General features: G+C 44.0%; 29 protein-coding genes (1 of these 29 running past the window's edge). 26 read left to right on the forward strand and 3 right to left on the reverse strand.

The genetic code is table 11. The annotated features are described in order from the left end of the window. The first annotated feature begins 172 nt into the window (after nucleotides 1–172). The 10 genes from WCM76_05860 (at nucleotide 173) to WCM76_05905 (ending at nucleotide 35,873) form a co-directional block, all read left to right on the forward strand. On the forward strand, nucleotides 173–592 hold the full coding sequence (locus tag WCM76_05860; GenBank protein ID MEI6765147.1) for a hypothetical protein: 420 nt from the start codon (nucleotides 173–175) through the stop codon (nucleotides 590–592). Nucleotides 593–662: 70 nt separating this feature from the next. After that, nucleotides 663–1,394 (forward strand): gliding motility-associated ABC transporter permease subunit GldF, encoded by a 732-nt coding sequence (gene gldF, locus WCM76_05865; protein MEI6765148.1) that lies wholly within the window; start codon nucleotides 663–665, stop codon nucleotides 1,392–1,394. Continuing rightward, complete coding sequence (gene gldG / locus WCM76_05870) at nucleotides 1,388–3,169, forward strand: gliding motility-associated ABC transporter substrate-binding protein GldG (GenBank protein ID MEI6765149.1); 1,782 nt, start codon at nucleotides 1,388–1,390, stop codon at nucleotides 3,167–3,169. The genes gldF and gldG overlap by 7 nt, the downstream gene beginning before the upstream one ends. Nucleotides 3,170–3,249: 80 nt before the next feature. Next, entirely contained in the window at nucleotides 3,250–4,350 is a 1,101-nt protein-coding gene (locus tag WCM76_05875; GenBank protein MEI6765150.1) for a DUF4340 domain-containing protein, read from the forward strand. A gap of 172 nt (nucleotides 4,351–4,522) precedes the next feature. After that, nucleotides 4,523–5,647, forward strand: a complete 1,125-nt coding sequence (gene dnaN / locus WCM76_05880) for a DNA polymerase III subunit beta (GenBank protein ID MEI6765151.1) — start codon at nucleotides 4,523–4,525, stop codon at nucleotides 5,645–5,647. A 130-nt stretch (nucleotides 5,648–5,777) separates the two neighbouring features. After that, nucleotides 5,778–6,650 (forward strand): transglutaminase-like domain-containing protein, encoded by an 873-nt coding sequence (locus tag WCM76_05885; GenBank protein MEI6765152.1) that lies wholly within the window; start codon nucleotides 5,778–5,780, stop codon nucleotides 6,648–6,650. Between the two features lie 342 nt (nucleotides 6,651–6,992). Beyond that, on the forward strand, nucleotides 6,993–21,197 hold the full coding sequence (locus tag WCM76_05890) for a right-handed parallel beta-helix repeat-containing protein (protein ID MEI6765153.1): 14,205 nt from the start codon (nucleotides 6,993–6,995) through the stop codon (nucleotides 21,195–21,197). A gap of 233 nt (nucleotides 21,198–21,430) precedes the next feature. Then, a complete protein-coding gene (locus tag WCM76_05895) occupies nucleotides 21,431–34,603 on the forward strand; it encodes a right-handed parallel beta-helix repeat-containing protein (GenBank protein MEI6765154.1) in 13,173 nt (4,390 codons plus the stop codon). Between the two features lie 111 nt (nucleotides 34,604–34,714). After that, nucleotides 34,715–35,113 carry a nickel-responsive transcriptional regulator NikR gene (gene nikR / locus WCM76_05900; GenBank protein MEI6765155.1) on the forward strand — a complete coding sequence of 133 codons (399 nt, stop codon included), beginning with the start codon at nucleotides 34,715–34,717 and terminating at the stop codon, nucleotides 35,111–35,113. 46 nt (nucleotides 35,114–35,159) lie between these two features. Then, on the forward strand, nucleotides 35,160–35,873 hold the full coding sequence (locus WCM76_05905; protein MEI6765156.1) for a hypothetical protein: 714 nt from the start codon (nucleotides 35,160–35,162) through the stop codon (nucleotides 35,871–35,873). Between the two features lie 5 nt (nucleotides 35,874–35,878). Here WCM76_05905 and hypB read toward each other — a convergent pair whose 3' ends face one another. From hypB to hypE, 3 genes are all read right to left on the reverse strand, one after another. Then, nucleotides 35,879–36,805: a hydrogenase nickel incorporation protein HypB gene (hypB, locus tag WCM76_05910; protein ID MEI6765157.1), complete on the reverse strand. Its 927-nt coding sequence runs from the start codon at nucleotides 36,803–36,805 to the stop codon at nucleotides 35,879–35,881. 75 nt (nucleotides 36,806–36,880) lie between these two features. Further along, nucleotides 36,881–37,231 carry a hydrogenase maturation nickel metallochaperone HypA gene (hypA, locus tag WCM76_05915; protein ID MEI6765158.1) on the reverse strand — a complete coding sequence of 117 codons (351 nt, stop codon included), beginning with the start codon at nucleotides 37,229–37,231 and terminating at the stop codon, nucleotides 36,881–36,883. 60 nt (nucleotides 37,232–37,291) lie between these two features. Then, nucleotides 37,292–38,308, reverse strand: a complete 1,017-nt coding sequence (hypE, locus tag WCM76_05920; protein MEI6765159.1) for a hydrogenase expression/formation protein HypE — start codon at nucleotides 38,306–38,308, stop codon at nucleotides 37,292–37,294. Between the two features lie 163 nt (nucleotides 38,309–38,471). On the opposite strand from hypE, the gene WCM76_05925 reads away from it, so the two are divergent. The 16 genes from WCM76_05925 to WCM76_06000 form a co-directional block, all read left to right on the forward strand. Continuing rightward, the gene (locus tag WCM76_05925) at nucleotides 38,472–39,770 is read left to right on the forward strand and encodes a PAS domain S-box protein (GenBank protein MEI6765160.1); all 1,299 of its coding nucleotides are present in this window, start codon (nucleotides 38,472–38,474) and stop codon (nucleotides 39,768–39,770) included. Between the two features lie 137 nt (nucleotides 39,771–39,907). Beyond that, the gene (locus WCM76_05930) at nucleotides 39,908–40,909 is read left to right on the forward strand and encodes a PDDEXK nuclease domain-containing protein (GenBank protein ID MEI6765161.1); all 1,002 of its coding nucleotides are present in this window, start codon (nucleotides 39,908–39,910) and stop codon (nucleotides 40,907–40,909) included. A gap of 127 nt (nucleotides 40,910–41,036) precedes the next feature. Beyond that, a complete protein-coding gene (locus WCM76_05935) occupies nucleotides 41,037–41,684 on the forward strand; it encodes a response regulator transcription factor (GenBank protein ID MEI6765162.1) in 648 nt (215 codons plus the stop codon). Between the two features lie 157 nt (nucleotides 41,685–41,841). Next, nucleotides 41,842–42,768, forward strand: coding sequence for a response regulator (locus WCM76_05940; protein ID MEI6765163.1), 927 nt, complete (start codon nucleotides 41,842–41,844; stop codon nucleotides 42,766–42,768). 15 nt (nucleotides 42,769–42,783) lie between these two features. Continuing rightward, nucleotides 42,784–43,266: an NADH-quinone oxidoreductase subunit NuoE gene (nuoE, locus tag WCM76_05945; protein MEI6765164.1), complete on the forward strand. Its 483-nt coding sequence runs from the start codon at nucleotides 42,784–42,786 to the stop codon at nucleotides 43,264–43,266. Next, nucleotides 43,263–45,212: an NADH-quinone oxidoreductase subunit NuoF gene (locus WCM76_05950; protein ID MEI6765165.1), complete on the forward strand. Its 1,950-nt coding sequence runs from the start codon at nucleotides 43,263–43,265 to the stop codon at nucleotides 45,210–45,212. Before nuoE ends, WCM76_05950 begins: the two co-directional genes overlap by 4 nt. A 23-nt stretch (nucleotides 45,213–45,235) precedes the next feature. Next, nucleotides 45,236–46,960: an NADH-dependent [FeFe] hydrogenase, group A6 gene (locus WCM76_05955; protein ID MEI6765166.1), complete on the forward strand. Its 1,725-nt coding sequence runs from the start codon at nucleotides 45,236–45,238 to the stop codon at nucleotides 46,958–46,960. A gap of 1 nt (nucleotide 46,961) precedes the next feature. Beyond that, on the forward strand, nucleotides 46,962–48,956 hold the full coding sequence (locus WCM76_05960; GenBank protein MEI6765167.1) for a [Fe-Fe] hydrogenase large subunit C-terminal domain-containing protein: 1,995 nt from the start codon (nucleotides 46,962–46,964) through the stop codon (nucleotides 48,954–48,956). Nucleotides 48,957–48,967: 11 nt separating this feature from the next. Then, nucleotides 48,968–49,360 (forward strand): response regulator, encoded by a 393-nt coding sequence (locus tag WCM76_05965; GenBank protein ID MEI6765168.1) that lies wholly within the window; start codon nucleotides 48,968–48,970, stop codon nucleotides 49,358–49,360. Nucleotides 49,361–49,379: 19 nt separating this feature from the next. Next, nucleotides 49,380–50,498 carry a hybrid sensor histidine kinase/response regulator gene (locus tag WCM76_05970; protein MEI6765169.1) on the forward strand — a complete coding sequence of 373 codons (1,119 nt, stop codon included), beginning with the start codon at nucleotides 49,380–49,382 and terminating at the stop codon, nucleotides 50,496–50,498. A 29-nt stretch (nucleotides 50,499–50,527) separates the two neighbouring features. After that, entirely contained in the window at nucleotides 50,528–51,949 is a 1,422-nt protein-coding gene (hydG, locus tag WCM76_05975; GenBank protein MEI6765170.1) for a [FeFe] hydrogenase H-cluster radical SAM maturase HydG, read from the forward strand. Nucleotides 51,950–52,061: 112 nt separating this feature from the next. Further along, complete coding sequence (gene hydF / locus WCM76_05980; GenBank protein ID MEI6765171.1) at nucleotides 52,062–53,306, forward strand: [FeFe] hydrogenase H-cluster maturation GTPase HydF; 1,245 nt, start codon at nucleotides 52,062–52,064, stop codon at nucleotides 53,304–53,306. Then, entirely contained in the window at nucleotides 53,303–54,379 is a 1,077-nt protein-coding gene (hydE, locus tag WCM76_05985; GenBank protein MEI6765172.1) for a [FeFe] hydrogenase H-cluster radical SAM maturase HydE, read from the forward strand. Before hydF ends, hydE begins: the two co-directional genes overlap by 4 nt. A gap of 5 nt (nucleotides 54,380–54,384) precedes the next feature. Further along, entirely contained in the window at nucleotides 54,385–54,963 is a 579-nt protein-coding gene (locus WCM76_05990) for a 4Fe-4S dicluster domain-containing protein (protein ID MEI6765173.1), read from the forward strand. Next, entirely contained in the window at nucleotides 54,960–55,862 is a 903-nt protein-coding gene (locus WCM76_05995) for a CoB--CoM heterodisulfide reductase iron-sulfur subunit B family protein (GenBank protein ID MEI6765174.1), read from the forward strand. The genes WCM76_05990 and WCM76_05995 overlap by 4 nt, the downstream gene beginning before the upstream one ends. Nucleotide 55,863: 1 nt before the next feature. Further along, nucleotides 55,864–57,671 carry the 5' portion of a CoB--CoM heterodisulfide reductase iron-sulfur subunit A family protein gene (locus WCM76_06000; GenBank protein MEI6765175.1) on the forward strand. Its footprint extends 196 nt past the window's final position, so the window shows 1,808 of its 2,004 coding nt (coding positions 1–1,808); it begins with the start codon at nucleotides 55,864–55,866; its stop codon lies off the right edge, out of view.

The following is a 57,671-nucleotide window of genomic DNA, read 5'->3' on the forward strand; positions in this document are numbered from 1 at the left end:
AAAGTTCATAAAGTTTGTAATATAGAAATGCCGTACGTTAAATAAAGTAGTTGCCCTGAGGGCATAAAACCAATAGAAAGAAATTTTTATAACCCATTTCATTTTTTCATTTTTTCATCTTTTCATTTTTTCATTTTTTCATTTTTTCATCTTTTCATTTAATTTAAATAACATGGAAATTATATTAAACACCGGTCTGGATTCGCTTGAGTTTGGCGATGGTACCGAAAAAGCAATTGCAATATTCGGGCAACCCGACAACACAGAGATTATAGACGAAGCGGAAATAGACTGGACGCTTATCCATAACTATCCTGAAACCGGATTGGCAATAATGTTCGACGGTCGCGAGAAACCTGCTTTCTTCAGCTGCGATTGCACCTCAGAAGATCTGGTTCTTGCCGGAAAAAAAATCATCGGGCTTCCTCAACAAGATATTATTGCCCTGATGCACGACCTGGGTTATGACAATCCGGAAACAGAAGACGAAAACTGGGGTGAAAAGCGCGTTTCATTTGAGCTGGCAGGTATCGACTTCTATTTTGAAGAAGATGAATTGGTTGCCGTAAGCTGGGGCAAAGAGTTCGAATGATAATTCGCGAATGACTGGCTTTATGTATTATAAATAGTGTTAAATTCGCACTCCGAAAAAAAGCGCGTCTATGTTTACATTGTTCCGGAAAGAGATCAGCAGCTTTTTAAGTTCGCTTACAGGATATATTGTAATTACAGTATTTCTGTTGATCAACAGCCTTTTTCTGTGGGTATTCCCCATGGATTTCAACATACTTGATTTTGGCTATTCAGGTATCGATGGGCTTTTTGTTATAGCACCGTTCGTGTTTTTATTCCTGATTCCTGCCATTACAATGCGAAGCTTTTCCGATGAGAAAAAAGCCGGAACCATGGAATTGCTGATGACAAAGCCGGTTTCGGAGCTTCACATTATATTATCAAAATATTTTGCCGGACTGCTGCTGGTGATTTTTTCATTGCTGCCAACACTCATTTACTTTTATTCGGTTTATAAATTAGGAGCACCTCCGGGAAATATTGATCTGGGCGCCACCTGGGGCTCATATATCGGATTATTACTGCTGGGCGCCGTATTTGTTTCTATCGGTTTGTTCTGTTCATCACTCACAGATAAACAAGTGCTGGCCTTTATTTTGTCGGTTTTCATCTGCGGTTTTGCTTACATCGGCTTCGAGTTTATTTATTCGCTTGAACTTTTCGGAAAAATTGATTTGCTGATACAATCAATGGGCATCAACGCACATTATGTATCCATGAGCCGGGGCGTTATTGATACGCGAGATCTCCTTTACTTTATCAGCCTGATTGTAGTTTTCCTGCTTCTTACAAAAATCTCAATTGAAAGAAGAAAATGGTAACAAAGAAAAATGCGGAGAAAACTTCCGTAACAACAAAACAAAAAAAAGCAGGGAGCAAAAGACAGAATCTTTTTCAACTGGGAATCAGTCTGCTAATCATCGTACTGCTCAATATTATTTTCTCATACCTGTTCACCCGTTTTGATTTGACCACCGAGAAGCGTTACTCGCTTTCTTCGGCGACCAAACAATTTATCAGGCAGGTAGATGATGTGGTACTTTTTAAAGTATATCTTGACGGAGATTTCCCGGCCGGTTTTAAACGCCTGCGCAGCGAAACCAAAGAAATGCTGGACGAATTCAGAGCATACAACGATAATATTCAGTACAAATTCATCAATCCGTCTGAAGGCACCGACAAAAAAGCAATCAAAAAACTACACGAACAGCTCATGTCAAAAGGGTTGTTGCCTACCGACCTGCAGGTAAAAACAAGCGACGGCTCTTCCAGACAACTGATATTTCCGGGCGCCCTGGTTTCTTATAAAGGGCGCGAAGTGCCGCTGCAGCTGCTTGTGAGCCAGCAGGGCTATAGCGCCGAGGAACAGCTGAATCATTCTATTCAAGGGCTCGAGTATAATCTGGCGAACGTGATTCGCAAACTGATTACTGTAAACAAACCAAAGATTGCATTTCTTGATGGGCAGGCCGAACTGCCTGATCTGCGTCTTGCCGACATCAGCAGTACGCTCTCCGAATACTACTCGGTTGAAAGGGTTACAATCAACAGCAAAATCAGCGCGCTTGCTACACGCGACACAATTAAAAAGCAATTCGTAAATAAATTTAAACTCCTCATCATTGCCAAACCGGATTCAGCCTTTGCCGAAAAAGATAAATTTTTTATTGACCAGTTTGTAATGCACGGTGGCAAAGTGCTATGGCTCATCGACCCTGTGTATGCCTGCATGGACAGCTTGCGCACATCAGACCAAACAGTGGCTTTCGCGAAAAATCTGAATCTGGAAGACATGCTTTTCGATTATGGAGTGCGCATCAATACCGATCTTATTCTTGACCTGAACGCACTTCCCATTCCGGTGGTAACCGGGCAGTCGGGCGGAAAACCCACCCAGGAATTTCTGCCGTGGTATTTCTTTCCCCTGCTCACACCCAGTATCAATCATCCTATTGTAAACAATCTAAACCTTATCACCACCGAATTTATCAGCAGTATTGATACCGTGGGCGGAAAAGGGATTCGAAAAACCATACTGCTCACCACAAGCCAATACTCCAGCCCGGTTAATACGCCGGCGCGCATCAGCCTCGATTTGCTGAATAAAAAATTAGACAAACGAAGTTTTAAAAGTCCTTTCCAGGCGGTTGCTGTCTTGCTGCAGGGACAATTTAAATCCGTATTCAAAGATCGTTTGCCGCTGGAAATCACACAGGACAAGGCAAACTTTGATTACAGGGAACAAAGCGCGGAGAATGCCATGATTGTTATTTCCGATGGCGACATTATTAAAAACCAGATTGATTTCAAACAAGGCTATGCCCTGCCGCTGGGATACGACCAATACACCAACCAGACATTCGGTAACAAAGATTTTATTCTTAACTGCGTCGACTATCTGTGCGATGATTCCGGCCTGATGACCGTGCGTTCGCGGGAGCTGAAACTCCGGCTTCTTGACAAGGAAAAAATCAAGAACAGCCGCCTGAACTGGCAACTGCTTAACAGCGTGCTGCCTGTTCTTCTCATACTTATTTTCGGACTGATACAGCTAATACTGCGAAAAAGAAAATACACAAGACCTATCAAAAGATAGCATAAACGTGCGGCGCTTATTCCTCCGCAGATGCATGCAGTACAATGTTATCCTGATAATGAAGTTATAATTATTTTATTATGAAGAAAAAGCCCATCATTATTGTTCTGGTTTTACTGCTTGCCGTTGTTGCAGTTATTGTGATTATAAAAGGGTCTAAAAAAAGTACCATCGACAGTCCCGAAAGCACCTTCGCTATTGAGGATACCGCCTCGATTACTAAAATTTTCATGGCAAACATGAGAGACCAAAAAGTAACGCTGAGCAGGAGCGACAGCGGAAGCTGGATGGTAAATAATGCAAATAAAGCATCCATTGAGGCAATCAATTATTTTTTGAAAACAATTCATAACGTGCAAATGAAAGATGTTGTCCCCAAAAAAGCACGTAACACTATAATTTCGCTGCTGGCCACCTCGGCCACTAAAGTGGAAATATACCAGCGCGTATATTTTATCGACCTCTTTAACCGCATCAAATTATTTCCGCACGAAAAACTGACTAAAACATATTATGTTGGAATGGCTACTCAGGATAACATGGGCACCTATATGCTGGTTGATGGTTCGGAAACTCCCTTTATTACGTATCTACCGGGATTCAATGGCTACCTTTCATCACGTTACAGCGTTATAGAATCAGACTGGCTCGACCATACCGTTTTCAATATCAAATACAACAATGTACATGCTGTTAGTGTAGACAATTATGATAGTCCCGATCAGTCGTTTAAATTAGTGAAAAACGGACCACGCGCGTTCTCCGTTTATACCCTTCACGGGAATAAAGAAGTAATGAAGTACGATACCACCAAAGTTATGGACTATTTTACCGGCTTTGAGAACCTGAGATATGAAGCAATTCTGACGGATCTTACAGCTGATTCCAGAGCAAAGCTAACGTCCAAGCCGTATATGCTCATTTCTGTGGAAGAAATGTCTGGTAAAACTGTCAAAATCAAGACCTTTCACAAAGATCCGGTGCTGGATCCCATTATGGGCGAAGATACGCTCCAGTATGACGGCGACCGTCTGTATGCGCTTATACATGATGATAATGATTTGGCACTGATACAGTTCTTTGTATTTGGACAGGTATTTAGAACCCTCGATTATTTTAGCGGTAAAGCCATTCCGCCGAATGAAGCATATAAATCAATAAAAAGTAAATCCGCGCATTAAGTGTAATCTCGTATTTTTATCTAAGTTTTTGTTATCCTGACTTTTAAAAGAATCGATTTTGGTTATAACGTCTTTATAACTTTTTGCGTGCAATTTTTGAAATTAGAGATTATTTATTACTTTTGCATGCAACGAACCGAACTCAAATTAACCATTCATAAAACCAGAACGCATGAAATTTATTGTATCAAGCTCCGTGTTGCTGAAAAATCTGCAATCAATAAGTGGGGTACTCAGTACAAGCAATACCTTGCCAATTCTTGAGAATTTTCTTTTTAACCTCGGTGAGAACTCGCTGAATATTACAGCTTCCGATCTGGAAACGACCATGACCGTAAATGTACCGGTGGTTAAAGCTGACGAGCCGGGCATGATAGCAATACAAGCCAAATTGTTGCTTGATATTCTGAAAACGTTTGGTGATATTCCCCTCACATTCACAATTAATGAAGACACCCTTTCGGTAGAAATTTCTGCCGGCGAAGGTAAATATAAGCTGAACGCTTTTAAAGGCGATGAATTCCCGAAAATCCCCACCATGGAAGACGGAACATCACTTGAAATCAATTCCATTACGCTGGCAAACGCAATTAATAAAACCATTTTTGCCACCGGCAACGATGAGCTGCGCCCGGTAATGTCAGGCGTGTTCTGCCAGATATCTGATGAAGACATCACCTTTGTTGCAACAGATGCTCATAAACTGGTTCGCTACCGCAGAACAGATACAAAGTCAACGGAAGCTGCTGCATTCATACTGCCTAAAAAGCCGCTGAATCAGCTGCGCAGCCAGCTCTCATCGCAAGATGTAGCTGTTAAGGTTGAATACAATACTGTTAACGCATTTTTCTCGTTCAGCAATATCAATCTTGTGTGCCGCCTTATTGACGGTAAATATCCAAATTACGAAGCGGTTATTCCGACCAACAACACAAAGAAACTCTTTGTTGACAGGGTGCTTTTGCTTAACACACTGAAGCGTATTGCCTTGTTTGCAAACCAAAGCACGCGTCAGATTCGTTTCAAAATATCAGGTCAGGAATTGGTGCTGAGCGCCGAAGACATTGATCTGGCTAACGAAGCAAAAGAAAGACTGACCTGCACTTTTGAAGGTGAAGATATCGAGATTGGATTCAACTCAAAATTCATTCTGGAGATGATGAACAATCTTGACACCGAAGAAATCTGTATTGAAATGTCGGCATCAAACAGAGCAGCATTGCTGCTTCCTGTAAACAGCGAAAATAAAGAAGAAGACATACTGATGCTCGTAATGCCGGTTATGCTGAATCAGTAAACAGTTATCAGTAAACAGTAATATACTGAGCACCCGTTTTTTTTGAAAAAAACAAACATAAAAAGCAAGAAAGAAGTTACTTCTTATTGCTTTTTTTTATAGGAACCCAACAGCCAGTACAATGCAAAGCGTGGATCCAACCCGTGAACTTGAAGCCCTCATCCGTCTGATAGACGAGCCGGATGAAGAGGTTTTTCGTAAGATACGGGAGAAGATTCTTGGTTATAGCAGCAGCGCTATTCCGCTCTTACAAAAGATTTGGGATAACAATTTCAACCCTCAAATTCAAAGCAGGATAGAGAGCCTGATGGCTCAATTACGCAGAGAGAGCCTGTATCAGGAATTATCAAACTGGTATACGCTGGGCGGAATGAATCTGTTACTCGGCTACATACTGGTAAGCCGCTCGGAGCATCCGAACCTTGACGAGGAAAAGATCAGAAATTTTATCGATAAAATAAAACAGGATATCTGGCTTGAGCTGAATAATAACCTCACTGCACTTGAAAAAGTGAGAATCATCAATAAAATTATTTATGACATTTACAGGTTTGACGGCAACCGCACTCATTTTCATTCGCCTTCAAATTTCCTTGTTGATCAATTAATAGAAACCCGCAAAGGCAGTCCTATTTCATTGTCTATACTTTATATAGTATTGGCGCAATCGCTTGGTATGCCTGTTTACGGTGTAAACCTCCCCGAACATTTTGTGCTCGCCTGGGTTGATGAACAAGCCGATGGCGAATTCTCAAACGAAGATGATGAGGGCGTAATGTTCTATATTAATGCTTTCAGCAAAGGAGCCGTTTTTTCAAAAAGAGAAGTCGATCAGTTTCTTATTCAGGTGAAAATAGCCCCACAAAAAGCATTTTATCAGCCTTGCTCAAACATTGATATTATTGTGCGTTTACTCCGTAATCTTATTTTTTCTTATAAGAAAATGGGCGAAAATGAGAAAGCCGCTGAACTTGAAAAGCTGCAGTCGATATTTATTGTTTGACAACCAAACTTCAGCTCCCCCACCCGATTTCATAAAATGCACTTCAAAAAACCTTTCGCCATTTAGGTTCAGGAGCCATACCCGTTTTGTAAAATACCATCCGCACGGGTATATTTGATGCGTCATTAATCTTATTTATTACCTGGATTTATTGTTCTATATCATTTGGTCAGTTCAATTATTATCCTATATTTGTGATGATAAAAATGTGCGTTACCCGGAATTTCAATTTTAAATAAAAGTGCACGGCAACAAGGAAATCGGACTTTACAGTCCGTGCTTCACTGTTGTGCATCCGGGTTTAGACAACAAATAAAATAAAACAACATAAAACTTATCATTATGACAAGAAGATTATCCTTCCGGATGTTTTGGGTAACATGCATCATGTTTACCATGATTACCGCAGGTTTCGGTCAGGCATTAAACGGCACCTACACCATTGGTGGCACTACGCCCAGTTATGCCACATTTACTGCAGCAGTAAATGACATCGTTACCAAAGGTGTCAGCGGACCTGTTGTTTTTCAGGTCAGAAATGGCAGCTATAACGAACAGATAAATATCGGAACAATCAGTGGTGTTTCATCAACCAACACGGTGACGTTTCAATCGCAAACCGGCGACAGTACTGCCGTAGTTCTGTCATATTATCCAACGAGTACAAGTAATTTCACGCTTAAACTCGGAGGTTGCAATTATGTTACTTTCAGTAAAATATCTATCAAGGCAACGGGAACAACCTATTCAACAGCCCTGTTGCTTGATAACAATTCATCCAACAACATTATAACTAATTGCGTGGTGCAGGCTAGCACAACTACAGCAACGGCAGTGCGAATGGCCGTCATCAATTCATCGGTCGGAGGCAATACAAATAACACCATCCGCAATTGTAAAATCATTAACGGAAGTTACGGAATTTATTACTATGGTGCGACAACAACCGGCATCACTGCCGAATATAACACACTTACAAACCAGTATTACCGGGCTATTGAGATGTCGTATCTGCGTTCGGTAATTGTAAGAGGTAATACCATAACTACCAGTTCAGCCTACGCCAATTTTATCGGAATAGCGTTGTACAATTGTGATCAGCTGATAAAAGTTGTAAGAAATAATGTGAATTATGCCAACGGCGATTATGGAATTTATTTAAACACCTGCAACGGAAACTCAGGTCAGAGAGGACTTGTAGCAAATAATTTCGTGAGCGTTCAGGGAACTTCAAGCGGTCTGGGGCATGGTATAGGTTTAGAACTCACCAATTATCAAAACATTTATTTCAACAGTGTTAACATAACGCGTAGCTCATCAACAGCCCGCTGTATCTATCAAAAAGGCACTTCATCTTCATCGAATCTCGAAGTACGAGATAATATACTTGCAGCCAATGGCGGCTATATGATGTACTTCGACCAAACGGGCGTGTTAAGCAAATCGAACTTCAACGACTTCTATACAACCGGCAGTTATGTGGTGTACTGGAATGCTGCAAACTATGCTTCACTTACCACCTGGAAAACGGGATCGAATATGGATACGAATTCATTTTCACTAAATCCCTATTTTGTTTCTGCTACCGACCTTCATGTTACTCAATCAATATTAAATAATGCGGGACAAACATGCGCTGGTGTTACCGATGATTTTGACGGACAGCTCAGAAATATCACATTGCCCGACATTGGTGCTGACGAGTGGACACCACCTGCCAACGATGCAGGTGTTACAAGCGTGTATCCGCCGTGCGACGGACTTGACAGCGTGTTTGTAACTATTAAAAATTTTGGCGGAACCAACCTTACGAGTGCAAAAATCAACTGGAGGGTAAATGGAGTACTGCAATCACAATACAGCTGGAGCGGTAATCTTGTTCCCAATTCCACGAGCAACTCTATTAACATCGGCTATTACAATTTTTCTGCAGGAACACAATACACCGTTATTGCTTACACATCGCTTCCGAATGCAGGAACAGACCCATTCAATCCTAACGATACGCTGAAAGTGATTAACACCAATGCAGGCATGTCGGGCACTTACACTGTTGGCGGCACGACTCCAAATTATGCTACCGTAAATGATGCACTGAACGCATTGTACACATACGGTGTGTGCGGTCCTGTTGTTTTTAATATTCGCAACGGAAGCTACAGTCAGCAAATATCGGTCAGCACGCTGAACGGTGTTTCGGCCACCAATACGGTAACGTTTCAGGCTGAAACAGGCGACAGTACTGCTGTTATACTTTACTCAAGCAGTTCGCCTGCGACTGTGTATTTTACCGGTGGTAACTATGTTATCTTTAAAAAGGTGACGATACGGCAGAATTCTTCGTACGCCGCTGCGTATATTAACACCAATTCATCCAACATCACGTTCAGAAGTTGCGTCTTTGAAGGATATAACAGCAGTACTACTACTGCTTCTTATTCCTGTGTGTATATTCCCGGCACAAGTACCAACAACACATTTATCAATAACCGATTCAAATATGGAACCTTCGGAATATACTGGTCAGGATCAAGTTCTACAGGTTTTATTGCGCAGAATAACCGATTTGAAAACACCTACTACAGAGGTATTGGGCTCACAAGCATCAAGGCGCCGCAAATTATTGGCAATTATTTCACCTGTACAACCAGTGCACAAAGTGACTTCATTGCAATTTACCTGAGCAGTTGCAGCGAAAATATTAAAATCTATAAAAATAATATTGACCTTGCCACCTACGGAACCTATGGGATTCAAATGATGAGCTGCACGGGAACAAGCGGTTTGCACGGGCTTATCGCGAATAATTTCATCAACCTTTACGGTTCAAATCTCACAACCGGATTCGGTATTTACCTCTCGGGGTGTAATTATCAGGATATTTTTTACAACAGTATAAATGCGAACCGGGGAACATCCACCTGTTATGGACTGCAGCAAATCAGTGCCGGCAGCGAGATTAAGATGGCCAATAATATTTTCTCCGCAAAATACGGTTTCGGAATTTATATAACAGATCCTTCAAGTATCACCGGCTCCAATTACAACGATTTCTATTGCTCCAACGGCATTATGGGTTATTGGAACGGAAACCGCAACACCCTTGCCGACTGGCAAACAGCCAGTGGCAGAGACACCAACTCATACAACGTTCTTCCGGCTTTTGCAGGAAATGCTGACCTGCACTGCCAGCAAACATTGCTCGATAACAAAGGAAGGGTTATCGGCGGTATAACCGATGATTTCGACGGACAAACCAGAAGTATTTCCACACCTGATATTGGTGCCGATGAATGGACAACACCGGCAGCCGATGCAGGCATTTCTGCTATTGATGTCAATCAGACCTTTTGCCCCGGAAACAGTAATATGTATGTTAGTCTGAAAAATTACGGAACATCAACGTTAACATCTGTTACGATTAACTGGACCGTAAATTCAGTGGCGCAAACTGCATTTTCGTGGACAGGTACACTGGCGCCGGGCGCTACGGTAGGTCCCTTCTCAATCGGAACCTATACATTCCTTCAGGGCACAGCATACACAGTGACGGCTTCAACATCGCTTCCCAACGGCGTAACTGATTTGTTTACATGGAATGATCAGAGCCAGATTCTGAATAAATATGTTTCGATGAATGGCACCTATACGATTGGCGGTACCACACCCGATTACGCTACATTTAATTTAGCTGTTACAGCACTGAACCAAAGGGGTGTTTGCGGACCCGTAATATTTAATGTTCGTAATGGCACTTATTCGGAAGCCGTTACAATTCCTGCCATCTTCGGAACTTCATCAACAAACACGGTTACGTTTAAATCTGAAACCGGCGACAGCACCGCCGCCATTCTGACGTATTCGTCAGGGTCAACATTATTCCTGAACGGGGCCAATTACATTACTTTTAAAAAGCTCACTATCCGCACAACATTATCAACTGCAAGAGCGGTGCAGATTGACGGAGGGGCAGCCTATAATACCTTTTCAAACAACATCCTTCAAGGGGTGAACGGCGCTCAGACTTCTGCTTCCTATGCTGTTGTATACTGCTCAGCCAGTGCGACCAACAATAACAACAACACCTTCAATAATAACAAGATACTTTATGGAAGTTATGGCATTTATTACTACGGTTACACCACACCGGGAACATCGGGCATAGTGATTACCAATAATATCATCACCGACCCCTATTACAGGGGTATTTATGCCGGATATTTACCGGGTGTTCAGATTAACAACAACAGCATCACCTACACCACTTCGTATTCAACATTTACCGGCATATACATGGAATACTGCAATGATAATGTGCAGGTAAATAATAACAAAGTTGACCTTACATCTTATGGTTATTACGCCTTGCAGATGTACTACTGTTATGGTACAGCCGGTCAGCACGGTATTGTTTCCAACAACTTCATGATGATTCGCGGTAGCGGTATTATTTATGGATACGGCATTTACAGTTATGACTGCCGCTATACAGATTATTTGAACAACAGTGTGAATCAACTTCACACCGATGGTAATAATAAAGCCTGTTATCAGACTTCCGGACAAAATCTGCGGTTCATCAACAATATTTTCCTGAGTAAGTATGGTTATGCTTTCTGGGTGGATAATCCCGCAGCTATTGTAAGCAGTGATTATAATGATCTGTACTCTGAGCTGGGATATACCGGTTACTGGAACGGCGCGCAAACCACACTGGCCAACTGGAAAACAGCCAGCAGCCATGATACCAATTCTTATTCAGTGAACCCGTATTATGTTTCTGACGGCAACCTGCATGTACAACAGCCCTTATTGAATAATGTCGGAAAACCCCTGCCCCAGGTAACAACTGACATTGACGGACAAACACGAAATGCTACCACACCTGATATTGGCGCCGATGAATGGAATATACCTCCCAATGATGCCGGCATCACAAGTATCAACCAGTTAATGACATTATGCCACGGCGGCGACAGCGTTTTTGTTGTTCTTAAAAATTATGGTGCAACAACCCTTACAAGCGTTACTATTAACTGGTCGGTGAACAGTGTGGCGCAAACGCCATATAGCTGGACCGGTTCACTGGCGCCCAATGCATCAATAGGCCCATTCAGCCTTGGATATTATCAGTTCAACATTGGTACACAATTTACGATTACCGCCTCAACCAGCAATCCGAATGGTCTTGTTGACCCCTTCCTGTTCAATGACCAGTCGCAGCTTACCACACAGTATGTCTCAATGTCGGGCACTTACACAATTGGTGGTGTGAACCCCGATTTTGCAACGTTCGGTACGGCCGTAACGGCGCTTACCACCTATGGTGTATGCGGTCCCGTTACTTTTGATGTTCGCAATGGAACTTACACTGAAAGTATCAATATCGGCAATATCACAGGCGTTTCGTCCATTAACACGGTTACTTTCCGCTCGCAGTCGGGCGACAGCACACAGGCAATTCTGACAAACTCAGGCAACGTTGTTACCATGTCCGCATCGAATCCGCTCTTTATAAGTTTTTATAAACTGAATATCAGAAGTACCAGCGGACGTGCTTTCTATATCTACAATGGCAGCACGAATATCAATATTACTAATTGTATCATAGAAAGTCCCGCTACTTCATCAACGAGCTACAGCGGAATTTTTATGAGCGGGATTCCTGCTACAACAAGCTATATCCGGATTAAAAACAATGTTTTCAAAATTTGCGGATACGGCATTTATTTCACTGGAAACACAGCACCCGGACTTGAGATTTCGAACAACCAGTTCATGAATCCTTACTACCGAGGTATCTCAGTATCAGGCGCAACAGCACCTGTTATAAAACAGAATTACATCCTTACAAACAGCAACACATACAGCGACTTCAATGGTATTGAAGTTGTTTCCTGCCCGAATGCGTCGATACAGAAAAACACCATTGATAACAGTACAAGCGGTGCAAGTACCAGCTATTACGGCATTTATGCAAATTCATGCGACCGTGTGCAGGTTAAGGAGAATTCAATAGTCAATTCCTATACAAGCTATTCTACTTACCGCGGAATTTATTTAACAAGCTGCAGCAATGATATTCTGGTGAGCCGCAATAAAATCAGGACATGGTCGGGTTACTATGGAATATTCATTGAATCGGGAACCGGAACTTCTACAAATCACCAGTTAATTGTCAATAATCTGGTGAGTATGGCGGGTACCTATCCAAGCTACGGTTATGGCATCTATTCCAGTGGCTGCACGTATCTTGATGTTTACTACAATTCTATAAACATCCCTAACAGAACATCATCCACAACAAGAGGGTTATATCAAACGGGCGGCTCAGGCAATTACCAGATTAAGGATAACATTTTCTCACAGAAATACGGTAACTGCCTCTTTATTGAAACCGGTACATTCATAAACTACTGCAACTTCAATAATTTCTATAATGCCAATGGTAATGTAGGAAGCTGGAACGGAAGTACCTATACCACACTTACTGCATGGCAGCTTGCCACATACAAGGATTCATTATCCTATTACCTGAATCCGCGCTTTGTATCCGACACCAACCTGAATCTTCAGGAACCGTTGCTGGACAATGTCGGCAATCCGATAAGCGGTATAACCGTTGACTATTTTAACAATACCAGAAATGCTCAGCATCCCGATATGGGCGCTATTGAATGGACCGCACCACCTCTCGATGCCGGTATTCAGGCTATTGATGATGTCGCCAGTTTCTGTATTACCAGTGATAGTGTTTACGTAACTCTTAAAAATTTCGGATCAACCAACCTTACCAGTGCAACTATCAACTGGACTGTGAATGGGGTTGCGCAGACTCCGCACAACTGGACAGGCAATTTGGCACAGGGTCAAACCTACGGACCGTTTGCTGTTGGTATGTACAACTTCAGTATTGCGACTTTATATTCAATTTATTCATGGACATCCAACCCTAACGGTGGAAGCGATGTTTATGCGTTCAACGATTCTGCCAAAGTATTGAATAAATATCTGGCTATGTCGGGAACCTACACTATTGGTGGAACAAATCCGGATTTTGCAACCTTCAGTCTGGCGGCTACAGCTCTTGCCAGCAGCGGAGTTTGTGGTCCCGTATTATTTAATGTCAGGAATGGCACTTATTATGAAACATTCAGCATGAATGCCATTAACGGTGTTTCCAGTACTTACACAGTAACGTTCCAGGCAGAAAGCCTCGACAGTACAAGTGTTGTGCTTACGTATTCAGGAACGCCACTCACCTTCAGCGGAGCCGATTATGTGACTTACCGTAAGCTGACCATACGCAATACAGGAAGCAACCCGGTTGTTGGTCTGCAAAGTAATTCAAATAATATCGGTATTAAAAATTGCGTAATTGAAGGATATACAGGTGGCTCAACATCTACATCGTATTCGCTGATATATGCAAGTGCCATTACATTGTCAAGCAATTTCACCTTAGCCAATAATAAGATGCGCTTCGGAAGTTTTGGAGTGTATTGCACGGTTTCATCCAATGTTACAGGATGGGATATTAGTAATAACCTCATGTCAGGGCAGTATTACCGAGGTGTATATGAAGATAATGTATTGAATTCACGCATCAGCGGAAATACAATCTCAGTTTCTTACTCGTCGGGTACGGGAGTCTATGTTTCGAATTGTCCTTCGATAGAAATTACGTCAAACAGTATTAACGCCACCGGCAGCAGCGCCGACGGAATTTATGTAAGTAGCTGTGCAAATAATATTAAAGTAAGCGGGAACAAGAGTAATGCCGGATTGCATTCCATTTATCTTATATCATGTGCAGGAACTTCATCGCTAAGAGGTCTAATCTCAAACAATTTTGCGATGCTGCCTAATAGTTCATGGAATGGCGACAATGCAGGTATTTATTTAAACAGCAGCAACTATCAGGATGTATTCAACAACAGCATTTACGCTACATCAAACGATTATGGGATTTATCAAACAAATGGCTCCTTCCTCAGAATTAAAAACAACTCTGTGGTAACTGTTTCGGGATATCCTATTTATATTAATAATCCGACAGCCATTTCCGAAAGTGACTATAATAATATATACACTACAAGCGGCTATTACGTAGGTTATTGGAATGGCGACCGTATCAACCTTGCTTACTGGCAAAGTGCCAGTGGTCAGGATGCGCATTCAATCAGCGTTCCACCCAATTACCTAAGCTCAACAGATTTACATACGTGCAACGTTCAATTCAACGGAGCTGCAACGCCTTTAGCATCTGTAACCACTGATATTGACGGGCAGCCTCGCGATCCTTCAACACCTGATATTGGTGCCGATGAATTCTCGGGCAGCTCGCTGAATCCGGGAACTATCAGCGGAAACACAACTGTTTGCGCGGGTCTCACTAATCTTATTTATTCAATTGTGGCTATTCCTGGTGCTACAAGTTACACCTGGACAGTTCCCACGGGCTGGACCATCACTTCAGGTCAGGGCACAAATAGTTTGCATGTAAATACAGGCAGCAATTCAGGCAGCGTATGCGTTTATGCTTCCAATAGTTGCGGAACAGGGTCCACTTCTTGTCTCTCAGTAAATAATTCAGGTTCTATCAGTCCGGGCGCTGTTTCAGGAACAGCTACCGTATGCGGTAATCAGTCAGGACTTATATATTCCATATCTTCTGTTTCGGGTGCTACAGCTTACAACTGGACTGTTCCTTCGGGCTGGTCAATTACGGCCGGACAGAATTCGACTTCACTCACCGTAACATCAGGAAGTAATTCAGGAAATATTTGTGTAACGGTTACCAGCGGTTGCGGAACGTCATCACCGTCGTGCTTGGCAGTTACGGTTTCGAATACTGTTTCAACACCGGCAACTATTATTGGATCTGTAACCGTGTGTTCAACTGATACAGCATTGGTTTATTCAGTAAGCAGTCAGCCCGATGCAACATCGTATCTCTGGACTGTTCCTGCAGGTTGGACTATTACGCAAGGTCAGGGAACAACCTCTGTTAAAGTGAATGCAGGAACCACCAGTGGAAATATCTGTGTAAAAGCAGTGAACTCATGCAATATTCAATCATTGGCCTCCTGTTTAGCAATAACTGTTAATAATAGTATTTCAGCGCCGGGCGCTATCAGCGGAAGCACAACCGTTTGTCAAAGCCTTGCAGGCATAGCATTCAGTATCGTTCCGGTGTCGGGTGCCACATCGTATACATGGTCTGTTCCAACCGGATGGAGTATCACTTCCGGTCAAGGAACCAATGCAATTATTGTTACGTCAGGAACTTTAGGCGGTAATATTTGCGTCACAGCCACCAACAGTTGCGGAGTAACTTCAGGTTCTTCCTGTTCGCTGATTTCGATTATTTCAAGTATGATTGCTCCGGGGACAATTACGGGTCTAAGCGGGGTTTGCCCGAGTCAGCAGGGATTAACCTATTCCGTTGCCACTGTACCGGGTGCGACTTCGTATAATTGGACCGTACCAACAGGATGGACCATTACAGGCGGTCAAAGTACCAGCAGCATTGTTGTAACTTCAGGAACATTGAACGGCAGTATTTGTGTTACGGCGACCAATGCATGCAACATCACCTCTACTGCTTCATGCCAAACAGTCAATATCACAACTACGTTCCCGGCACCTTCGGGCATTACCGGAAACAGTATTGTTTGTCAAAATCAACAGGGCATCACATATTCTGCAGCAAGTGTTCCCGGTGCCATGTCATACAACTGGACTGTTCCTTCGGGATGGACAATAACGTCAGGACAAGGCACAGATAATATAGTAGCAACAAGTGGCACAGGTGGAGGAAATGTTTGCGTTACCGCGACAAATGCCTGTAACATCACTTCATCTGCAACCTGCGTGGCGGTCAGCATCAATTCAAGCATGCAGGCTCCCGGTGCAATAACCGGGACATCGAGTGTTTGTCCGAATCAGGCCGGTATCAGTTACTCTATTTTACCGGTTTCAGGTGCCGTTTCTTATACGTGGAACGTCCCCACAGGATGGACCATCAATTCAGGTCAGGGCGGCACATCCATCAATGTTACATCCGGATCGAATGGAGGAAGCCTTTGTGTAACTGCCACAAACTCGTGCGGCACTACATCGGTTTCATCCTGCCTGTCTATTTCTATTAATAATTCGGTGACGGCTCCCGGCAGCATTAGCGGAAGCAGCAGCGTTTGTGCCGGACTTACCGGTTTAGTATATAGTGTACAGCCAGTTTCAGGAGCGGTCTCCTATTCATGGACGGTTCCTGCGGGATGGACAATAAGCGGTGGGCAAGGATCAAACAGCATTACGGTGACAGCAGGCAGCACTAATGGCAATCTATGCGTTTCAGCGGTGAATGCCTGCGGCAGCAGTTCAAGCAGTACTTGTCTTGCCGTCGCAATAACGACCACCATGCAAGCTCCGGCTTCAATCAGCGGTCTTACGGGGGTTTGCCCAAGCCAGTCAGGTCTCACTTATTCAGCATCGGCAGTTCCGGGAGCAACTTCTTATACATGGACTGTACCCACAGGATGGACTATAACAGGCGGACAGGGAACGGACGCCATCACCGTTACATCGGGAACCGCAGGCGGCTCGATTTGTGTAACAGCAACAAATTCCTGTAACATTACATCATCCTCAACCTGTATTAGTGTGAGTATGAGCACCAACTTCCCGGCACCTTCAGGTATTTCAGGAAATATTACTGTATGCCAGAGCCAACCGGGCAACAATTATTCTGCAGCATTAGTGCCCGGCGCAGCATCCTATAACTGGACTGTGCCAACCGGATGGACAATAACATCAGGGCAGGGAACAACAGATATAACAGTTACTTCAGGTACAACAGGCGGAAATATTTGCGTTACCGCGACAAATGCCTGCGGCATCACTTCAACCTCAACCTGCATTTTTGCAAGTATCAATACCAGTATGCAGGCGCCCGGCAGTATCAGTGGTCTGGCAAGTGTTTGTCAAAGCCAGAATGGCATCAGCTACTCCATCACTCCGGTTAGTGGCGCGGTTTCGTATGCATGGGTAGTTCCCACGGGATGGACCATAAACTCCGGACAAGGTACAACGGCTATTAATGTTACTTCAGGTACGGCCGGTGGTTCTATCTGCGTTACCGCGACTAACTCATGCGGCACTACTTCAGTCTCATCGTGCTTCTCTATAAGCATTAACAGCACCGTGGCTATACCCGGAACTATTTCCGGTAATGCCAGCGTTTGCTCCGGTCTGGCTGGTGAGGTGTATTCGGTACAACCGGTGAACGGAGCGGTGTCATACACCTGGAGCACGCCTACCGGATGGACTATTACTTCCGGACAAGGCTCAAATACTATTACCGTTACTTCCGGTTCTGTCGGTGGCAGCATTTGCGTGTCGGCAGTTAACGTTTGCGGCAGCAGCTCATCCAACTCATGTCTGCCCGTTTCTATTACGACTACTATGCAGGCTCCGGGAGCTATCACAGGTCTTACGGGCGTTTGCCCCAACCAGCCGTTGCTTACTTATTCTGTAACCGCAGTTCCGGGCGCTTCTTCTTACACTTGGACCGTACCAACGGGCTGGACCATTGCGGCAGGACAGGGCACCAACTCGATTACGGTGACTTCAGGAAGTACTAACGGAGCTATCTGTGTTACGGCTACCAACGCCTGTAACATAACCTCCTCTGCAACGTGCATTAATGTAAATATCAGTTCTACTTTCCCGGCTCCTTCGAGCATCATTGGTAATAATTTCGTGTGCCAGAACACTCAGGGACTCTATTACTCCGTTACGCCCGTGCCGGGTGCTGTTTCATATACATGGTCAACGCCTTCAGGATATATAATAACAGGTGGACAGGGTACCGATAATATTGTGCTCACTTCAGGTACTTCAGGCGGAAATCTTTGTGTTACGGCAACCAATGCCTGCGGCATCACTTCGGTGGCTACTTGCCTGGCTATTTCTATAAACTCAGGGATGCAGTCTCCGGGCACCATCACCGGCGTTTCTACGGTTTGCTCTAACCAGACAGGACTTACCTACTCGGTGGTTCCGGTCAGCGGGGCGGCATCATACACATGGACTCTGCCCAACGGATGGATTATTCTTTCCGGTCAGGGAACTGCCAGTATTACGGCAACTTCAGGTGTATCGGGCGGCAGCCTGTGCGTTACTGCAACAAATGCATGCGGTATCACTTCGGTAGCTTCATGTCAGGCGGTGTCCATTAACAGCACCATTCCTACTCCGGGAACCATTACTGGTATTGCTTCGGTTTGCCCGAATCTGGCAGGGCTGGTTTACAGCATTCAGCCGGTGGCAGGTGCGGTCTCATATACATGGACTGTACCAACGGGATGGACCATTTCATCAGGTCAGGGGACAAGCACCATTTCGGTGGCGTCGGGTAGCGGTAATGGCAACCTTTGCGTTACGGCTACAAACTCATGCGGGGTGACATCATCTTCGTCCTGCTTGCCGGTATCTATTGCCACATCAATGCAGGCGCCTGCAGCTATTACTGGTTTGGCTGCCGTTTGTCAGGGACAGGCTGGTATATCCTATTCGGTCACTCCGGTGCCGGGTGCCGTTTCCTATTCATGGAACGTACCCTCGGGATGGGTGATTAACTCAGGACAGGGGACCGACAACATCAATGTGACTGCAGGCAACTCTAACGGAAGCATCTGTGTAAACGCAACCAACTCTTGCAACCTCACATCACAGCCTACCTGTCTTACCGTATCGATTAATACAAGCATGCAATCCCCGGGCCTCATATCGGGTGTGGCCAGTGTTTGCCCCAGTCAGTCAGGTTTGATATATGCTATCACTCCGGTGGCAGGTGCTACATTATATACATGGACACTGCCCACAGGCTGGATTATCAACTCAGGTCAGGGTACCGACAATATCAATGTTACGGCCGGTTCAGGTAGCGGTAGCGTTTGCGTGACCGCGACAAACACCTGTAATAACACTTCGGCGCCTTCATGTCTGAGCGTTTCGTCTAACTCTTCGGTTTCTGCACCGGGTACCATCAGCGGTAATCCGGGAGTGTGCCCGGGACAGACAGGTCTTAACTACAGCATCCTCCCGGTTACGGGGGCTTCATCATACAACTGGACATTCCCAACCGGATGGATTATTACTTCCGGGCAGGGTACTACTACCGTGAGTGTGATTGCCGGTAGTGCCAGCGGAAGTATTTGTGTGACCGCACTCAACTCCTGCGGACTCACTTCTACCGCTTCATGTACTTCGGTCACTGTTTCCAATTCTCTTGCTGCTCCGGGTACAATTACCGGAAACGACAGCGTTTGCGGTGGAAACTCAGGACTCACCTACTCTATTGCTCCGGTGAGCGGTGCAAGCACTTACAACTGGACACTGCCTTCGGGATGGGCCATTACTGCCGGTGCAGGTACTACTACTATTAACGTTACAAGCGGAACAATCAGCGGCAGCATTTGCGTAACGGCCGGTAACGGCTGTTCGGTGAGTACCGCGTCATGCCGCAACGTGGTGGTGAAAGCCGTGGTGGGTACGCCTCTTTCTATCTCCGGAAACAGTAATATTTGCGGTGGCAATACCGGACTTGCATATTCAATATCGCCGGTTGCTAATGCTACGGCTTACTCTTGGACCGTCCCCAACGGATGGACCATTACTTCAGGACAGGGCTCTGCAAGCATTATGGTAAATGCCGGTACAAACCCGGGCACCATTTGTGTGGTGGCATCCAACGCATGCTCTTCCAGTTCGGCTGCTTGTATTCCGGTAACCGTTGGACAGGCCCCGGCACAGCCCACGGCTGTTTACGGACCCGACAGCATTTGCCCCAACACCACAGGACAGGTATTCTACACGAACAATGTGTCGGGTGCAAGCTCCTACTTCTGGTCATTCCCGGCAGGCTGCGTGATTGTGTCAGGACAGGGTACCACCATGGTTACCGTCGATATGGGTGCTGTTGGTGGAACCATCTCGGTGGTGGCGTCCAACTCCTGCGGAAACAGTGCTGCGGCAACACACGCAATAGGGCTGTATCCCGTTCCGGCTATTCCGGTGATTTCCGTTTCAGGAAACAATCTGATATCTACTTCTGCATACGCTTACCAGTGGCAGCTCAACGGTAGCGAGATTCCGGGAGCTGTGCTGCAGGCTATCGCACCATCGGGCTCCGGATTCTACAACGTAACCGTTTACAACAGCTTCGGCTGCTCGGCTACTTCGGCGCCGTTCTCATACAATGCCAGCGGTGTGGATGAAGTAACTACCGATGCTTCGGGAATGAACGTATATCCAAACCCGGTGCATACCATGCTTACCCTGACAGCTGACTTTGCTCAGGAACAAACGTTCTCAGTAAGGTTGATGAATGTTTTGGGCGAGCTGGTTAACGTAATTGACGATAACTACACAGGTACAGCATACTCCAGAACTGTGAATATGGAACAGCTTCCTTCAGGCGTTTACTACATCATTCTCAGCACTAAGGATAAAAATATCTATACCAAAGTGGTCAAAAACTAAAGTTCATCTATTCATTAAAAAAGCCGTACCAGAAATGATACGGCTTTTTTATTTGGGAATTGTTAAGCAGTCGTTAACAATAATACGCTGATATCATGTAAGATTAACAGTGATTTTAATGTTGCAATAAGAATTATCAGACATTATTAATGTCTAATTTTGATACCTGAATGAAATTTATTGTTCATTCTTCCTTCCTGACAAAATAAAAAAACAATAATAACATAACAAACATGAAAAAAGTGAGATTACACAAAGCCTTAGCTTTTGCTATCATTTTAATTGCCGGCATGAGCAATTCGTTCGGACAGGCTCTGAGCGGGACTTACACCATTGGTGGTTCAACACCGAATTATGCGACTTTCACTACGGCCGTGAATGCACTTGTGACAAACGGTGTAAGCGGGCCTGTTGTTTTCCAGGTAAGAAACGGCACGTACAATGAGCAGATATCCATTGGAGCGGTTAGTGGTGTTTCGGCAACGAATACCGTCACTTTTCAGTCGCAAACGGGCGACAGTACGGCTGTTATTCTGACCTATCATCCGACGAGTGCTGCAAATTACACACTGCGGTTGAATGGCTGCGACCATTTGATATTTTCAAAAATATCGGTGAATGCTATCGGAAACACCTATGCAACAGCCGTTTTGATGGAGAATGCCTCCACCAATAATCTCATCAAAAACTGCGTATTGAACGGAAATACAACAGCAACAACAGCTGCACGCATGGCAGTTGTGAATTCTTCTGCAAATACGAACATCAGCAACACTATCCTTAACTGCAAAATAAACAATGGCAGTTATGGAATTTATTACAACGGTTCTTCAACAACGGGAATTATTCTGGAGAAAAATATTCTTACAGACCAGTATTACCGTGCAATATCAGTATCGTATCTGACTTCGGGCATTATCAGAGCAAACAAAGTGCGCACTAATTCAGCCTACGCTAATTTTATTGGAATTTCATTATACAATTGTGACCAGAACACTCAGGTGGTGCGTAACGACATCAATTACTCAAACGGTGATTATGGAATTTACATGAACGCCTGCAACGGGACTTCGAGCGTAAGAGGATTGGTTGCAAATAACTTCATCAGTGTGCAAGGCACTTCGAGCGGACTTGGCCATGCCATCGGCTTCGAGAATTCGAATTACCAGAACATTTATTTTAATAGTATAAACATAAGCCGGAGTTCAAGCTCATCAGCCTGTATATACCAAAAAGGCAATTCAGGCTCATCTTACTTTGAAGTTCGTGATAATATCTTTAGTGTGAACGGCGGATTCATGATGTTTTTTGAGCAATACAATGTTCTCACCAAATCAAATTACAATGATTTTGTAACAAGCGGTTCTTACTACTGCTATTGGAATGGTGGCTACTATTATTCATTAAGCCAATGGAAGAGCACTTCAAATATGGATACGAACACTGTCAGTATCAATCCGTATTTTATTTCCGCAACAGATCTTCACGTAACACAATCATTATTGAATAATACAGGTACTCCGTGTGCAGGTGTATCTGATGATATTGATGGACAAAACAGGAATGCTACTCAGCCTGATTTGGGCGCCGACGAATGGACACCCGCTGCAAACGACGCCGGTATTACAAGTATCTACCCTCCGTGTGATGGATTAGACAGCGTTTTTGTTACACTTAAGAACTTCGGCGGAACGAATCTGACCAATTGCAAAATTGACTGGACCGTTAACGGAGTTGCACAAGCACAGTTTAGCTGGACAGGCAACCTGACACCGAATACTTCAACCGGTTCTGTGAATATAGGATATTACAATTTTACTGCCGGCACATCATACACCGTTATTGCATGGCCCACACTGCCCAACGGTGGTGTTGACCCGTTCAATCCGAACGACACCATGAAAGTACTGAATGTAAATGCCGGCATGTCGGGCATCTACACAGTAGGTGGCACAACCCCGAATTATTCAACGATTAACGACGCTTTGAATGCTATCTATACATATGGCATCTGCGGCCCGGTTACGTTCAATCTTCGCAACGGCACCTACAATTCGCAGGTTTACATTTCTAATATTAATGGAACATCGGCGGTAAATACGGTGACCTTCCAGTCAGAATCCGGAGACAGCACTCAGGTAATTCTTGCCGGAGGCGATTATCCCGGATTTGTATATCTGAACGGCGGTAATTATATCAATTTTAAAAAGATTACGATTAAAAATACTTCATCGTATTCGGCAGTTTATATCAATAGTAATTCAACAAATATCAGTATCAGTAATTGCATTCTCGACGGCTATCCGTATACAACGAGCACACAGGCTGCGCTGATTAACATTCCTGGAAGTTCGACAAATCTGACTTTCAGCCGGAATGTATTCAAGAACGGCAGTTATGGAATTTACTGGAGTGGCTCGAACAATACGGGATTGCTGATTCAGAACAACCGTTTTGAAAGCCAGTACTACCGTGGTATTGGACTCTCAAGTCTGAAAGCACCGGTTGTTACGGGCAATTTCTTCACTTCAACCACTAACTCACAAAGCGATTACATGGCCATTAACATGAGTTACTGTATTGAAAATATGAGGATTGATAAAAACGTAATAACCATGCCCTACTACGGCTATTACGCCATACAATTAAACTATTGCTACGGGACGAGCGCACTGCACGGGCTAACCGCAAACAATTTCGTAAGTATGACCGGAACCTACTTCAGCGAGGGATACGGCATCAACTCTTACGGTTCAACCTGGCAGGACATTGTGTTTAATAATGTAAACATTAAAAGGGCTACTTCATCGAGCAGCAGAGCATTCTTTCAGAATGCAGGTGGTTCCGATGTTCGCCTTTACAATAATATTTTTAAAGCCATTTCGGGATACGCCAGTTACATCAGCGAGACATACGCCATATCGGCCATGGATTACAATGATTATTACTGCCCGAACGGAATCGTGGGTTACTGGAATGGTAACCGCACTGCTTTATCTGACTGGCAAAGTGCCAGTGTGAAAGATTCAAACTCATTCAATCTCAATCCTGCTTTCACAACAGATACTAATTTACATGTTCAGCAGACATTGCTTGACAATAAAGGCAAAGTGTTTTCAGGTATTACCACCGATATCGACGGACAGACGAGAAGCGTCTCAACTCCCGACATCGGCGCTGACGAATTCACAACACCTGCAAGCGATGCCGGACTTACAACGATTGATGCCGGATTAACATTTTGCCCTGGCAACAGCAATGTTTATGTGAAACTGAAAAATTATGGAACAAGCACTTTGACATCCGCCACTATTGTATGGTCGGTGAACGCGGTTGCACAGGTGTCGTATTCATGGACAGGCAGCCTTGCTTCCGGTGCAACAACAAGTTCTTTCGCTATCGGCACCTATTCATTCGTTCAGGGAGTCCCTTATACTATTAAAGCGGCCTCTGCTAATCCTAATGGTGTTACTGACCCGTTTATATGGAATGACTCTGCTCAGATACTGAACAAATACGTTTCCATGAATGGACTTTATACTATCGGTGGAACAACTCCGGATTATGCAACATTCAACCTTGCTGTTGCCGACCTTAATCAGCGCGGTGTTTGCGGTCCTGTTACTTTTGATGTCAGAGCCGGAAGTTACAACGAGTGGGTGAATCTTCAATCAATTCAAGGTGCCTCATCTACAAATACGATCACATTTAAATCGGAGGCTAATGACAGTACTGCTGTTACACTTACATACGGCAGCAGTGCAAGTTATACTTTATGGATGAACGGTTGCAAGTATGTTACCTTCAAAAAAATGACCATCCAGAATACGTACACTTACTCCCGCGTTATTCAGTTTGACGCCGGTGCCTCCAATAACAGTATTACCAACTGTATATTATTAGGTGTGAACAGTGGCTACACTTCGTGGGATGGGTCTGTTATCGCTTCAAATAATGTGAACAACACAAACAACACTATCAGCGACAATATTTTCCGGTATGGTTCTTACGGTATTTATTATATAGGGAATTCAAGCCCGGGCGCATCCGGTGTTGTAATAAAGAATAACACCTTTAATGACCCCTATATGTATGCCATTTATGCCAACTGGCTTCCCGGTATACAGATTAAAAATAATGTTGTAAACAGTACGTACAGCTACTATTATTTTATCGGTTTTTATCTTGATAATTGCTCAAATAACATTGCAATCACAGGCAATACCATTGACATGAGTTATTACGGTCAATACGGCATGCAGTTCTATTACTGTTATGGAAATACAAGTCAGCGTGGATTGATTGCAAATAACTTCATCAGCTTACGCGGAAACAACATCGGGCAGGGAACCGGCATTTATGATTATGACAGCCGCTACCACGATTATTTCAACAACAATATTAATGTACTGAGATCAGATGGTAATAATAAAGCATTCTACCAGACCAGCGGTACTGACTTGCGCTTCATAGATAATATTTTTGTTTCCAAATACGGTTATGCTCTTTACATTGACAACCCATCGGCTATTGCCGGAAGTAACTACAATGACCTGTTCTCAGATTATGGAAACTGCGGTTACTGGTATGGCGGTCGTACCAGCATTACTGACTGGAAAAACGCCAGCGCAAGAGATACCAATTCACTGGGTGTTAATCCTTATTATATCTCCGATGCCAACCTTCACGTTCAGCAGCCATTATTGAATAATGTAGGAAGACCGCTTCCGCAGATAACAGTTGATATTGACGGTCAGACCAGAAGTTTAACCACCCCCGACATTGGTGCAGACGAATGGAACATTCCCCCGAACGATGCAGGTATTTACAGTATAAGCCAGAGCCTGACTCTGTGTCATGGCGCCGACAGCGTGTATGTGGTTATAAAAAATTATGGAGCCACCACACTGACAAATGTAACTGTAAACTGGACCGTGAACAGCGTTGCACAAACCCCTTTCAGCTGGACAGGATCGGTTGCACCCAATACAACATCCGCAGCATTCAGTGTGGGTTACTACCCATTCCTTATCGGAACACAATATACCATTGTTGCATCCACCAGTAATCCTAACGGTCAGCCTGACCCGGCATTGTTCAATGATCAGGCACAAATGACCAACCAATATGTTTCCCTTTCGGGTAATTATATTATTGGCGGACCAAATCCCGATTTCGCAAGCTTCAATCTGGCGGTATCAGCACTTATGACCTATGGCGTTTGCGGCCCGGTTGTATTTGATGTATGGAACGGTACTTACAACGAATCCCCTTATCTGGGAAATGTTACAGGTGTTTCATCAACCAACACTATTACCTTCCGTTCACTCTCAGCCGACAGCACTCAGGTAATACTTAACGGGAACAATGCCTTTACGCTTTACGCAACGGCTCCTTTGTACATATATTTCCAGAAGATGACATTGAAAAGCACCGGAAATACTGCTTTATATGTATACAATGGCAGCACCAACGTTTCTGTAACCAATTGCATCATTGAGGCACCTAATAATAACAGTTCCTCATCTTCCTACAGCGGCATTTATATGCAGAGCATTCCGAGTACTACCAGTTTCATTACTATAAAAAATAATGTATTCAAATACGGCAGCTTCTCTATTTATTTTGGAGGAAGCACGGTACCGGGTCTTGAAATCAGCAACAATAGGTTTACAAATCCTTACTACAGGGGGATTTATATAACCGGTGCTACTGCTCCTCAGATTAAGAACAATTATATTCAGACCAGCGGCTCATTGTACAGCGATTATTATCATATCGATATGTCAAGCTGTACAAATGCTGTAATCAAAAATAATTATCTCGAGAACAATTCATCGAATAACACATTTTATGCAATCTACGCAAACAGTTGCGATCGCATTGAAATCACGGAAAATACCATTATTAACAACTACACCGGTCTTTATAGTTTCAGGGGTATTTATGTGTATTACTGCCCGAATGATATAAAGGTAACTCGCAACAAGATTAAAATGTTCTCCGGTTATTATGGGATTTATTCCGAAGGATGTACTGGAACATCAACTGCCAGAGGTCTTTTTGCCAATAATCTGGTAAGTCTGCCCGGCACCTATCCCGGCGATGCATACGGTATCATTTTATCATCCAATAACTATCAGGATGTTTACTACAACTCTGTAAATATTCCTAACAGGACTTCGGGTTCTACCAAAGCTTTTTACCAGGCAGGCGGCGGCGGAAATCTGAGAATAAAAGACAATATTTTCTCTGCAGCTTACGGAACCGCCTACTATATTGAAAGCGGAACCACACTCGCCTATTCCAACTACAATGATTTCAATTGCCCCAACGGATATATGGCAGCATGGAATGGCACTCAGTACAACACTCTTGCCACATGGCACAATGTTACACAACGAGATTCCTCTTCAAGCAAGATAGACCCCCGTTACGTAGCTGATACGAACCTGCATCTACAGGAACCGCTTCTTGATAATACCGGAAATCCTATTGCAGGATTAACAACAGACTATTTCAATACTGCTCGTAATGGAAGTCATCCTGATGTTGGTGCTATTGAATGGACAGCACCACCGATTGACGCCGGTATTCAGGCTATTGATGATGTAGCAAGTTTCTGTATTACCAGTGATAGCGTTTATGTTACTCTTAAAAATTATGGCTCTGTGAATCTTACAAGCGCAACACTCAACTGGAAAGTGAATGGTGTTGCACAGACGCCCTTCAACTGGACGGGTAATCTGGCACAGGGACAAACATACGGACCCTTCTCTATTGGATTTTACAACTTCAGCATTGCCACCCTGTATTCCGTTTATGCCTGGACATCAAATCCGAACTCAGGTACAGACGCATATGCATTTAATGACTCCTCAAAAGTGCTTAACAAATATCTGGCAATGTCAGGAACATACACTATTGGCGGCACCAATCCTGACTTCGCAACATTCAGTCTTGCATCAAGTGCGCTGACAAGCAGTGGTGTTTGCGGACCGGTAGTATTTGATGTACGACCCGGCACCTATTACGAAAGCGTTACAGTTAACACCATCAATGGAACATCATCTACTTACACAGTAACGTTCCAGGCAGCCAACGGCGACAGCACAAGCGTAGTTCTTGCTTATAGTGGACCACCCCTCTATTTCCAGGGATGTAACTATGTTACGTTTAAAAAACTAACGCTCAGGAATACAGCAAGCAGCGGATATGTTGTTTATCTTGGCAATAACTCATCCAACGATGCCTTACGCAGCTGTATCATTGAGGGATATACAGGAAATTCTACGAGCCCCAATGAAGCGCTTGTTTATGCCCCCGGCATCACCGCATCCAATAACTTCACCATCGATAAAAATAAGATGCGCTACGGAAGTTATGCACTCTACGTTTCGGGGAGTTACCCATTGCTTGGTTGGACCGTGAGTAACAACAGTATGAGCGGACATTATTACAGAGGAATTTTCGAAAACAATATGTACTCTTCACGTATCCTGAATAACTCGATTTCCGTTTCCAACGGATACGCCTACGGAGTTGAAATAAATTATTGTCCATCTGTTGAGATTAATGGTAACTCTATTAATGTAACCGGTGGTTCCTACACCCATGGTATTTACATGCAATATTGCGATAATAATATTAAGATTATTAATAATAAAATCATCGCAAATGCAGCCTGCCTCAGTCAATATTACTGCAATGGCACGGCCACTCTTAGAGGTGTAATTGCCAACAATTTCCTGATGATGCCTTATGGAGGTAGTTCGCCGAATACGACTATTATGTGCTATAATAATAATTATCAGGATTATTTGTACAACAGTACAAATATGATAATGGGTTCACAGAATTCTTACGCCTTCTATCAACAGGCGAACGGCACTAACCTGCGTTTGAAGAATAACTCTTTTGTTACGACTTACGGTTATCCAATTTACATCAATGAGCCTACTTCAATTTCAGAATCCGATTACAATAATATCTACTCATCAAACGGATATTTTGCAGGATACTGGAACGGTAACCGCATCAACCTGGCATACTGGCAAAGCGCCAGTGGACAGGATGCACATTCTATCAGTGTTGCTCCGGCCTACCTGAGCTCAACCGATCTTCATACCTGTAATAATCTCCTCAATGGTGCAGCCGTTCATTTAACCGCTGTAACTGCAGATATTGATGGTCAGCCAAGAGATCCGTCAACACCCGACATCGGTGCCGATGAATTTTCAGGCAGTTCTTTAAATCCCGGAACCATTAGTGGTAATACCACAGTATGTTCAGGGCTGACAGGTATTTCCTACGCTATTACACCAATTCCGGGTGCCAGCAGTTATACATGGACTGTTCCATCGGGATGGACAATAACTTCAGGTCAGGGAAGCAGCTCAATACTGGTTTCTACAGGTTCAAATTCGGGAAGTATCTGCGTTTTTGCAACAAACAGTTGCGGAACCGGTTCCACATCATGTCTTTCAGTTAATAACACCGGCTCTATCAGCCCGGGTGCTGTATCAGGAACTGCAGTTGTTTGCGGAAATCAGGCAGGTCTCGTCTATTCCATTTCATCAGTTTCAGGTGCAACGGCCTACAACTGGACTGTTCCTTCAGGTTGGTCAATTACATCAGGGCAGAATACTACATCACTTACAGTTACGTCAGGAGCTAATTCGGGCAATATCTGCGTTACGGTTACAAGCGGATGCGGTACATCATCACCTTCCTGCATGGCTATTACCGTTTCTAATAACGTTGGAACTCCGTCATCTATTTCCGGTTCATCCATCGTTTGCTCATCCGATACGGGTCTCGTTTACACAATTACATCACAGCCCGACGCTGTATCTTATACCTGGAGCGTGCCGATTGGCTGGACTATAACTCAAGGACAGGGAACTGTGTCAATTAAAGTAAATGCGAGCCTTGCCAGTGGAAATATCTGCGTAATCGCTAACAGTTCATGCGGAGTGCAGTCGCTTCAGTCATGCACCGGTATCACTGTAAATAATGGTGTGGCAACACCGGGGTCTATTTCAGGCAGTGCTTCAGTTTGCTCGAATCTTGCGGGTATCGCATATAGTATAAGCCCCGTGTCAGGAGCTATTTCCTATACCTGGAGCGTTCCGACAGGATGGAGTATAACATCAGGACAGGGCACTAATGCAATCATAGTAACATCCGGAACACTTGGAGGCAATATTTGCGTTACCGCGGTTAATAACTGTGGTGTAACATCAGGCGCATCCTGTGCGAATGTTTCTATCATTTCAAGTATGCCTCCTCCGGGAACTATCGCCGGTTTAAGCGGCGTATGCCCAAGTCAATCAGGTCTCACCTATTCAGTGAATACGATTCAGGGTGCCGTTTCTTATACATGGACAGTACCCACAGGTTGGACAATAACAGGTGGACAAGGAACAAACAACATTGTTGTTACTTCCGGAACATCGAATGGTACCATCTGCGTTACCGCGACGAATTCCTGCAATCTGACCTCTACATCTTCATGTCTGAATGTCAATATTACAACTACCTTCCCTGCACCGGCAAGTATTACAGGTAACAGTATCGTTTGTCTGAGCCAGCAGGGCATTACTTATACAGCAGCAACCGTCCCCGGCGCAGCATCCTATAACTGGACTGTACCAACCGGATGGATTATCACTTCAGGACAAGGCACAACAGATATTACTGTTACGTCAGGTACAACAGGCGGAAATATTTGCGTTACCGCCAGCAACGCTTGTGGTATAATATCTACTGCAACATGTATGGTGGTTAGCATCAATACAAATATGCAGGCACCCGGTGGCATCATTGGCTCAGCAAGTGTTTGTCCAAGTATGGCAGGACTCAGCTACTCCATCACTCCGGTTAGTGGCGCGGTTTCGTATGCATGGGTAGTTCCCACGGGATGGACCATAAACTCCGGACAAGGTACAACGGCTATTAATGTTACTTCAGGTACGGCCGGTGGTTCTATCTGCGTTACCGCGACTAACTCATGCGGCACTACTTCAGTCTCATCGTGCTTCTCTATAAGCATTAACAGCACCGTGGCTATACCCGGAACTATTTCCGGTAATGCCAGCGTTTGCTCCGGTCTGGCTGGTGAGGTGTATTCGGTACAACCGGTGAACGGAGCGGTGTCATACACCTGGAGCACGCCTACCGGATGGACTATTACTTCCGGACAAGGCTCAAATACTATTACCGTTACTTCCGGTTCTGTCGGTGGCAGCATTTGCGTGTCGGCAGTTAACGTTTGCGGCAGCAGCTCATCCAACTCATGTCTGCCCGTTTCTATTACGACTACTATGCAGGCTCCGGGAGCTATCACAGGTCTTACGGGCGTTTGCCCCAACCAGCCGTTGCTTACTTATTCTGTAACCGCAGTTCCGGGCGCTTCTTCTTACACTTGGACCGTACCAACGGGCTGGACCATTGCGGCAGGACAGGGCACCAACTCGATTACGGTGACTTCAGGAAGTACTAACGGAGCTATCTGTGTTACGGCTACCAACGCCTGTAACATAACCTCCTCTGCAACGTGCATTAATGTAAATATCAGTTCTACTTTCCCGGCTCCTTCGAGCATCATTGGTAATAATTTCGTGTGCCAGAACACTCAGGGACTCTATTACTCCGTTACGCCCGTGCCGGGTGCTGTTTCATATACATGGTCAACGCCTTCAGGATATATAATAACAGGTGGACAGGGTACCGATAATATTGTGCTCACTTCAGGTACTTCAGGCGGAAATCTTTGTGTTACGGCAACCAATGCCTGCGGCATCACTTCGGTGGCTACTTGCCTGGCTATTTCTATAAACTCAGGGATGCAGTCTCCGGGCACCATCACCGGCGTTTCTACGGTTTGCTCTAACCAGACAGGACTTACCTACTCGGTGGTTCCGGTCAGCGGGGCGGCATCATACACATGGACTCTGCCCAACGGATGGATTATTCTTTCCGGTCAGGGAACTGCCAGTATTACGGCAACTTCAGGTGTATCGGGCGGCAGCCTGTGCGTTACTGCAACAAATGCATGCGGTATCACTTCGGTAGCTTCATGTCAGGCGGTGTCCATTAACAGCACCATTCCTACTCCGGGAACCATTACTGGTATTGCTTCGGTTTGCCCGAATCTGGCAGGGCTGGTTTACAGCATTCAGCCGGTGGCAGGTGCGGTCTCATATACATGGACTGTACCAACGGGATGGACCATTTCATCAGGTCAGGGGACAAGCACCATTTCGGTGGCGTCGGGTAGCGGTAATGGCAACCTTTGCGTTACGGCTACAAACTCATGCGGGGTGACATCATCTTCGTCCTGCTTGCCGGTATCTATTGCCACATCAATGCAGGCGCCTGCAGCTATTACTGGTTTGGCTGCCGTTTGTCAGGGACAGGCTGGTATATCCTATTCGGTCACTCCGGTGCCGGGTGCCGTTTCCTATTCATGGAACGTACCCTCGGGATGGGTGATTAACTCAGGACAGGGGACCGACAACATCAATGTGACTGCAGGCAACTCTAACGGAAGCATCTGTGTAAACGCAACCAACTCTTGCAACCTCACATCACAGCCTACCTGTCTTACCGTATCGATTAATACAAGCATGCAATCCCCGGGCCTCATATCGGGTGTGGCCAGTGTTTGCCCCAGTCAGTCAGGTTTGATATATGCTATCACTCCGGTGGCAGGTGCTACATTATATACATGGACACTGCCCACAGGCTGGATTATCAACTCAGGTCAGGGTACCGACAATATCAATGTTACGGCCGGTTCAGGTAGCGGTAGCGTTTGCGTGACCGCGACAAACACCTGTAATAACACTTCGGCGCCTTCATGTCTGAGCGTTTCGTCTAACTCTTCGGTTTCTGCACCGGGTACCATCAGCGGTAATCCGGGAGTGTGCCCGGGACAGACAGGTCTTAACTACAGCATCCTCCCGGTTACGGGGGCTTCATCATACAACTGGACATTCCCAACCGGATGGATTATTACTTCCGGGCAGGGTACTACTACCGTGAGTGTGATTGCCGGTAGTGCCAGCGGAAGTATTTGTGTGACCGCACTCAACTCCTGCGGACTCACTTCTACCGCTTCATGTACTTCGGTCACTGTTTCCAATTCTCTTGCTGCTCCGGGTACAATTACCGGAAACGACAGCGTTTGCGGTGGAAACTCAGGACTCACCTACTCTATTGCTCCGGTGAGCGGTGCAAGCACTTACAACTGGACACTGCCTTCGGGATGGGCCATTACTGCCGGTGCAGGTACTACTACTATTAACGTTACAAGCGGAACAATCAGCGGCAGCATTTGCGTAACGGCCGGTAACGGCTGTTCGGTGAGTACCGCGTCATGCCGCAACGTGGTGGTGAAAGCCGTGGTGGGTACGCCTCTTTCTATCTCCGGAAACAGTAATATTTGCGGTGGCAATACCGGACTTGCATATTCAATATCGCCGGTTGCTAATGCTACGGCTTACTCTTGGACCGTCCCCAACGGATGGACCATTACTTCAGGACAGGGCTCTGCAAGCATTATGGTAAATGCCGGTACAAACCCGGGCACCATTTGTGTGGTGGCATCCAACGCATGCTCTTCCAGTTCGGCTGCTTGTATTCCGGTAACCGTTGGACAGGCCCCGGCACAGCCCACGGCTGTTTACGGACCCGACAGCATTTGCCCCAACACCACAGGACAGGTATTCTACACGAACAATGTGTCGGGTGCAAGCTCCTACTTCTGGTCATTCCCGGCAGGCTGCGTGATTGTGTCAGGACAGGGTACCACCATGGTTACCGTCGATATGGGTGCTGTTGGTGGAACCATCTCGGTGGTGGCGTCCAACTCCTGCGGAAACAGTGCTGCGGCAACACACGCAATAGGGCTGTATCCCGTTCCGGCTATTCCGGTGATTTCCGTTTCAGGAAACAATCTGATATCTACTTCTGCATACGCTTACCAGTGGCAGCTCAACGGTAGCGAGATTCCGGGAGCTGTGCTGCAGGCTATCGCACCATCGGGCTCCGGATTCTACAACGTAACCGTTTACAACAGCTTCGGCTGCTCGGCTACTTCGGCGCCGTTCTCATACAATGCCAGCGGTGTGGATGAAGTAACTACCGATGCTTCGGGAATGAACGTATATCCAAACCCGGTGCATACCATGCTTACCCTGACAGCTGACTTTGCTCAGGAACAAACGTTCTCAGTAAGGTTGATGAATGTTTTGGGCGAGCTGGTTAACGTAATTGACGATAACTACACAGGTACAGCATACTCCAGAACTGTGAATATGGAACAGCTTCCTTCAGGCGTTTACTACATCATTCTCAGCACTAAGGATAAAAATATCTATACCAAAGTGGTCAAAAACTAAAGTTCATCTATTCATTAAAAAAGCCGTACCAGAAATGATACGGCTTTTTTATTTGGGAATTCAGAAAAAACATTATATTTTTGTAACACTATTTTATAAAAAAGTGTTACGATGCAAATAAGATTCAGTGTTTCTCTGGACGAAGACCTGATGTTTGAACTTGATGAACTGGTGGCCAAACACCAGTTTCCAAACCGTTCTCAGGCAATACGATTTCTTATAAAAAACTCTTCGGTCAGCGAAAAATGGGACAAAAATAAAATCGTGGCAGGTGCAATTGTTATCGTTTACGATCATCATAAACGTGAGTTAAACAGCCGCTTGATGAGCGTTCAGCACGATTATCATCAACTAATTCTGTCAACACAGCATGTACATATTGCTCATGACCTCTGCCTTGAGACGATAGCCGTTAAGGGAAAAGCATTGCACTTACTAAACCTTGCCGACATGATTATTTCAACTAAGGGAATACAGCACGGAAAGCTTGTAATGACAGACATCGGTTAATTAAAAAATAAAGGCGTAATACTATTTTTAAAAAAAGTAATACTAAATGACGCAGGAAGCAATACTACTTTTAACTACAACTATTTCCATTGCATTTATTCATACCCTTATCGGGCCTGACCACTATCTGCCGTTCATTGTAATCGCTAAAGCAAAAAAATGGAGCTTATCAAAAACTGCATGGTTCACGGCATTATGCGGCATCGGGCACGTTGGAAGTTCAGTAATATTAGGATTTATCGGCATCGCGCTTGGAATAGCGGTTGGCAAGCTTGAGCTGTGGGAAGGAGTCCGCGGAAGCGTAATTTCATATCTATTTACTGGATTTGGGTTGGCTTACCTGATATGGGGAATACGAAGAGCTGTGCGCAACAGGCCGCACAAACATTTACATTTTCATGGTGACGGCAGCACCCATGTTCATGAACATGCGCATCATCAAGAGCATCTGCATGTGCATGAAACAGCAGGGAAAAAGAATCTCACACCCTGGATATTATTTACAATTTTTATTTTTGGACCGTGTGAACCTTTGATACCGCTTGTAATGTTTCCTGCGGCCAAGCATGATTACTCCACACTTACACTGATTACACTGGCATTTGGTGCGGTAACCATTGGCACGATGATCAGCCTTGTACTGGCAACTTCATACGGATTAAAATTTCTGCCGATGAAGAAAATGGAAAAGTACAGCCACGCACTGGCGGGCGGCACCATATTTTTATGTGGGCTTGGAATGTTATTTCTTGGTCTTTAACAGCATCATCCCTTATGGTTGGCACGTAACCATTCGTACCATGTATCCATTCCTTCACCTGATTTTACAGATAGTTCAATAAATTCAAGATGGTGGTTTACTCTCAGCGCGTATTCTTTTGCTTTTTCAATACTGAAATCCACGTAGGGTAGCAAATCTGTTTTATTGATGATACAAAGCCCCGACGACATGAACATGTTCGGGTATTTCAACGGCTTGTCCTCACCTTCTGTAACGCTGATAATAACAACTCTTTTAGCTTCGCCAAGATCGAACAGCGACGGGCACACGAGGTTACCGACATTTTCTATTATAAGAACTGACTTTTCGGAAATATCAAGTTTTTTAACCGCTTTATTTACCATATCGGCATCGAGATGGCAGCCATTTCCGGTGTTGATTTGGACAACCGGAGCGCCGGTAGCATGAATACGTTCGGCGTCATTCATGGTTTGTTGATCGCCTTCGATTACCGAAAAAGAAATTTCATTCTTAAGTTCGTTGATGGTTCGTTCTAAAAGGCTTGTCTTTCCAGAGCCTGGAGAGCTTACAAGATTGAGTGTGAAAATATTTTTCGCTTCAAAATAACCACGATTACGTTCTGCCAGCTTATCATTTTTCTGCATGATACTCTGCTCCAGAACTATTTCCCGCGAATGCGCATGCTCATGCGGATGATTGTGATCATGATCATGCTCTGAATGTTCGTTGTCATGATTGTGTGAGTGCTCATGACCTTCGTGAGAATGCTCGTGATTGTAGTGATGATGATGCTCGTGCTCATGCTGGCTATCGTCATGAACATGGTCATGGTTATGATGGTAACTGTGTTCATGGCCATGCGTATGCTCATGGTCGTGATGATGCTCGGTGTCTTCGCCGGGTTTCCGGATTGTTATATCGTCATGGCCGCAGCCGCAGGTATCGCACATTTATTTTAAAATTATAAATTGTGAATTTTAGATTATAAATTAAAGGTCGATTGATTTAAATGGAATCATGCAAAGTTACGGATTCTGTTCTATATGGATTGATTTTACGCGGAGTTCTTTTCCATGAATAATATCATACTGAGTGCTGTTACAAACAGGGCAAATACCATAAATATCATCCATAACAAATTCGGTTCCGCATTTGAGGCAGTGCGCCTGAGCAGCAATAAAGTCAATTTTAAGGGTTGATTTATCAAGTAATGTATCTTTTACTGCAATTTCCCAGGCAAATTCAAGATTATCGGGAATCACACCGGATATGGCGCCGACCTCTATCTCAACGACGGTTACGCATGCCGCGCCTTGCTGCTTTGCAGATTCTTCAACAATTTCGATGATATTTTGAGCTACTGACAGTTCGTGCATAAAGGCTGTTAATAATTAACAATGAACAATAATGTATTATTTAAACAGAGCAGAGAAATATTAGCAAATCCGGGGGAGTTGCTCTCCTGCCAGCATATCAATAATGCGGCTTCCGCCCACAGATGTTTTCATTACTACCATGCCCTTGTTTGTATCAGTAATTTCGCCAATAATGGCGGCTTCCCGTCCATATTCGTCTGCACGAAGGATATCGAGAATATCAGACGCATCATCAGGTGCAACAACCATAATTACGCGGCCTTCATTTGCCATATACAGAGGATCAAACCCAAAAACCTCACAAAGTCCTCTAACACTTTCCCTGACAGGAATTGCATCTTCCGAGAGATTAATTCCCACATCCAGTTTTTCGGCAAGCTCACAAACAACAGTAGCAACGCCGCCGCGGGTCGCATCACGCATAAATTTAACACCATTGCTATTAAGGAGCGTCTTAGCAATCATTTGATTTAACGGAGCACAGTCAGATACCACCTCATTACTGTATTCAATACTATTGCGTGCACACAATATAGCCGTTCCGTGATCACCAACAGGGCCATTAACAATGATTATGTCGCCGGGAATAATTCCTGTCCCGTGACTGATATTTACATTTTTTTCGTCGAGACGTCCTATACCGGCAGTGTTAATAAACACTTTATCGCACTTGCCTTTGTCAACAACTTTTGTATCTCCTGTAACAATCAACACACCGGCTTTTTGAGCTTCCTCAGCCATTGTCTTAACGATTGCTTCGAGGTCATCGAAAGGCAATCCTTCTTCAATAATAAATCCACAGGAAAGGTAAAGCGGAGTGGCGCCTGAGACAGCAATATCATTGACTGTACCGCATATGGCCAGTTTTCCGATGTTTCCGCCGGGAAAGAAAATCGGGTCCACAACATATGAATCGGTTGTAAAAGCGAGGTGTTTGCTTTCCACATCCAGCAATGCCGCATCAGTTTGCTGACGCAATATATCGTTATCAAAATACTTCACAAAAAGTCCCGAGACTAATTCGTGCATCATTTTGCCACCACTGCCGTGATTGAGGAGTACAACTTTTTTCTGCATTTCTAATGTTTATTCAATTTAGGCTGTAGAAAATGGTAAATATTATTTTCCCACATCCTGCAAAATTAGCACACTTAGCGAAAGCAGCGATAGTTTCCTTGATTTTTATTACAATGACTTCCATTTTTTTAGCTTATTTTGTATTCCTTCAAACACCCAAGGTATGCTTACATATTTTTTTCTTGTTGTTGCTATTTTGCTTCAGACTATTCCGATTATTCTGGCTATCCGCCTGATACGGACGGCACAAAGCCGGATGACGTGGATACTGATTTCTATAGGGTTTTCTGTAATGGCTTTTCGCCGTTTGATTGAATTATTCATTATGTTGAAAAACCCAGACCTGAGCGCAACAGAGTGGTATACGTCCCTTATAGATATTACTATTTCAGTGCTTATCATTGCCAGCCTCATTTACCTGAACCGTATTCTGAAATCAATTCGGGCCGCAGATAATGAACGTTATGAATCGGAGATTCGATTCAGGACGTTATTCAATAACAGCAGTGATGAGCTGTTTTTAGCAGATCTTGACGGGAACTTTTTAGAAGTGAATAAAGAAGTGTGCAACAGGCTGGGATATAAGCGCGAAGAATTACTGAAGATGAATTTTGCAGATATTAAAACCCCACGATACGTAAATCAGGTTCGTGAAAACATTGAAATGATTATCCAGAACGGAACACATATCTACGAATCAGAACATCTTACTAAAGAAAAAAAAATTCTTTCGCTGGAAATGAGCAGTCGAATTATAAGATACAAGGCGCAAAAAATAATCTTTACTATTGCCCGTGATATTACCGAAAGAAAAGAATTCGAAAGGAAAGTTCTGAGTGCGGTAATTGAAGCTGAAGAAAGAGAACGCAAGCGTTTCGCAAAAGAATTGCACGATGGTTTGGGGCCCTTGCTTTCAACGGTAAAAATATATCTGAATGAAATTTACAGCGAAGATATTGAACCTGACGAAAAGTCAAATCTCATCAAATACACCAATGAGCTGCTTGACGATGCTGTTTCCAACATTCGTACAATTTCTGACAACCTGATGCCAACAGTAATCACGGATCATGGACTTATCAAAGCCATTGAATCGTTTGCAAAAAAAATTAACCTCGCGGGGAAGATACATTTTACATTTTCGCATACCGGTTTCACTTCAAAACTTGATATTAATTTAGAAATGGTTCTTTATAGAATCACCGAAGAGCTCATCAATAATACCCTCAAACATGCCGGAGCCGTTAATGCTGCAGCTTCTATTGAGGTGAACGGGAAAAAACTTGTTTTGAATTATTCGGACGACGGCGTTGGCTGTATCGTAAATGAATTACTCTTAAACTCGCGTGAAGGCATGGGCATAAAAAATATTATCAGCAGATCAAAAACAATCAATGGCGCTTATACCTTTGGAAATACGTTGCCGGGCTTCAAATTCAGGCTTGAGGTGTATCTGAAATAATTTGAATTATTGTTGTAAATTGAATTTGGCAGGCAGTGCCTGCCAAATTCAAAAACACAGGAAATACCAATAAAATTAGGTCTTTAAAAAAAATTAACAGAATAGTTATAATAACAAAATGAAAAAACAGAAAACAAATGAAACCTTCCAAAAGCAAGTACAACGCTCTTTTAAAGAGTATAGGACAAACCATCGAACGTGCGCAGACCAGCGCATATTATGCAATTAACACAGGATTAGTCGCAGCCAACTGGAATATTGGCAGACATATCATTGAGTTCGAACAATTAGGTAAAGAGCGCGCTGAATATGGCTCAGAGCTGCTGGCAAGACTTTCAACAGACCTAACTACTAAGCATGGCAAGGGATTTGGAAGGCGTAACGTGCTTGACATGCGCAGGTTTTATCTTGCATTTCCAATTTGGCAGGCAGTGCCTGCCAAATTGAGTTGGAGCCACATCATTACTCTGATAGGTGTTTCAGATGATAATGCCCGCAATTTTTATCTAAAACAAGCTCAATCAGAAAACTGGGGTTACAGAGAACTTGAACGCCAGATCAACTCCTCACTTTATGAAAGGCTTGCCCTGAGCCGAAATAAAAAAGAAGTGAAAAAGCTTGCACAGAAAGGAAATATCATCATGCACCCGCATGAAATCGTAAAAGATCCCTACGTTCTCGACTTTCTTAAAATTCCGCAAAGCTCAAAAGTTACGGAGAAATTCCTTGAGCAAAAGATTATAGATAACCTGCAGCTGTTTTTGATGGAACTTGGAAAAGGTTTTGCATTTATTGGGCGACAGTATAAAATTTCAATACGAAACAAGCATTACTATGTAGACCTGGTGTTCTATCATCGCATACTCAAATGCTTTGTTTTGATTGACCTGAAAACCAGCCAGGTAGTACATTCAGATGTCGGACAAATGAACCTGTATCTGAACTATTTCATCAAAGAAGAAAATGTAGAAGGCGACAATCAACCAATTGGTATTATTCTGGCTAAAGACAAAGATGAAATATTGGTAGAATACACCATGGGGGGAATGAATAATAAAATTATGGTCACCAAATACGAGTTATACCTTCCTGATAAAAAAATACTTAAAAGAAGACTGAAAGGCGTTTTAGGAAAATAAGGCCGGCTGAAGCTTGTATAAATATTAAATCAGCCATCGTGCAATTTTGTCAAAGAACTATTTATCAGCCCGGGCTGCTGTTCGCTAAATATTGCTAATTTTGCACTGTATTGGATTTCGCCTTACCATGGATGATAAATTAAAAATTATTATTGTTGACGACCACGAGATTTTCAGAAGTGGCTTAAAACTGTTGATTAACAGGCTTAAGCACTGTAAAGTCATTGCGGAAGCCTCCAATGGTAAGGAACTGCTTGGATTGCTTGAGCTCGATATGCCGGACATCGTTTTTATGGATATTGAAATGCCTGTAATGAACGGCATGGACGCCACCCGTCTTGCACTCGAAAAACATCCCGACCTTAAAATCATTGCCTTAACCATGTTCAACGATGAAGAATATGTGGAAAGCATGATTGATGCAGGCGTTAAGGGTTTTCTGATAAAGAATATAAATAAAGAAGGTCTTGACAAAGCTATTCAATCAGTTATGGCCGGTAATAACTATTACTCGCAAGAACTTTTTAAGTATTTTACGAGTAAGGTGGTTCATACTGAAAAAAATGAAGCTCAGGAATTGAAGCTTACACCTCGCGAAATAGAAATTATCAGGCTTTCGATGGATGGTATGAGCAATAAAGAAATTGCGGATAAATTGTTTATCAGTGAGCGAACTGTGGTAGGTCATAAATCTAACCTGCTATCTAAAACCAATACAAAAAGCACCGTTCACCTTTTAGCTTATATAATTAAAAATAAGCTTCTTACATTTTAAACACAAATCAAAACCAATACTTTTACGCAATTCCATTTGCTTAATAGTATCCGGTCAAAGTACAATTAGCTTCCTTAACCTCCATTCATTTTCCCTACTTAAATACCTTGTACGAAGGCATTAAGCGATGGTACTTTTGTGTCAGACAATTACTTCAATGGCTGACCTGATAAAAACGATAATTGCTGACGACCATACCATCTACCGCGAAGGGCTGAAAATGGCAATGTCAAGGTTGAGCAATGTGGAAGTGATTGGTGAAGTTTCCAGCGGTCCCGAACTCCTCGAATTACTCACAATTACAACACCGGATCTTATCCTGATTGATACCGAAATGCCAGCAACCGATGGCGTTTCAATTTGCCGTGAGATTACTAAAAATTATCCGTGCATCAAAGTTATTGCCATTACCATTTTCAGCGATTTGAATTACCTCGCATCAATCATCAATTCAGGAGTCAATTGCTTTTTACCTAAAAATACAACACGGAAAGAACTTGAACGTGCTATTACTGCAGTGGCATCAGGTCAACTCTTTTTTCCAATACATATTAATCAATTTAATAATCCTTCAAAATTCACCATTATGAAAACCTCAAAGATTTTGCTCGTTGACGATGATATCGATATCATCACCGTATTACAGGCCATACTTACAAAAAATGGCTACAAAGTGGTAACCGCCAACAATAAAGTTGAAGGCATCAAACTTATGCGCGAAGAAAAACCTGATTTGGCTATCCTTGATGTGATGATGACCACACATTATGAAGGTTTTGAGCTCGCCAAAGAAAAATTTGAAGATCCTACCATTCGCGACATCCCTGTTGTAATGCTTACCTCTATCGACATTCTCATTACAAGCAAACCCGACGTGCAGGCAATGGCCCGCGAATTCAGAAAAAATCCCGGATTCAAAGATCTGCATGTGTTACTCGTAAAAGATATTGTCAGCAACAGAGCCGGCATCGACTACTTAAACGACAGTGGCGAAAGTGTTTGGTTCCCCGTTGATGGATTTATTAAAAAGCCGGTTGAAGCCAACAAGATTATGCCCGAAGTACAACGTCTGATCAAACTTTAATTTACAAACACCACAATAGATAAAGCCATGCAAAGCAAGATCAATAAGATACTGGGAAGCTATCCCACTTCGGGTCGCGAAAACCTGATCCCAATGCTGCAGGATATCCAGGAAGAGATCGGCTACGTTTCGGAAGAAGCAGTGGTCAATGTAAGTTCATATCTGAACCTCCCCGTTAGCAAGATATACAGCGTTGCAACTTTTTACAATCAATTCAGGTTCGAACCCAAAGGCAAATATCATATTCAGGTATGCCGCGGAACAGCGTGTCATGTTCTGGGCTCATCTACCGTTCAGAAAGAACTTGAAAAATCGCTTAAAGTGAAAGCAGGACAAACCACCCGCGACAGGCTGTTCAGCCTCGAAGTGGTTGCATGTATCGGTGCTTGCGGACTTGCCCCCGTTATTACCGTCAACGGCCAGTTTTTCGCCAAAGTAACCTCGGAATCAATAGTGAAAATCATTGAAAACTTCAGAAATAAGGAGAAAGAATCATGAGCGCTCCCACAAACATCACAACAAACGGACTGATTACACAGTTCATTAACGGGAAAGCTTCAAACGAAGACCTTCCTGAAGTAAACAAACAACTCGCCACTTTAAGACGCGAGAAAAACGAAGGTATTTTAATCTTCATCGGAACAGGAACCTGTGGATTAGGTGCAGGTGCAGGCGAAACGCTTACAGCAATAAAAGAATATCTCACACGTAAGAATGTGAATGCCGAGATTGTTGAAACAGGCTGTATCGGTCTTTGCACTTCGGAACCGGTTGTTGATTTAAAGCTTCCCGGAATGAACCGTATCTCTTTTGAGAACATTACCTTCGATAAAGTTGAGCAACTTCTTGACGGTGTTTTAAATGTGACACTTCCGGAAGAAAGCCTTATTGGTCAGTTTCGTACGGAAAACGATAAACCATGGAACAATATCCGTTTCATTGATGAGCATCCATTCTTCGCTCCTCAGAAACGCATCGTACTGAAAAACTGCGGTATCATTGACCCCAAAAGCATCGAAGAGTACATTGCCAGTGGCGGTTATTCAAAACTCGCTGCAACCATCAAAGGAAATACACCTGCCGAAGTATGCTCAATCATTGAAAAAAGTGGTCTGCGTGGCCGCGGTGGCGGCGGTTTTCCGACAGGAAAAAAATGGACGATGGCACTTTTTGAAAAACTGACACCGAAGTATATAATCTGCAATGCCGACGAAGGCGACCCCGGTGCATTCATGGATAGGGCCGTTATTGAAGGTGACCCTCACCGTGTTATAGAAGGCATGATTATAGGCGCATACGCTATGGGTGCTTCGCACGGCTATGTGTATATCCGCGCCGAATATCCGCTTGCAATCGAGCGTCTTGTAAAAGCGCTTAACGATGCACGTGCTTATGGCATTCTCGGAAAAAATATTCTGGGAACCGGATTTGAATTTGATATTAAAATTAAAAAAGGCGCCGGTGCTTTTGTTTGCGGCGAAGAAACAGCGCTTATTCATAGTATTGAAGGTAAGCGCGGCATGCCCCGACCAAGACCGCCCTACCCCGTGTCCAACGGACTTTTCCGCAAACCAACCGTTATTAACAATGTTGAAACATTTGCCAATGTACCGGCTATCATAACCAATGGCGCAGAGTGGTTCAGCTCAACCGGAACAGGCAAAAGCCGTGGTACAAAAGTATTCGCTCTTTCAGGAAAGATAGCAAAAACGGGACTTGTAGAAATTCCTATGGGAACCCCTATCCGCAAAATTTTGTTTGATATTGCCGGTGGTGTAAAAAACGGAAAAAAATTCAAAGCAGTTCAGATTGGCGGTCCTTCGGGCGGTTGCATTACCGAAGCCAACCTCGACATTCTTATTGATTACGAATCACTGATACAGGCAGGCGCCATGATGGGATCCGGTGGTTTGGTAGTGATGGACGAAGATACCTGCATGGTTGATATCGCAAAATTCTTCATGGATTTTATTCAGCGCGAAAGTTGCGGAAAATGCATCCCATGCAGAGAAGGCACAAAACGCATGCTTGAGATCCTTGAGAAAATCACACACAAACCCTCAACCGACGATAACCGCGAAGCACTTGAACGCTTTCAGGGTGTAATTCAGCTTGAGAACCTGGGACGGGTAATTAAAGAAACTTCCCTGTGCGGTCTCGGACAAAGCGCGCCCAATCCGGTACTCAGCACCATTAAGTGGTTTCGCGACGAATACGAATCACACATCTACGAACGCACCTGTACACCCAAAGTTTGTACTGAATTGCGCAAATACATGATTGATCCTGAAAAATGTACGGGCTGTATGGCATGCGTAAAAAAATGCCCGACTTCATCCATTATAGGTGCAAAGAAAAACCCGCACTACATAATTCAGGATAAATGCATCGGATGCGGCGCCTGCGCCGACACTTGCAAATTCGAAGCTATTCATTTACTATGATCTAACACATAATAAGAAAAGTCATGAGCATTATCATAAATATAAATAATAAGCCGGTGATTGCCGAAAAAGGCGAATACATTCTCGATACGCTGGAACGCAGTGGCATCAAGATACCGACATTATGCCACATGAAAGGATTACTTCCGAGCGGAGCATGCAGGATGTGCCTCGTTGAACTTAAAAACAACGGCAAACTTGTAACATCCTGCTCATTCCCGGTTGAAGAAGGTATGGATATTCTTACACATTCACCGCGCGTAATCAATGCCCGCAAAACCATTGTGGAATTACTGCTTTCAAATCATCCGGATGATTGTCTGTTTTGCGCAAGAAATAAAAATTGCGAACTTCAGAATTTATCGGAAGAATTAGACGTTCGCCAACGCAGAATCAGTGGAAAAAAGAACAGCTTCCCAATGGACATTGCCGGTTTGAGCCTTGTACGCGACCCGGATAAATGTATCCTCTGCGGCAGATGTGTTCGCGAATGCGAAGAAGTAATAGGTGTTTCAGCGATAGACTTTAGCAACAGAGGCAGTAAAACCATAGTGGGAACAGCATTCAACAGGGGTTTGAACACATCATCATGTGTGAACTGCGGTCAGTGTCTTATGGTTTGCCCTACCGGAGCCATCACCGAAAAATCGCATATAAACCAGGTTATAGAAGCCATTAGCAATCCCGAATTACAGGTAATGGTGCAATATGCACCGGCCATCAGCGTATCACTGGCTGAGGAATTCGGACTTGAACCGGGTAAAGATATCAACGGCATCATGAACGCTGCTTTACGTAAGGTTGGCTTCAACAAGGTTTTTGATACAAGTTTTGCAGCCGATCTTACCATCATGGAAGAAGCCTCAGAACTCATTGACCGTATTGTAAAGAAAAAGCCGCTGCCCATGTTCACCAGCTGCTGCCCGGCATGGGTTAAGTATGTTGAAGAATTCTGGCCGGCAATGATACCCAACCTTTCAACCTGTAAATCGCCTCAGCAAATGATGGGCAGCGTGATTAAAAATTATTATTCACGGATGGAAGACATCGCTCCTTCAAAAATATTCTCGGTCGCAGTTATGCCTTGTACAGCAAAGAAATTTGAAGCACAGCGCGAAGAAATGAGCACTGACGGCATACAGGATGTTGATGCAGTTCTTACCACCCGCGAATTGGCTAAACTCATCAGGGTTTTCGGTATTGACATCAGCAAACTCGAACCCGAAGACGCAGATTCTCCTTTAGGAACAAGAACTTCGGCAGGAAAGATTTTTGGTGCAAGCGGCGGCGTAATGGAAGCGGCTCTCAGAACAGCACATTTCATGCTCACCGGTAAAGAACTGGTAGATCCCAAATTCAGCGAACTGCGCGGATTCAGAGGCATCAAAGAAACCAAAGTTACCATTGGTGATACCGAACTCGGCATTGCAGTAGTAAATGGACTCGGATATGCACTTCCTGTTCTGCAGGAAATTGCAGCAGGTCGCAGCAACATACACTTTGTGGAAGTAATGAGCTGCCCGGGGGGTTGTATTGCTGGCGGTGGGCAACATATTGGCGCCAATCAGGATTCAATCTTTGCAAGAATCAAAGCGCTTTACAATATTGATGAAACTTCCAAAGTCAAGGTATCGCACCAGAATCCTCAAGTAATTGAATTATATGCAAAATTCCTTGGGAAACCGCTGGGAGAGAACAGCCATCATTTTCTACATACAGAATATGCTAAACGAGAGGTCTTGAAATAATATGAGCCGCAAAGAGAACATAGTGCCAATGGTTTATACGATCAGGGAACGTTGCAGAATATGCTACACCTGCGTAAGAGAATGCCCTGCAAAAGCGATAAAGATTGCCACCGGCCAGGCCGAGGTAATCCACTCGCGCTGCATTGGCTGCGGCAACTGTGTTAAAGTGTGTAGCCAGGATGCCAAGCAATACTACAAACGTGCCGATAAAGTGCTTGAACTGCTGCGTGCAAAAAAAGATGTGTACGCTTGCATAGCACCAAGCTTTCCTGCGGAATTCAGAGAGTTTGACGACTATAAAATTCTGGTTGGAATGATTCGGGCGCTTGGCTTCAGGAAAGTTCAGGAGGTATCTTTTGGTGCTGACCTCGTTGCCATCAAATACAAGGAACTGCTTGCACAGAACCAACTTGCAAGTTATATCTCATCTGATTGCCCCGGTATTGTGAATTTCATTGAAAAATACCACCCTGACCTGACTAAAAATCTGGTTCCCGTGGTATCGCCGATGCAGGCCACAGCCAGAGTGATGCGACAACTATACGGTGATGATATCTATATTGTATTCATCGGCCCGTGTATTGCGAAGAAGAATGAAGGCGGCAGCGTTGATGAAGTAATAACCTTTCGTGAACTTCGTGAAATGTTCGCATTGCAGGGTGTCGCATCATTTGACGTTGAACCTTCAGAATTTGATGGTCCGCTTGGCGGGCATGGTTCAATTTTTCCGGTTACAAGAGGCCTGTTGCATAACCTCCAACCCGAAGGTGATATCTTAAATAATAACTACGTAGTGGCAGATGGCAGACACAATTTTGTAGATGCTATTAAAGAGCTGGACTCAGGTCTGTTTTCAACTGACCTTCTGGAATTGCTCTGCTGCCATGGCTGTATTAAAGGAGTTGGTATGACTCCCGGTGGCAAGGTGTATTCACAGATGGATCAGGTCAAAAAATATGCTTCAGACAAGATCAGTAAAATGGATATGAAGGAATGGCAGAAGAACATTGACCGTTTCATCAGCCTTGACCTTGAAGAGAGCTTTGAAGCCAACGACCAGCGTATACTTATTGCAACACCCGAAGAAATCAACAAGATTCTGAAATTTCTTGGAAAAGAAAGTATCAGCGATCACCTGAACTGCGGCGCGTGCGGCTATGATACCTGTGAAGAACATGCAATAGCAATTTTTAAAGGTATTGCCGAACAGGAAATGTGCCTGCCCTATACGATTGAAAAATTACATAAATACAATCAGGAGCTGGCACTCTCCAATGAGAAACTTGCAAACATCAAGCTTGCGCTGAAGCAATCAGAAAAACTGGCTCATATGGGGCAGCTTTCGGCCGGCATTGCTCACGAGTTGAACAATCCGCTTGGAGTGGTGATTATGTATAGCAATATTTTACTGGAAGATTGTCCGAAAGATTCACAAATGCGTGAAGACTTAGAACTCATCGTACATCAGGCTGATCGTTGTAAGAATATTGTTGGCGGACTTCTGAATTTTGCAAGGACCAATCAGGTCAGATATGCCTCTGTGGCAATTGCAGCATTAGCCGACGAATGCGTTGAGTCGGTTATTGTGCCTGCAAATGTGGAACTCTGTGTTATCAATAATCTGGCAACTACCAATGCCATGCTTGACAGAGAACAGATGGTTCAGGCTATTACCAATCTCATCAAGAATGCCATCGAAGCCATGCCGCAGGGCGGTAAAATCGAAGTCATTCTTGAAGAAACACTGGACAATATTAAAATTAGCATACACGACAACGGCACCGGCATTCCCAAAGAACATATGGAAAAACTCTTCACGCCTTTCTTTACAACAAAAGGCGTTGGAAAAGGCACCGGACTAGGCTTACCTACAGTTTATGGTATTATAAAAATGCATAAAGGCGACGTACATGTCGATTCCAATACCGACCCGGCGGAAGGCCCGACGGGCACAACATTCATCATTACTTTACCTAAAAGAAGAAACGAAATTTAATATCATTCAACATGAAAACAACAAATTTTAAAGTGCTCATTGCCGACGATGATCCCGATTTTCTGACATTCCTTGAAATGAACACGAAGAATATGGGACACGAAGTAATAGCTGTATCGAGCCAGAAAGAAGCTGAAGAAGAACTTGCAAAATGGAAACCCGATTTAGCCATCTTCGACCTTATGATGGAAAACAAAGACAGCGGTTTTATCCTGAGTCATAAAGTAAAAAAACTCTATCCTGATGTTCCGGTAATTATAGCAACCGCCGTAACTGCAGAAACCGGACTCGTTTTCGGATTGAACAGCCCCGGCGAACGCACATGGATTAAAGCAGACCGTTATATCGACAAGAGTCTGCGCCCGGAACAATTGCACAAAGAAATCAACAGCCTGCTTAAATAATTTTACAAAATAGTGTATCATGGAAAAGCTCGTAGTATTGGTTGTAGATGATGAATCGGGCATACGTTCCGGCATCATCAGGATACTTAAGAATTATAGTGTCGGATTCCCTTTCATGGATGAAGATTTTGAATACGTGCTGCACGAAGCGGCCACCGGCGAGGAAGCGCTGAGTTTTATCCAGGAAAACAAAACTGATATTATCCTCCTTGATAACAAATTGCCCGGTATGCTTGGCATTGATGTTCTTGAGTACATCAACAAGAACAAGTACGATATTCAGGTAATGATGATTACTTCGTATGCATCGCTCGAACTGGCAGTAAAAGCTACGCAGAACGGCGCCTACAATTTCGTACCCAAGCCTTTCACACCACAGGAACTTAAATCTGCCATGGAAAATATCACCAAGCATTTGTTCCTGAAACGCATGACCAACAAGATGAATGAAGACGACAAAAGTCTTCGTCATCAGTTTCTCTCAGTACTTTCACATGAGCTAAAATCGCCGATTAATGCGGTTGAAGGATACCTGAATATGATGCAGGACAGGCAGGCCGGGAATAATATGGACGATTACGCTCAAATGCTCGATCGTTCACTGATCCGTCTTAAAGGCATGCGCAGCCTCATTAATGACATGCTTGACCTGACCCGCATCGAGTCCGGAAAAAACAACAGACACATCGGTGATGTAGATTTATTCGACGTTGCAAAATTCGCAATCGATACTTTTGACCCACTGGCGAAACAGAAAAATTTAAAAGTGTATTTTGACTCGCCCGAAAATCTGCACATCAATGCCGACCGTCAGGAAATGGAAATCATTTTGAATAACCTGATATCAAATGCTATCAAGTATAACAACGAAGGTGGGCAGATAAACATTATTTTAAAATCAACCGTTTCGGAAATAACCATTATTGTAGAAGATACCGGTATCGGAATGTCTGCAGATGATATTACGAAACTGTTTCATGAATTTGTCCGGATTAAAAACCTGAATACAAAAAATATTGTTGGCACCGGACTCGGTCTTTCGATTGTTAAAAAAATTGTTGAGATATACAACGGAACCATAGACGTATCAAGCACTCCGGGCAAAGGAACCACATTCACAATTAATTTGCCAAGGTAAATATTCGCGCAAGCGTAAAATAAACAGCCATGAAATTCACGCCACAAAATTACAGCATAACGGACGAAGCCCAAAAACCGTTCATTGATGATAAAGAGATAGAGGGCTTTCTGACCATTGAACCCACCGTGGCACAGGTGAGAGAAGTGATTGCGAAATCACTGTCGAAACACAGGCTCAGCATGGAGGAAACTGCCATCCTCATCAACGCCAACAGCCCGGAATCAGTAAAAGAAATTATGGATGGCGCTCGCCGCCTGAAGCAGGAAATTTACGGAAACCGTATTGTTTTATTTGCACCGCTTTATGTAGGAAATTATTGTAAAAACAATTGCTCTTACTGCGGATTCAGATCAACAAATACTGACGCTATAAGGCACACGCTTAACCGTGCCGAGCTGAAAAAAAGCGTTGAAGCACTTGAAGATGAAGGACAGAAAAGGCTCATCCTCGTTTTTGGTGAACACGACGCCTACTCACCGGAATATATTGCCGATACGGTTCGCACCGTGTATGCCGTGAAACGCAGAAATGGTGAAATCCGCAGAGTGAACATCAATGCGGCACCAATGGAAATTGAAGGATATAAAGTGGTTAAGGAATCGGGCATTGGCACGTATCAGATATTTCAGGAAACATACCATAAACAAACCTACGCGAAATATCACCTTGGCGGAACAAAAGCAGATTATGAAAACAGGCTGATATCTCTGGATAAAGCTCAGATAGCCGGAATTGATGATGTTGGTATTGGTGTTTTGTTCGGACTGTACGACTGGAAATTTGAGTTGATGGCTTTATTGCGTCATGTAAATCATCTTGAAGCCTGCTTCAATGTAGGCCCGCACACAATATCCTTCCCAAGAATTCAGGAAGCCTCAGCAAGCACCGCAGGTACAGACCACAGAGTAAATGATGAGGACTTTCTTAAAATAATTGCCATCCTCCGTCTTGCCGTTCCTTATACGGGACTTATTCTGACAGCCCGTGAACCGGAGCATATACGCAAACAGGTTCTCGAATTTGGAGTGTCCCAGATTGATGCAGGCACAAAATTGGAGATTGGCGCGTATGCCGAAAACAAAGGCAAACGCCAGAATCTTAAGAAAGAACAGTTCAAAGTGAACGACGAGCGCTCACTTTCGGAAGTCATGGATGAGCTTATCACCAACGGATACCTTCCCTCCTTTTGTACATCTTGCTACCGTCAGGGACGAACCGGTGAGCACTTCATGGAGTTCTCAGTACCCGGCTTCATCAAACGCTTTTGTACCCCGAATGCTATGCTGACACTTGCTGAATACCTGCAGGATTATGCAACACAGGAAATAAAAGAAAAAGGCTGGAAACTCATCCGCGATCATTACGGGAAAGTTGATCTTGCTTTACAAGGCGAAGTATTAAACCGACTTGAGCGCATCAAAAATGGTGAGCGCGACCTATATCTGTAATCCAAATAAAAACTGCCGAAATAATGCTATAAATCAGGATTCATCGATTTCACATGACATTAACCTTCGGTCTGAAATATTACAATTAATTTTATAAAAGAGAGAAACGGCCATGAAAGGAAAAGACAATAAACCACATATTGGTATCTTCGGAAGAAGGAACAACGGCAAAAGTTCGCTCATTAATGCACTCATCGGGCAGGATATTGCTATTGTTTCCGAACAGCCCGGAACCACAACTGATCCGGTTAAAAAATCAATTGAGATATTTGGAATAGGTCCTGCAATTATTGTAGATACTGCAGGTATTGATGATACCGGTGAACTCGGTCAAAAACGCATTGCAAAAACGCTTGAAGCAATGAAAACGGTTGATTGCGCGATTCTCGTCATCTCCGAAAACATCTTCAGCGACTTTGAAACCGGTCTTACGGCCCTCTTTGAAAAATACAATATTCCCTATTTTATTCTGCATAACAAATCGGACCTCGAAACACTGAATGCCGCAACTATTGACAAAATAAGACAATTTTGCGATGCGCTTTATATTGATTTCAGTGCGGCACAACCCGATCATCTGGACGATGTGGTTGAACTTTTGAAAAAAACCATCCCGGAGACAAGTTATCAAAACGTTAACTTATTTGAACATATTGTTAACTCTGGTGATCACGTACTTTTAGTCACGCCTATTGATTCCGAAGCACCTGATGGCAGGATGATTCTTCCACAAATGATGGCGGTTCGCGATGCACTTGATAAAAACACCATTTGCACACTGGTTCGTGAAACCGAACTTGAAGCTGCTCTTGCAAAAGGTCCGGCACCGGCTGTTGTTGTAACCGACAGCCAGGCATTTGCTTTTGTCAGTTCAGTGGTTCCATCAAATGTCCCACTCACAAGTTTCAGCATTTTGTTTGCACGTATGAAAGGTGATTTTGAAAAATACCTGGAAGGCAGCATGCTTATAAGCGACTTGAAAGACGGGGATAAAATACTTATTCTGGAATCATGCACCCACAGAGTGAATTGTCTGGATATAGGACGTTTCAAACTTCCGGCATGGCTTAAAAATTTCACCGGGAAAAATCTGGAATTTGAAGTTGTCGCCGGTCATGATAACTGCAAAGAGCCGATTAAAAATTATGCACTGGTGATACAGTGCGGCGGATGTATGTTCACGCGCAAACAAGTGATTAATCGGCTGAAACCCTTTATTGACGAGGGTGTTCCGGTTTCAAATTATGGCATGGCCATCGCGTGGATAAACGGAATACTGCCCAGAGTAGTAAAACCTTTAGGCTTTGATATAACAGCAAGTACCAAATCAGCACAGCTTAATACTCCCGCGCTATGACAAACACCGGCGAAATTTTTTCGAGGGAGCGACTGATCGAAATGCTCTCTCTTCACGAACCCAAAGCAATAGAATCTCTTTATGGCCTCGCCAAAAGTATCGCATACGAAACATTCCTCGGCGATGTGTACATGCGAGGTCTGATAGAAGTATCCAACATCTGTGCTAAGAATTGTAACTACTGCGGCATTCGTGCCGATAATGGCAATATTCAACGTTACCTGATGCCCATCGAAAAAGTTGAAGAAGCAGCACAATTCGCTTTTGACAATAACCTTGGCTCGGTAGTAATTCAGTCGGGAGAGCGCAACGATAAAGCTTTTACAGACTATCTCGACGATGTCATTAAAATGGTAATGAGAATATCTGACGGCAAGCTGGCAATTACGCTCTCTTGCGGTGAACAAACAGAAGAGACGTACCGACGCTGGTTCGAAAGCGGAGCCAAACGCTATCTGCTAAGAATAGAGACTACAAATATCGCGCTTTACAAAACCATTCATCCCAATAATAACAAACACAATTTCTCGCATCGGCTGGAAGCCTTGACAGCGCTCAAAGATATCGGGTACATTACCGGAACCGGCGTAATGATTGGCCTTCCGGGGCAAACCATTGCCGACCTGGCTGACGACTTGTTGTTTTTCCGCGATCTTGAAGTGGACATGGTGGGTATGGGACCTTATCTTGTGCATGCCGAAACACCTATGGCTGCAGATGAAGCCAAACTTCTGCCCATAGAAAAACGCTTCGAACTTTCGATGAAGATGATTTCCGCTCTTCGAATTCTGATGCCCGATATCAATATTGCCGCGTCTACAGCTCTTCAGGCAATCAAGCCCGAAGGAAGGATGCTGGCGCTTCACAGCGGTGCAAACGTAATGATGCCCAACATTACGCCGGTTGAATTTACAGAAAACTATTTTCTCTATGACGGCAAACCGGGAACTACCGTTGAACCTGCTGAAAAACTTGAAGGAATAATAAGCGACATAAGGAAAGCCGGATTTAACCCATGTTTCAATGTTTCCGGAAACCCGCCACACTTCTACAGAACACAACAAACAGCCTAGAATAAATGAGCCATAACGAACATCATACCGTTGACAATTCACTTGCCGGAAAAGTAAGGTCAGAAACAGACGTTTCAGCTCCACGCTGCTACCAGTGCGGCAAATGCTCTGCCGGCTGCCCCATGGCAGTGGAAATGGATCTTACTCCAAGCATGGTTTTGCGCAAACTGCAAACGGGAAATATTCAGGATGAAGACGATATTCTCCGTTCTATGTCCATCTGGTATTGCCTGAACTGTGAAACCTGTATTGCCCGCTGTCCGCAGGAAGTAGATATTCCGGTTATGATGGATTATTTGCGGTCACTTTCTATTAAAGAAGGTAAAGTGAATCCAAAAGCGAAGAAGATTCTTGCCTTTCATAAATCATTTCTCGATTCTATTAAACTGACCGGAAAGCTTAGCGAAATAGTACTGGTAGCCGATTACAAACTCCGCACTTTGGCGCTCACACAAGACCTGAACAATATGCCGGGCATGATAGCCAAAGGCAAGCTGCACTTCATCCCCGAAAGAGTTAAAGGCATCAAAGCCATTAAAAATATCTTCAAAAATACCATTGATAAAAAGGAGAAACAAAAATGAGAATAGGTTTTTATCCGGGGTGCTCACTTACAGGTTCCTCGCGTGAATACAATGAATCCGTCAAGGCAATTGCTAAGGCTTTCAACATAACCTTCACGACGATTCCGGACTGGAATTGCTGTGGCGCTACAGCAGCACATAATCTTGACAAGATGTTATCGCTGTCGTTGCCTGCCCGTATTATTGCGCTGGCTGAAAAGGAAGGACTTACTGAAGTGGTTGTGCCCTGCGCTGCCTGTTACAACAGGCTTGAATCAACACGTTCGCATTTGGCCGAAAATCCAACGCTCCGCGCACAGGTGGCGGCAAATCTGGATATCGAATATCACGGCAACGTTAAAATTCTCAATGTAATTCAGTTCATTGAAAAATATATTACCCGGGATATTCATTACAAAATTCAACGAAATTTTTTCCAAAAAGTAGCATGTTACTACGGCTGTCTGCTTGTCAGACCGAGCAAAGTAGTAGGTTTCGACCGTGAAGAAGATCCCCAATCTATGGATAAGGTAATGAAATTGCTGGGCGCAGAATCAATAGACTGGGCTTTTAAAACAGAATGCTGCGGCGCCGGATTTTCAATTTCAAAAACACAAACCGTAGCGCGCCTCTCAGGAAATATTCTTGAAGATGCCGTGCTTCGTGGCGCAGAAGCGGTAATTGTAGCATGTCCCATGTGTCATTCTAATCTGGATATGCGCAGACCTGAGATTAATAATGCACTTAAAGAAAAAACTAACATTCCTGTATTGTACATCACACAGGCAATCGGCCTTGCCATCGGTATCGATGAGCATACACTGGGCCTGCACAGGCACTTTGTGCAAGTGAATACAAAAACGGTTACTATAGCTGACAGGGCTCACGTAATGGTGGAACCAACAAGCAAGGAGAACTAATATGGCACGAATAGGAGTATTTATCTGCCACTGCGGCGAGAATATTGCAGCTACGGTCGATTGTCCGGGAACGGCTGCAGAAATCGCAAAGATACCGGGGGTTGCGTTGAGCATCGACTACAAATACATGTGCTCTGATCCCGGTCAAACGCTGATAAAAGACGCAATCAGGGAACATCGGCTCACCGGAATTGTGGTGGGCGCCTGCTCACCGCGAATGCATGAGCCTACCTTTCGCAAAGCCGCAGAAGAAGCCGGACTGAATCCGTTTCTGGTGGAGATGGCAAACCTGCGCGAACATTGCTCATGGGTCCACGAAAAAAATGAAGCCACTACACAAAAAGCAGTTGACCTTGTAAGAACGCTGGTTGAAAAAGTAAAACTCAACGAATCGCTGCAGCACATCAAAGTGCCGGTTACAAGAACCGCCCTTGTTGTGGGTGGTGGTGTTGCGGGAATTCAGTGCGCTCTCGACATTGCCAACGCGGGCCATAAAGTAATTATGGTAGAACGTGAACCTTCAATCGGAGGTCATATGTCGCAATTATCCGAGACCTTCCCAACGCTCGACTGTTCACAGTGTATTCTTACCCCACGCATGGTAGAAGTGGCGCAGAACCCTAATATCACACTTTATACGTATGCCGAAATTGAAAAACTCGACGGATTCATCGGGAATTTCAAAGCTACTATACGCAAAAAATCAAGAAGTCTTGACGAGCATCTTTGCAATGGTTGCGGCCTTTGCACAACCAAATGTCCGAAAAATAAAATCCCTTCAGAATTTGAGCAAGGTCTTGGAAACCGCACCGCTATTTATGTTCCGTTTCCCCAGGCAGTTCCTAACAAACCCGTCATTGATAAATTAAACTGCACCTATTACACCTCAGGAAAATGCAAGGTTTGCGAAAAAGTGTGTCCCACTAAGGCAATACGGTTTGATCAGCCTGATGAAGTTTTTGAAGTGGCTGTAGGAGCCGTTGTGCTTGCCACAGGCTTCGACATTCTTAAAACAAAGTCGTTTCCGGAATACGGCTATGACAAGCACCCTGACATCATCGACGGCCTGCAGTTTGAGCGACTTGCGTCTGCATCAGGACCAACAGGTGGCGTAATCAGGCGTACATCCGATGGTGAAATTCCAAAATCAATAGTTTTTGTTGCATGTGCCGGCTCTCGAGACGCAGCCAAAGGAAGACCTTATTGTTCCAAGATTTGCTGCATGTACACTGCCAAGCATGCCATGCTTTACAAACATAAGGTGCATGAAGGAAAAGCCACCGTATTCTATATGGACATCCGTGCAGCAGGAAAAAATTACGATGAATTTACACGCCGTGCAATCGAAGAAGACGGTGCACAATATATTCGAGGACGCGTTTCACGCATCTACGAGCGCAACGGAAAGCTCATTGTTTGTGGTGCCGATACACTGATGGGCGGCCGTCCTGTAGAGATTGAAGCAGACATGGTCGTGCTTGCATCGGCAGCAATAGCAAGTCCGGGCAGCGAAGAGCTCGCTCAGAAAATGCACGTTTCGTATGACCAGTACAAGTTCTTTGCTGAAGCGCATCCGAAGTTAAAACCTGTAGAAACCAATACTGCCGGCATTTTCCTCGCAGGAGCCTGTCAGGCGCCCAAAGATATTCCCGAATCAGTTTCGGCAGCTTCAGGTGCAGCAAGCAAAGTGATAGGACTGTTCTCAAACGAAGAACTGACAAGAGATCCGCTGATTGCATATATTAACAAAAGTGCGCCGCCAATCTATTCCACCTGCGTGGGATGCTTCCTTTGTGAAACGGTATGCCC

This window comes from Bacteroidota bacterium, assembly GCA_037133915.1.
Classification (GTDB): Bacteria; Bacteroidota; Bacteroidia; order Bacteroidales; family CAIWKO01; genus JBAXND01.

Bases quoted from the DNA above. Each gene is read 5' to 3' on its own strand.
- WCM76_05860 (MEI6765147.1), top strand. From the start codon at position 173: ATGGAAATTATATTAAACACCGGTCTGGATTCGCTTGAGTTTGGCGAT.
- gldF (MEI6765148.1), top strand. From the start codon at position 663: ATGTTTACATTGTTCCGGAAAGAGATCAGCAGCTTTTTAAGTTCGCTT.
- gldG (MEI6765149.1), top strand. From the start codon at position 1,388: ATGGTAACAAAGAAAAATGCGGAGAAAACTTCCGTAACAACAAAACAA.
- WCM76_05875 (MEI6765150.1), top strand. From the start codon at position 3,250: ATGAAGAAAAAGCCCATCATTATTGTTCTGGTTTTACTGCTTGCCGTT.
- dnaN (MEI6765151.1), top strand. From the start codon at position 4,523: ATGAAATTTATTGTATCAAGCTCCGTGTTGCTGAAAAATCTGCAATCA.
- WCM76_05890 (MEI6765153.1), top strand. From the start codon at position 6,993: ATGACAAGAAGATTATCCTTCCGGATGTTTTGGGTAACATGCATCATG.
- WCM76_05895 (MEI6765154.1), top strand. From the start codon at position 21,431: ATGAAAAAAGTGAGATTACACAAAGCCTTAGCTTTTGCTATCATTTTA.
- nikR (MEI6765155.1), top strand. From the start codon at position 34,715: ATGCAAATAAGATTCAGTGTTTCTCTGGACGAAGACCTGATGTTTGAA.
- WCM76_05905 (MEI6765156.1), top strand. From the start codon at position 35,160: ATGACGCAGGAAGCAATACTACTTTTAACTACAACTATTTCCATTGCA.
- hypB (MEI6765157.1), bottom strand. From the start codon at position 36,805: ATGTGCGATACCTGCGGCTGCGGCCATGACGATATAACAATCCGGAAA.
- hypA (MEI6765158.1), bottom strand. From the start codon at position 37,231: ATGCACGAACTGTCAGTAGCTCAAAATATCATCGAAATTGTTGAAGAA.
- hypE (MEI6765159.1), bottom strand. From the start codon at position 38,308: ATGCAGAAAAAAGTTGTACTCCTCAATCACGGCAGTGGTGGCAAAATG.
- WCM76_05925 (MEI6765160.1), top strand. From the start codon at position 38,472: ATGCTTACATATTTTTTTCTTGTTGTTGCTATTTTGCTTCAGACTATT.
- WCM76_05930 (MEI6765161.1), top strand. From the start codon at position 39,908: ATGAAACCTTCCAAAAGCAAGTACAACGCTCTTTTAAAGAGTATAGGA.
- WCM76_05935 (MEI6765162.1), top strand. From the start codon at position 41,037: ATGGATGATAAATTAAAAATTATTATTGTTGACGACCACGAGATTTTC.
- WCM76_05940 (MEI6765163.1), top strand. From the start codon at position 41,842: ATGGCTGACCTGATAAAAACGATAATTGCTGACGACCATACCATCTAC.
- WCM76_05950 (MEI6765165.1), top strand. From the start codon at position 43,263: ATGAGCGCTCCCACAAACATCACAACAAACGGACTGATTACACAGTTC.
- WCM76_05955 (MEI6765166.1), top strand. From the start codon at position 45,236: ATGAGCATTATCATAAATATAAATAATAAGCCGGTGATTGCCGAAAAA.
- WCM76_05960 (MEI6765167.1), top strand. From the start codon at position 46,962: ATGAGCCGCAAAGAGAACATAGTGCCAATGGTTTATACGATCAGGGAA.
- WCM76_05965 (MEI6765168.1), top strand. From the start codon at position 48,968: ATGAAAACAACAAATTTTAAAGTGCTCATTGCCGACGATGATCCCGAT.
- WCM76_05970 (MEI6765169.1), top strand. From the start codon at position 49,380: ATGGAAAAGCTCGTAGTATTGGTTGTAGATGATGAATCGGGCATACGT.
- hydG (MEI6765170.1), top strand. From the start codon at position 50,528: ATGAAATTCACGCCACAAAATTACAGCATAACGGACGAAGCCCAAAAA.
- hydF (MEI6765171.1), top strand. From the start codon at position 52,062: ATGAAAGGAAAAGACAATAAACCACATATTGGTATCTTCGGAAGAAGG.
- hydE (MEI6765172.1), top strand. From the start codon at position 53,303: ATGACAAACACCGGCGAAATTTTTTCGAGGGAGCGACTGATCGAAATG.
- WCM76_05990 (MEI6765173.1), top strand. From the start codon at position 54,385: ATGAGCCATAACGAACATCATACCGTTGACAATTCACTTGCCGGAAAA.
- WCM76_05995 (MEI6765174.1), top strand. From the start codon at position 54,960: ATGAGAATAGGTTTTTATCCGGGGTGCTCACTTACAGGTTCCTCGCGT.